This is a genomic window from Rossellomorea sp. LJF3, assembly GCF_037046045.1.
Classification (GTDB): Bacteria; Bacillota; Bacilli; order Bacillales; family Bacillaceae_B; genus Rossellomorea.
The window spans coordinates 1-41,002 of sequence record NZ_JBANLY010000029.1 but is presented as its reverse complement, the minus strand read 5'-3'; the positions used below and the strand labels follow the sequence as shown (position 1 = coordinate 41,002).

The 41,002-nt window shown below is 44.8% G+C and carries 51 protein-coding genes and 1 riboswitch; of the genes, 40 read left to right on the top strand and 11 right to left on the bottom strand.

Annotation, left to right across the window (positions count from 1 at the left end):
- The first annotated feature begins 322 nt into the window (after positions 1-322).
- The 21 genes from spoIIR (at position 323) to V8G47_RS19045 (ending at position 18,356) form a co-directional block, all read left to right on the top strand.
- Positions 323-1,141, top strand: a complete 819-nt coding sequence (spoIIR, locus tag V8G47_RS19145; protein ID WP_336201474.1) for a stage II sporulation protein R — start codon at positions 323-325, stop codon at positions 1,139-1,141.
- A gap of 131 nt (positions 1,142-1,272) precedes the next feature.
- The gene (locus V8G47_RS19140) at positions 1,273-1,713 is read left to right on the top strand and encodes a GNAT family N-acetyltransferase (RefSeq protein WP_034765130.1); all 441 of its coding nucleotides are present in this window, start codon (positions 1,273-1,275) and stop codon (positions 1,711-1,713) included.
- Between the two features lie 305 nt (positions 1,714-2,018).
- Positions 2,019-3,059, top strand: a complete 1,041-nt coding sequence (locus V8G47_RS19135) for an L-threonylcarbamoyladenylate synthase (RefSeq protein WP_336201473.1) — start codon at positions 2,019-2,021, stop codon at positions 3,057-3,059.
- Between the two features lie 105 nt (positions 3,060-3,164).
- On the top strand, positions 3,165-3,719 hold the full coding sequence (locus V8G47_RS19130; RefSeq protein ID WP_336201472.1) for a manganese efflux pump MntP: 555 nt from the start codon (positions 3,165-3,167) through the stop codon (positions 3,717-3,719).
- A 147-nt stretch (positions 3,720-3,866) separates the two neighbouring features.
- A complete protein-coding gene (locus V8G47_RS19125; RefSeq protein WP_336201471.1) occupies positions 3,867-4,304 on the top strand; it encodes a low molecular weight protein arginine phosphatase in 438 nt (145 codons plus the stop codon).
- Between the two features lie 18 nt (positions 4,305-4,322).
- Positions 4,323-5,612, top strand: coding sequence for a methyl-accepting chemotaxis protein (locus V8G47_RS19120; RefSeq protein ID WP_261749295.1), 1,290 nt, complete (start codon positions 4,323-4,325; stop codon positions 5,610-5,612).
- A gap of 115 nt (positions 5,613-5,727) precedes the next feature.
- Entirely contained in the window at positions 5,728-6,171 is a 444-nt protein-coding gene (rpiB, locus tag V8G47_RS19115) for a ribose 5-phosphate isomerase B (protein ID WP_034765248.1), read from the top strand.
- A gap of 12 nt (positions 6,172-6,183) precedes the next feature.
- Positions 6,184-6,726 carry a TIGR01440 family protein gene (locus tag V8G47_RS19110; RefSeq protein WP_336201470.1) on the top strand — a complete coding sequence of 181 codons (543 nt, stop codon included), beginning with the start codon at positions 6,184-6,186 and terminating at the stop codon, positions 6,724-6,726.
- Positions 6,727-7,125: 399 nt separating this feature from the next.
- Positions 7,126-8,367, top strand: coding sequence for a serine hydroxymethyltransferase (gene glyA, locus V8G47_RS19105; protein ID WP_336201469.1), 1,242 nt, complete (start codon positions 7,126-7,128; stop codon positions 8,365-8,367).
- 400 nt (positions 8,368-8,767) lie between these two features.
- Positions 8,768-9,397 (top strand): uracil phosphoribosyltransferase, encoded by a 630-nt coding sequence (upp, locus tag V8G47_RS19100; protein ID WP_336201468.1) that lies wholly within the window; start codon positions 8,768-8,770, stop codon positions 9,395-9,397.
- 18 nt (positions 9,398-9,415) lie between these two features.
- Positions 9,416-10,567 (top strand): non-hydrolyzing UDP-N-acetylglucosamine 2-epimerase, encoded by a 1,152-nt coding sequence (gene wecB, locus V8G47_RS19095; RefSeq protein WP_336201467.1) that lies wholly within the window; start codon positions 9,416-9,418, stop codon positions 10,565-10,567.
- Positions 10,568-11,135: 568 nt separating this feature from the next.
- A complete protein-coding gene (locus V8G47_RS19090) occupies positions 11,136-11,357 on the top strand; it encodes an AtpZ/AtpI family protein (protein ID WP_098438721.1) in 222 nt (73 codons plus the stop codon).
- Between the two features lie 6 nt (positions 11,358-11,363).
- The gene (locus V8G47_RS19085; protein ID WP_229595906.1) at positions 11,364-11,738 is read left to right on the top strand and encodes an ATP synthase subunit I; all 375 of its coding nucleotides are present in this window, start codon (positions 11,364-11,366) and stop codon (positions 11,736-11,738) included.
- A 22-nt stretch (positions 11,739-11,760) separates the two neighbouring features.
- Positions 11,761-12,474, top strand: a complete 714-nt coding sequence (atpB, locus tag V8G47_RS19080) for a F0F1 ATP synthase subunit A (RefSeq protein ID WP_034765155.1) — start codon at positions 11,761-11,763, stop codon at positions 12,472-12,474.
- Positions 12,475-12,551: 77 nt separating this feature from the next.
- Positions 12,552-12,764 carry a F0F1 ATP synthase subunit C gene (atpE, locus tag V8G47_RS19075; protein WP_032086923.1) on the top strand — a complete coding sequence of 71 codons (213 nt, stop codon included), beginning with the start codon at positions 12,552-12,554 and terminating at the stop codon, positions 12,762-12,764.
- Positions 12,765-12,906: 142 nt separating this feature from the next.
- Positions 12,907-13,434, top strand: coding sequence for a F0F1 ATP synthase subunit B (atpF, locus tag V8G47_RS19070; RefSeq protein WP_034765158.1), 528 nt, complete (start codon positions 12,907-12,909; stop codon positions 13,432-13,434).
- Positions 13,431-13,967, top strand: a complete 537-nt coding sequence (locus V8G47_RS19065) for a F0F1 ATP synthase subunit delta (protein ID WP_336201466.1) — start codon at positions 13,431-13,433, stop codon at positions 13,965-13,967. Before atpF ends, V8G47_RS19065 begins: the two co-directional genes overlap by 4 nt.
- Before the next feature lie 27 nt (positions 13,968-13,994).
- Positions 13,995-15,503 (top strand): F0F1 ATP synthase subunit alpha, encoded by a 1,509-nt coding sequence (gene atpA / locus V8G47_RS19060; RefSeq protein WP_336201465.1) that lies wholly within the window; start codon positions 13,995-13,997, stop codon positions 15,501-15,503.
- Positions 15,504-15,596: 93 nt separating this feature from the next.
- Positions 15,597-16,454, top strand: coding sequence for a F0F1 ATP synthase subunit gamma (locus V8G47_RS19055; protein WP_098438724.1), 858 nt, complete (start codon positions 15,597-15,599; stop codon positions 16,452-16,454).
- A gap of 71 nt (positions 16,455-16,525) precedes the next feature.
- Entirely contained in the window at positions 16,526-17,929 is a 1,404-nt protein-coding gene (gene atpD, locus V8G47_RS19050; RefSeq protein WP_336201464.1) for a F0F1 ATP synthase subunit beta, read from the top strand.
- A gap of 22 nt (positions 17,930-17,951) precedes the next feature.
- Positions 17,952-18,356, top strand: coding sequence for a F0F1 ATP synthase subunit epsilon (locus tag V8G47_RS19045; RefSeq protein ID WP_034765168.1), 405 nt, complete (start codon positions 17,952-17,954; stop codon positions 18,354-18,356).
- Between the two features lie 44 nt (positions 18,357-18,400).
- On the opposite strand, the gene V8G47_RS19040 is transcribed toward V8G47_RS19045, so the two are convergent.
- The 5 genes from V8G47_RS19040 to V8G47_RS19020 all read right to left on the bottom strand — a co-directional run bounded on the left by V8G47_RS19040 (position 18,401) and on the right by V8G47_RS19020 (position 21,900).
- Entirely contained in the window at positions 18,401-19,072 is a 672-nt protein-coding gene (locus V8G47_RS19040) for a DUF2642 domain-containing protein (protein WP_336201463.1), read from the bottom strand.
- A 23-nt stretch (positions 19,073-19,095) separates the two neighbouring features.
- On the bottom strand, positions 19,096-20,436 hold the full coding sequence (locus V8G47_RS19035) for an arsenic transporter (RefSeq protein WP_336201462.1): 1,341 nt from the start codon (positions 20,434-20,436) through the stop codon (positions 19,096-19,098).
- A gap of 1 nt (position 20,437) precedes the next feature.
- Positions 20,438-20,593 (bottom strand): hypothetical protein, encoded by a 156-nt coding sequence (locus tag V8G47_RS19030; RefSeq protein WP_336201461.1) that lies wholly within the window; start codon positions 20,591-20,593, stop codon positions 20,438-20,440.
- 149 nt (positions 20,594-20,742) lie between these two features.
- The gene (locus V8G47_RS19025; protein ID WP_336201460.1) at positions 20,743-21,408 is read right to left on the bottom strand and encodes a hypothetical protein; all 666 of its coding nucleotides are present in this window, start codon (positions 21,406-21,408) and stop codon (positions 20,743-20,745) included.
- A 30-nt stretch (positions 21,409-21,438) separates the two neighbouring features.
- Complete coding sequence (locus V8G47_RS19020) at positions 21,439-21,900, bottom strand: hypothetical protein (RefSeq protein ID WP_336201459.1); 462 nt, start codon at positions 21,898-21,900, stop codon at positions 21,439-21,441.
- Positions 21,901-22,742: 842 nt separating this feature from the next.
- Here V8G47_RS19020 and V8G47_RS19015 point away from each other — a divergent pair.
- The 5 genes from V8G47_RS19015 (at position 22,743) to spoIID (ending at position 27,212) form a co-directional block, all read left to right on the top strand.
- Complete coding sequence (locus V8G47_RS19015) at positions 22,743-22,958, top strand: hypothetical protein (RefSeq protein ID WP_336201458.1); 216 nt, start codon at positions 22,743-22,745, stop codon at positions 22,956-22,958.
- 228 nt (positions 22,959-23,186) lie between these two features.
- Positions 23,187-23,423 carry a DUF1146 family protein gene (locus V8G47_RS19010; protein WP_034765174.1) on the top strand — a complete coding sequence of 79 codons (237 nt, stop codon included), beginning with the start codon at positions 23,187-23,189 and terminating at the stop codon, positions 23,421-23,423.
- 221 nt (positions 23,424-23,644) lie between these two features.
- A complete protein-coding gene (locus V8G47_RS19005) occupies positions 23,645-24,394 on the top strand; it encodes a YwmB family TATA-box binding protein (protein WP_336201457.1) in 750 nt (249 codons plus the stop codon).
- 32 nt (positions 24,395-24,426) lie between these two features.
- Positions 24,427-25,734: a UDP-N-acetylglucosamine 1-carboxyvinyltransferase gene (murA, locus tag V8G47_RS19000; RefSeq protein ID WP_336201456.1), complete on the top strand. Its 1,308-nt coding sequence runs from the start codon at positions 24,427-24,429 to the stop codon at positions 25,732-25,734.
- Between the two features lie 464 nt (positions 25,735-26,198).
- On the top strand, positions 26,199-27,212 hold the full coding sequence (gene spoIID, locus V8G47_RS18995; protein WP_336201455.1) for a stage II sporulation protein D: 1,014 nt from the start codon (positions 26,199-26,201) through the stop codon (positions 27,210-27,212).
- Positions 27,213-27,246: 34 nt separating this feature from the next.
- On the opposite strand, the gene V8G47_RS18990 is transcribed toward spoIID, so the two are convergent.
- Positions 27,247-27,684 carry a VanZ family protein gene (locus V8G47_RS18990; protein WP_336201454.1) on the bottom strand — a complete coding sequence of 146 codons (438 nt, stop codon included), beginning with the start codon at positions 27,682-27,684 and terminating at the stop codon, positions 27,247-27,249.
- A gap of 220 nt (positions 27,685-27,904) precedes the next feature.
- Between V8G47_RS18990 and V8G47_RS18985 the strand changes: the two genes are divergently transcribed.
- The 5 genes from V8G47_RS18985 (at position 27,905) to spoIIID (ending at position 32,073) form a co-directional block, all read left to right on the top strand.
- Complete coding sequence (locus V8G47_RS18985; protein ID WP_336201453.1) at positions 27,905-28,801, top strand: M23 family metallopeptidase; 897 nt, start codon at positions 27,905-27,907, stop codon at positions 28,799-28,801.
- 291 nt (positions 28,802-29,092) lie between these two features.
- Entirely contained in the window at positions 29,093-29,275 is a 183-nt protein-coding gene (locus V8G47_RS18980; RefSeq protein ID WP_061808920.1) for a hypothetical protein, read from the top strand.
- A gap of 24 nt (positions 29,276-29,299) precedes the next feature.
- Complete coding sequence (locus tag V8G47_RS18975; protein ID WP_336201451.1) at positions 29,300-29,602, top strand: DUF4212 domain-containing protein; 303 nt, start codon at positions 29,300-29,302, stop codon at positions 29,600-29,602.
- A 32-nt stretch (positions 29,603-29,634) separates the two neighbouring features.
- A complete protein-coding gene (locus V8G47_RS18970; protein WP_061808922.1) occupies positions 29,635-31,302 on the top strand; it encodes a sodium:solute symporter family protein in 1,668 nt (555 codons plus the stop codon).
- 510 nt (positions 31,303-31,812) lie between these two features.
- The gene (spoIIID, locus tag V8G47_RS18965; protein WP_034765200.1) at positions 31,813-32,073 is read left to right on the top strand and encodes a sporulation transcriptional regulator SpoIIID; all 261 of its coding nucleotides are present in this window, start codon (positions 31,813-31,815) and stop codon (positions 32,071-32,073) included.
- Here the strand turns inward: spoIIID and V8G47_RS18960 are convergent.
- Entirely contained in the window at positions 32,070-32,327 is a 258-nt protein-coding gene (locus tag V8G47_RS18960; protein WP_336201450.1) for a hypothetical protein, read from the bottom strand. The two genes, spoIIID and V8G47_RS18960, sit on opposite strands and share 4 nt — an antisense overlap.
- Before the next feature lie 228 nt (positions 32,328-32,555).
- Between V8G47_RS18960 and V8G47_RS18955 the strand changes: the two genes are divergently transcribed.
- The 6 genes from V8G47_RS18955 (at position 32,556) to V8G47_RS18930 (ending at position 36,844) form a co-directional block, all read left to right on the top strand.
- On the top strand, positions 32,556-33,566 hold the full coding sequence (locus V8G47_RS18955; protein WP_261749309.1) for a rod shape-determining protein: 1,011 nt from the start codon (positions 32,556-32,558) through the stop codon (positions 33,564-33,566).
- 46 nt (positions 33,567-33,612) lie between these two features.
- Positions 33,613-34,455 (top strand): flagellar hook-basal body protein, encoded by an 843-nt coding sequence (locus V8G47_RS18950; RefSeq protein ID WP_336201449.1) that lies wholly within the window; start codon positions 33,613-33,615, stop codon positions 34,453-34,455.
- Positions 34,456-34,511: 56 nt separating this feature from the next.
- A complete protein-coding gene (locus tag V8G47_RS18945) occupies positions 34,512-35,351 on the top strand; it encodes a flagellar hook-basal body protein (RefSeq protein ID WP_336201448.1) in 840 nt (279 codons plus the stop codon).
- 15 nt (positions 35,352-35,366) lie between these two features.
- A complete protein-coding gene (locus tag V8G47_RS18940) occupies positions 35,367-35,642 on the top strand; it encodes a DNA-directed RNA polymerase subunit beta (protein ID WP_336201447.1) in 276 nt (91 codons plus the stop codon).
- A 303-nt stretch (positions 35,643-35,945) separates the two neighbouring features.
- Entirely contained in the window at positions 35,946-36,380 is a 435-nt protein-coding gene (gene fabZ, locus V8G47_RS18935; RefSeq protein WP_060672841.1) for a 3-hydroxyacyl-ACP dehydratase FabZ, read from the top strand.
- A gap of 164 nt (positions 36,381-36,544) precedes the next feature.
- Positions 36,545-36,844, top strand: coding sequence for a hypothetical protein (locus V8G47_RS18930; protein WP_034765207.1), 300 nt, complete (start codon positions 36,545-36,547; stop codon positions 36,842-36,844).
- Between the two features lie 34 nt (positions 36,845-36,878).
- Here V8G47_RS18930 and V8G47_RS18925 read toward each other — a convergent pair whose 3' ends face one another.
- Together V8G47_RS18925 and V8G47_RS18920 are read right to left on the bottom strand one after the other, a co-directional pair.
- Entirely contained in the window at positions 36,879-37,469 is a 591-nt protein-coding gene (locus V8G47_RS18925; protein ID WP_336201446.1) for a class D sortase, read from the bottom strand.
- The gene (locus V8G47_RS18920; RefSeq protein WP_336201445.1) at positions 37,441-37,779 is read right to left on the bottom strand and encodes a helix-turn-helix domain-containing protein; all 339 of its coding nucleotides are present in this window, start codon (positions 37,777-37,779) and stop codon (positions 37,441-37,443) included. Before V8G47_RS18920 ends, V8G47_RS18925 begins: the two co-directional genes overlap by 29 nt.
- A gap of 622 nt (positions 37,780-38,401) precedes the next feature.
- A riboswitch (cyclic di-GMP riboswitch) is annotated at positions 38,402-38,524 on the top strand.
- Positions 38,525-38,555: 31 nt separating this feature from the next.
- Between V8G47_RS18920 and V8G47_RS18915 the strand changes: the two genes are divergently transcribed.
- Positions 38,556-38,693 (top strand): anti-repressor SinI family protein, encoded by a 138-nt coding sequence (locus V8G47_RS18915; RefSeq protein WP_336201444.1) that lies wholly within the window; start codon positions 38,556-38,558, stop codon positions 38,691-38,693.
- A 34-nt stretch (positions 38,694-38,727) separates the two neighbouring features.
- Here the strand turns inward: V8G47_RS18915 and V8G47_RS18910 are convergent, their stop codons facing one another.
- Positions 38,728-39,048 (bottom strand): helix-turn-helix domain-containing protein, encoded by a 321-nt coding sequence (locus V8G47_RS18910; protein WP_336201443.1) that lies wholly within the window; start codon positions 39,046-39,048, stop codon positions 38,728-38,730.
- A 109-nt stretch (positions 39,049-39,157) separates the two neighbouring features.
- Positions 39,158-39,598: a YwpF-like family protein gene (locus tag V8G47_RS18905; protein ID WP_336201442.1), complete on the bottom strand. Its 441-nt coding sequence runs from the start codon at positions 39,596-39,598 to the stop codon at positions 39,158-39,160.
- Between the two features lie 269 nt (positions 39,599-39,867).
- Between V8G47_RS18905 and V8G47_RS18900 the strand changes: the two genes are divergently transcribed.
- Positions 39,868-40,242: a single-stranded DNA-binding protein gene (locus V8G47_RS18900; protein WP_336201441.1), complete on the top strand. Its 375-nt coding sequence runs from the start codon at positions 39,868-39,870 to the stop codon at positions 40,240-40,242.
- A gap of 23 nt (positions 40,243-40,265) precedes the next feature.
- Positions 40,266-40,439, top strand: a complete 174-nt coding sequence (locus V8G47_RS18895) for a hypothetical protein (RefSeq protein ID WP_336201440.1) — start codon at positions 40,266-40,268, stop codon at positions 40,437-40,439.
- Positions 40,440-41,002: the final 563 nt, after the last annotated feature.

Sequence of the window (41,002 nt, the reverse complement as noted above, 5' to 3'; positions counted from 1 at the left end):
GAAGAAATTAATTATGGAAGTTTCGCAAAAAAATGTTGAATGGAGTACCTATATTCAATTTACAGTTAAGAAAGACAAGTATGGAATTTACACAATATAAAGGACTTGACTTCCCAATCTCCTAATGATCACGTTTATTCTCAAAACCGGCCTACTTATTTTCAAAACCGGGGATTTATTATCAAAAGCACCCCGTTTATTTTCAAAAACAAGATTTTATTATCAAAAAGCCCCACCAACCAATTTTTGCAAACAAAAATGTTATTTTACTAGTTTAAGATTCCCCCCTTTTGACCACACTGTTTACCAAGGGGGAGAGAACATGAAAACAAAACACACAGTACTATTGTATATCTTGATTCTATCATTAGGAACGATTCTAAGTTTATATATACCGAAGCAGGAAATGGCGGCACAGGAGACGATGGTGATTCCGGAAGAGGCGATTCGCCTGCGGATCCTCGCCAATAGTGATCTGGATGGGGATCAGAACGTGAAGAGACTTGTCCGGGATGAAGTCAACAAAGAGATTACGAATTGGGTATCGAATCTGACGTCACAGGATGAGGCGAAAACAGTCATCAAGGAAGGATTGCCGGAGCTTCAGAAGATTGCGGAAGATGTCGTCGCGGCAGAAGGCATGGATCAATCAGTAAAAGTGGAGTTTGGGAAAGTGGACTTTCCTACAAAACTCTATGGTCAGTACCTTTATCCGGCTGGTGAATACGAAGCGGTGTTGATCACACTTGGTAAAGGGGAAGGCGCGAACTGGTGGTGCGTCCTCTATCCGCCACTATGCTTCCTGGATTTCTCTACTGGAAATGCCGTAAGAAGCACAGGATTTGAAACGAAAGTGGAGGCTAGCGGGAATGAAGTGACGGAAGTGGATCCCGAAGAGGCAACTCAGGTGAGTGAGGATGACTCGGAAGATGACGTGATTGCCTATAAGCAAGTCGAAGTGGAAGCGGTAGAAGCAGGTGTAATCGATGAGGTTGAAAAAGAGGAAGTAAAGGCACCGGTTGAGAAAGAGGTAGAAGCTTCGGTAGAAAAAGAAGAACCGGTCTTTGTAGAAGATTCCGAAGAGGAAGAAGTAGAAGTTCGCTTCTTCGTGGTAGATTTATTCAAAGGGTTATTCAATTAAGAAAGCTGCATCCCATGTGGATGAAGCTTTTTTCTTGGCAAAAATTCTATCTTTCTAGCATTCCTTGTTCTAATCTCCTTCTACCTTCATACATTGATATTAGAGGATGATAGAAAAGGGAGGATGAAAGGATGTTGAAAGTGATCCGCCAGGCAACGAATGAGGACATTCATGAAGTCGTGGCCTTCTTGACGAAAGCAGGATTGAGCACGGAAGGCATTAAACATAGCATTGATTGTTTTTTAGTAGTGGAAGATGAGGAAAACCGCTTGATCGGGACGCTTGGAATCGAGGTGCAGGGGAAGATCGGCCTCCTTCGATCACTTGTAGTCACATCTTCATTTGAAAGTGAAGAGTTATTTGCTCTCTTTCAGGAGATTTTAAAGCTTGCGAAAGAAAAGGACCTGAAGCGTCTCTATTTGATTTCCAATCGGAAAGCATCCCTCGCGTTCTTTGACCTGCTGGGTTTTCAACAGGAAGCAGATCCTGTTGTGGATGAGCTGGAGAACTTCATTCATGCAAAAAAGTTATCCACTGTGGATAACTGTATAACAATGAAATTGGATTTATAGATTTTTCGACAAGGATTTTGTCGGGGAATTCAGGGCTGGACCATTCTTATAAAAATGGTTCAGTTTTTTTCGTTTGCAATTCGACAAAAAGTGAGAAGGCGGTAACTATTTCTTTTTTCAGAATTATTCACACCATCCACAGGTTTATCCACAGTTTTCAACAAGTTATACGCAGTTTGTGGATAATACTTGAGAATTCGGGGTGTTTCTTTTATACTTTCAAAAGAATAGAAACTCTTAAATTCAGTATTTGTAGATGAAAAGTGATTAGATTTAGCTTAGTAACATAAAGGTGGATGGCATAGATGATGAAACATTGGATTGTGGAAAGTGATGTGGATAAAAACAAAAGTTATCCACAAATTGTGGATGCAGCGAAGATTCTTCAACAGGATGAGGTGGTGGCGTTCCCGACAGAGACGGTTTATGGACTGGGGGCGAATGCCACATCGGATACTGCGGTGGAAAAAATCTTTAAAGCGAAGGGCAGGCCGTCGGATAATCCACTGATTGTCCACATATCAAATAAAGAGCAGTTAGAGGGTTTGGTCAAAGAGATTCCGTTGGATGCCGCGAAACTCATTGACGCGTATTGGCCGGGGCCACTGACGATCATTTTTAAAAATAAGGAAAACGTCTTTTCCGGAAGGGTGACGGCTGGACTCGATACTGTGGGAATCCGGATGCCGGACCATCCCGTGGCACTCTCCATTATCGAGGCAGCGGGACTTCCGATTGCCGCTCCGAGTGCGAATCGTTCGGGTAAACCGAGTCCGACAACGGCTCAGCATGTGATCGATGACCTGGAAGGCCGGATCGCCGGAGTGGTGGACGGTGGCGAAACGGGAGTAGGGGTCGAGTCGACAGTTGTGGATTGTACGGGAGAAATCCCGGTCATTTTGCGACCGGGCGGTATCACGAAAGAGCAGCTGGAAGAAGTCGTCGGGAAAGTGGAAGTGGATCCTTCCTTGAAAGAAGGTAAGGGTGCCCCGAAATCACCCGGGATGAAATACACTCACTACGCCCCGGATGCGCCTGTATATTTAGTAGACGGGACGAGGGAAGATGTGCAGCGATTGGTGGATGAGAAAAAGGGAGAGGGGCTCAAGGTCGGGGTTCTGACGACGGAGGAACAAATGGATTGGTATCAAGCTGATCTCATCCTCTCCGCCGGACGCCGGGATGACCTGACAACAGTCGCCCAGCATCTCTACGACACCCTGCGTGCTTTTAATAGAAGTAATGTGGATATTATTTTTGCCGAGATGTTTCCGGAAGAAGGAGTCGGGCTTGCGATCATGAACCGTCTTCAGAAAGCTGCCGGTTACCGGGTAATAAAAGGATGATTGTCTTCCCCTATGGTCTTTCATAGGGGTTTTGTTTTGTATTCTAAATCCCTTTGGACGTGCATAAATTGTTTTGTAGGCATGTCCGGAGGAGGAAAAAACAAAATGACAACAATTATCGGCGAACTGATGACCTTGATGTTAATGGCATTTGCTCTTGGGATGGATGCCTTTTCGATCGGGATAGGGATGGGTATGTTCCAGCTGAGATTAAAGCAGGTCTTATATATAGGGTTGGTTGTCGGGGTCTTTCATGTGTGGATGCCGCTCCTCGGGATGATGACGGGGAAGTTTTTATCGGAAACGTTCGGGTCCTTTGCGGGTTACGCGGGTGGTGTCCTGCTCATCGTACTTGGAATCCAGATGTTCGCGTCAAGCTTCAAGGAGGAGGAAACGACCCTCATCTCGCCCGTTGGATTTGGATTGGTTCTTTTTGCGTTGAGTGTAAGCCTGGACAGTTTTTCCGTCGGATTGACCCTGGGGATCTTCGGTGCGAGGACAGCTGCCGCCCTTTTCTGTTTCGGGATCGCGGCTACCGTGTTGACGTGGGCGGGATTATTGATCGGCCGGAAATTCCAGGGGGTGCTCGGAACATACAGCGAGGCACTTGGGGGGAGTATCCTGTTTGCGTTTGGTGTGAAGCTTCTGTTGCCGATTTGATTCTGCTGGTGAAGGTCCGTCCCTCAGGGGGTGGGCTTTTTTTGCTTGGTTCGAGGCTGATCCGATCCTTTCTTTTTGTATTCTTTGTGAATGGACTATTGGGAGATTGGAAAATATTTTATAATAGGTGGTAAGGAGGATGACGTGATGAATATTTTGTTTGTTTGTACAGGGAATACATGCCGGAGCCCTATGGCGGAAGCGGTTTTGAAGCATAAAGGGGCAGATAGGGTTGACGTGAAGTCTGCCGGTGTTTTTGCCATGGACGGAAATGAGGCGTCATATCAGACTAAAGAAGTGCTGAAAGAGAACGATATAATACATAGACATCAATCGAGTTCGCTCTCAAAAGAGAACCTGGATTGGGCTTCCTATATTTTCACGATGACATCGAATCATAAGCGGGCGATTGTGGATCAGTATCCACATGTGGCGGACAAGGTTTTTACATTGAAGGAGTTTGTCCTTGAAGATCCTGCTGACGTGGATGTATCGGATCCGTATGGGGGAAGCGTGGACATCTATAGACATACATACAGGGAATTGGACTCATTGATCGAGGAGTTAATGAAAAAGCTTGGCTAAAGACAGGGAGAGAGAAAGATGGGGAAAGTGAAGAGCTACAAGTCGGGTCTTAGAAAGAAATTGGTCTTCTTTATCACGCTTCTGGCGTTGGTGACGTATACCACAAGTGCCTTTTTTATTTATGTGATCAAACCTGCTTTTGCGCCTGATATGAATGAGCTGTGGTTTACGATCATGACGCTTGGCATGGGAGTATTCTGGTCGGCGGTTCTGGCCTTTTTTGCAGCGGGATTCATCGTCAAACCGCTGCAGCGCTTGGAGCAGGTTGCACTGAAAGCCGCTGAAGGGGACATTGCCATCGAAGTGGATGTACCGAAATCCGATGACGAAATCCGTTCACTTGCACTGGCGTTCAACCGCATGCTGCATAACTTGCGGGACATGGTCTCAAGCATCGATGACAATTTTAACAAAACCAATACGAATGTCATTGAACTTTCCAAGGCATCGGAAATCGCTTCTACACAGGCGTATTCGATTTCCAAAACGATCAGCGAAATCTCAGCAGGTGCCGAAAGCTCGGCAACGGCGATTCAAACGACGGCTGAATCCGTGGAGGATGTCATCCGGATCGCCCGGGAAGTACAGGATCATTCGAAATCATCCGAGCATATGTCGAAAAACATGGTGACGGAGCTTCAGGGAAGTAAAGAAGTGATCCATTCCCTCGTTGAAGGCATCAATCGGCTGGCAAAAGGGAATGAAGATTCGCTGGACGCCGTGCGCAGACTCGAAGACAATGCGAAAAAAGTGGAGCAGATCATCCAATTGGTCGGGGACATCGCGAACCAGACCAATCTTCTTGCCTTGAATGCTTCCATCGAAGCGGCACGTGCCGGGGAGCATGGGAAAGGGTTCGCCGTGGTCGCAGAGGAAGTCCGGAAACTGGCCGATGAAAGTGGAAAAGCGGTTCAAGGCATTTCGGAACTGATCAAGAATATCCAGACAGAAGTCGGGAACGTTGTCGGGCAGATCACGACCCAGGTGGATTCTGCCAATACAGAAGCACAAAAAGGAACGCAGACGAATGAAATGATTGAAACCATGACGACAACGATTCATGAAGTGGCAGACGCAGTCCAGAATATCTCGGTCCTCGTCGATCAGCAGATGGACAGCATCCAGCTCACTTCCCAGCAATCCCAGGAAGTCGCCGCCATCGCAGAAGAAACATCAGCCGGTGCCATGGAAGTATCAGCTTCCACGAAAGAACAAGCGGTCGTCATGAATGACGTCGAAAAGCTTGCCCTTAACCTGAAAGAACAGGCAGAAGCACTGAAAAGCACGATTACACGTTTTCATTTATAAAATCGAGCGGGTGTGAGGGACGGACCTCACCCCGTTTTTTCATGCTGAAAAGCTTTATATAATGAAGAGGATGTGGCAAAATAAACGTATCAAAGGTTATGGGGAGTGGGAGAAGATGAAAATTGCGATTGCGTCGGATCACGGCGGAGTGAATATTAGAGAAGAAATCAAGTCATTAATGGAAGAAATGGGACTTGAATATGAGGATTTCGGCTGTGAATGCGGTACATCCGTCGACTATCCGGACTACGCCGTTCCCGTTGCGGAAAAAGTGGCAAGCGGTGAATTCGATCGTGGGATTCTGATCTGCGGTACGGGAATCGGCATGAGCATCTCTGCCAATAAAGTGAAGGGGATCCGCTGCGCCCTTGTGCATGATGTCTTCAGTGCAAAAGCGACCCGCGAACATAATGACAGCAACATGCTGGCCATGGGGGAACGCGTCATCGGTCCGGGACTGGCACGTGAAATCGCCAAAACGTGGCTTGGCACCGAATTCGAAGGCGGCCGCCATGCAAATAGAGTCGGAAAGATCACGGCATACGAGGACAAACAATAAGGAGTGGGTTTCATGGAAATCGCTCAATTGAAAGATGAACTGCAAACAATCCTGCGTGATTTCAGCAATCAGGTTCCGCTGAAAAAAGGACAAGTCTTTGTCGTCGGCTGTTCCACCTCTGAAGTGATGGGGGAGCGGATCGGCACGTCGGGAACCATTGAAGTCGCGGAAATGATTTATGACGAGCTGAAGGGCTGGGCGGATTCTACAGGGGTTTCCCTGGCGTTTCAATGCTGCGAGCATTTAAATCGTGCCCTTGTCCTTGAAAGGGAAATAGCAGAAAAGAGGGGACTCGATGAAGTCACAGTCGTTCCTGTACGAAAAGCAGGAGGAGCCATGGCGACGAAAGCCTATCATTCCTTCGACGACCCGGTCATGGTCGAGCACATCAAAGCCGACGCCGGCATCGACATCGGGGACACCTTCATCGGCATGCACCTGAAACACGTAGCCGTCCCAATCCGGGTATCACAAAAAAGCCTCGGCGAAGCCCACGTCACCCTCGCCAAAACCAGACCAAAACTCATCGGCGGAACCAGGGCAGCATACGAATAAAACATGGAAGAAGGTTCGTTCCTCTCGTTTGAGGGACGGACCTTTATTTTGGATTGATCCCTAAATCGGTTGTCAAATCCGAACGAATAGTGGGGACAAGGGGGGAGATGATTCTCTTGTCGATGAATCAGAATATGGGGCATGCAGGGAAAAGGAGCAGACGGGTTCTCCTGGAGTCGCAAATACAGTCATATCGCTACTTAAAGGGGATCGATATGGGGGTGGAATGTGTTTGTGAACAGTGTCACATGAGGTCCGTCCCTCGAAATGGTCTCTAAACACGAACGTTACGTTTTGACTATAGGTTTTTATTTCGCCTTTTGGTGAATCGTGTTAGAATGGGATTGAATGAATCAAGGAGGCGCCAAAGTTGGGCCCATGAATTAAAGGGGGATATGTATGAGTAAGATTGCCAAGCAAGATCCGGAAATTTATGCAGCGATTCAAGATGAATTAGAGCGTCAACGAACGAAGATCGAATTAATTGCATCTGAAAACTTTGTCAGTGAAGCCGTTATGGAAGCACAAGGCTCCGTTTTGACAAATAAGTATGCAGAGGGGTACCCAGGTCGTCGCTATTATGGTGGCTGTGAGCATGTGGACGTAGCCGAAAATCTGGCCCGCGACCGTGCGAAAGAACTGTTTGGAGCAGAACACGTCAACGTTCAGCCTCACTCAGGAGCACAAGCCAATATGGCAGTCTACTTCACCATCCTTGAACAGGGCGACACGGTTCTTGGAATGAACTTATCTCATGGGGGACATCTGACTCACGGAAGTGCGGTCAACTTCAGCGGTATTCAATATAATTTCGTAGAGTACGGTGTGGATGAAGAAAAGCACCTGATCAATTATGAAGATGTTAGACAAAAAGCATTGGAACACAAACCGAAGCTGATCGTAGCGGGAGCAAGTGCGTATCCAAGAGCCATCGATTTTGCGAAGTTCCGTGAAATTGCTGACGAAGTGGGAGCTTACCTGATGGTGGATATGGCTCACATCGCCGGACTGGTAGCGGCTGGTCTTCACCAGAACCCAGTTCCTTATGCAGACTTCGTGACGACAACGACACATAAAACATTGCGCGGACCACGCGGCGGTATGATCCTTTGTAAAGAAGAGTTTGCGAAGAAGATAGACAAGTCTATTTTCCCTGGAATCCAGGGCGGACCTCTGATGCACGTGATTTCTGCTAAAGCCGTGGCTTTCGGTGAAGCACTGCAGGATTCTTTCAAAGAATATGCACAGAACATCATCGACAATGCGAAGCGCTTAGGCGAAGGTCTTGTGAAGGAAGGAATCGACCTTGTATCCGGCGGTTCTGACAACCACCTGTTACTGATAGACACGCGTTCACTGGGATTGACTGGTAAAGTCGCTGAGAAAGTTCTTGATGAGATCGGAATCACCGTCAATAAAAACACGATCCCATTTGATCCGGAAAGCCCATTCGTTACAAGCGGTGTCCGTATCGGAACGGCAGCTGTGACGTCCAGAGGCTTCGGACTCGGGGACATGGACGAAATTGCTTCGATCATGGCGTTGACTCTTAAGAACCATGAAGATGAAGCGAAATTGGAAGAAGCACGTAAGCGTGTGTTGGATTTAACAAGTAAATTTGAGTTGTATCCTGAGAGATAATAGATGTTGGCCTCTTCATTAGGGACGGATGTTCCTGGTGGGGAGGTTTTTTGATGGGTTTAATTAGAGTTTCCATAATTTGTTAAAGGACGCAAAAGCTTAATGAAATGACGCAATGAACGAAAAAACGACGCAATAAAAAATATTATGACGCAATCACAAGTGAAAACGACGCAATCACCTCTCTCCCAAGCCTCCTGGTCCTCACTCACTCCCTCAAAATAAACAAAAACCTCATCGAGGAGATCAATCTCACCACCAATCTTCTCAATTCTAACGATTCCATTACACTTCCCATCTCATGTTGCTCTTAAATTGTCTTTTATGTACAATAGTCTGAGGTGTAAATGAAGTGGAAGAACCATTTTTACATAAAACTGAATTTAAAGGAGAGAGTCGTATGGGCAAAGTATATGTATTTGATCATCCGTTGATCCAACATAAGTTAACGTTTATCCGAGATAAAGAAACAGGAACAAAGGAATTCCGTGAGCTTGTAGATGAGGTTGCTACACTTATGGCCTTTGAAATCACACGTGATCTGCCACTGGAGGATATCGACGTTGAAACGCCGGTAAGCAGTGCGAAAGCGAAAACCCTTGCAGGGAAAAAATTAGGAATCGTTCCTATCCTGCGTGCCGGCCTTGGAATGGTTGATGGAATCTTAAAATTGATTCCGGCTGCAAAAGTGGGACATGTCGGGTTATACCGTGACCCTGAGACTCTTAAACCGATCGAATATTACGTGAAGCTTCCAAGTGATGTGGAAGAGCGTGACTTCATCCTTGTCGATCCAATGCTTGCAACGGGCGGATCTGCCGTGGAAGCCATCAACTCATTGAAAAAGCGCGGTGCCGTAAGCATCAAGTTCATGTGCCTGGTTGCTTGTCCTGAAGGTGTCGAGGCTATCAAGGAAGCACACCCTGATGTTGATATCTTCATTGCTGCTCTTGATGAGAAGCTGAATGAAAAAGGCTACATCGTTCCTGGACTTGGGGACGCGGGAGATCGTTTGTACGGAACGAAATAAGGAAGGCAGGGCGAAAATATGACGGATCCAATCAAGGTAATGACGATTTTTGGAACAAGGCCTGAAGCCATCAAGATGGCTCCCCTTGTTCTGGAATTAAAGAAGTATCCGGAAAACTTTGAAACGATTGTAACAGTAACAGCTCAGCACCGTGAAATGCTGGATCAGGTGTTGAATATTTTTGATATCACGCCCGATTATGACCTGAACATCATGAAAGACCGTCAAACACTTATCGATGTAACAACGCGCGGACTGGAAGGTCTGGATAAAATCATGAAAGAAGCAAAGCCGGATGTTGTTCTTGTACATGGTGATACAACAACAACATTCGTTGCAAGTCTTGCTGCTTTCTATAATCAGATCTCAGTCGGCCATGTCGAAGCCGGCCTTAGAACGTGGAATAAGTATTCACCGTTCCCTGAGGAAATGAATCGTCAGCTGACAGGTGTCATGGCGGATCTTCACTTTGCTCCAACGGAAAAATCATCCCAGAATCTTCTGAATGAAAATAAGAAAGAAGAGGGAATCTTCATTACCGGGAACACAGCGATTGATGCGTTAAAAACAACGGTAAAAGATGAGTATCATCATGAAGTATTGGAGAAGCTTGGTGACGATCGTTTAGTTCTGTTAACGGCTCACCGTCGTGAAAATCTTGGTCAACCGATGCGCAATATGTTCCGTGCCATCAAGCGATTAGTGGAAGAGCATGATGATATCCAGGTTGTCTATCCGGTCCACTTGAATCCGGCCGTTCGTAAAGTGGCGGATGAAGTACTTGGTAACGACAAGCGGATTCATCTGATCGAGCCGCTGGATGTCATCGATTTCCATAACTTTGCCTCCCGTGCCCACCTGATTCTGACCGATTCAGGCGGTGTTCAGGAAGAAGCACCTTCGTTAGGTGTGCCGGTCCTTGTCCTTCGTGACACAACCGAGCGTCCTGAAGGAATTGAAGCCGGAACATTGAAGCTTGCCGGTAATGAAGAAGAAAACATCTACAAGCTTGCGAAAGAACTTCTTACAGATTCGGAAGCACACGGCAAAATGTCAAAAGCGACAAACCCATACGGAGACGGACAGGCATCCTACCGAATCACCCAAGCGATCCGCTATCACTTCGGTCACCTGGATGAGCGTCCAAAATCCTTCGATCCAAACGAATAAAATAGTGTAAAGGTCCGTCCCTCTTACAATTTTTGAGGGACGGACCTTTAATTTTATAAACGCTAGCATTTTGAAATCAGTTGGAAGTATTTACATTAAATTCAAGGGTTACTCAGCAAGGGAATCTTCTATATAATGGAGGGGCATGTGAAGAGTGGAACTATGAATTTGTTAATATATTTCTAAGTTGTGCGTGAGGGGTGGGCAGTCGGATATGCTTTTCGACATGTCCAGCTGCGCCTCCTAGTCCCTCGAGGTCATAAGCTAAATATGCCAAAAAGGCAAAAAGCGCCTTTCCGGCATATTCATCTTATGCTTGTCGGGCCTGAGCAGTCGGCTCCGCTTTTCTAGCAATTGTGTTGAAAATGTGAACAATCTGGAAACACGTGGATAGGTTGTGAACTTTTTAACTTGAACGCATTGACATAGATTAAGCCCTATTGTATGCTTACAAAGGATGTAAAATGATAAGGTTTTCACAATGCGGAAACCCTTATGCAATCGGTTTTACATCATGTCTGAAATGCTTGCCTCATGTTCAAATTCCGTTTGAATGGGAGAGGTTGAAATGGGTCAAAAAAACGAAAGCCCATATAAGGCGATGGCGATTTATTCGGCCATTCTAGCACAGCTTGTCGGGTCTATCTTAGTCGGGATTTTCCTGGGGAGATGGATTGATCAGCAGGTTGATTCAGCACCACTCTTTTTAATCATCGGATTACTCCTCGGTCTTGCCGCAGGGATCTATGCGATGCTTCGAACAGTACGACATTTCTTCTTAGGAGAATAATAAGATATGCCGGAACTCCATCAAATGTTTAATAGACAGCGGAAATACATAATTTACGTGCTTTCTATTTACGTCCTGGGTTGGGGATTCACCACCCACAAATCAGTATTCTTAGGGTTAATTTTAGGGACAGTTCTAAGTCTTTATATGCACTGGGGCATGACGAAGCGGGTCTCGAAGTTCGGGGACGCCGTGGTAGAGGGAAAAAAAGTGAGATCACTAGGAACCACTTCCCGTATGGCCGCAGCCGCCCTTGGAGTCATCATTGCCACACGATTTCCAGAAACATTTCATCTCCTAAGTCTTATTATTGGATTAATGACGACCTATATTGTCATTATGATAGATTATTTTTTCAGCAGCTTCAAAACTAATAAATAGCGGGGAAGAGAGGTGAAGTATTTTGAATCATGGAGCACCTACAGCCCATTTCCTGGGTTTGACTTTTAACCTTGCGAACGTTTTGATGATCACGGTCGCAACGGCCATAGTGTTTATTATAGCCCTCTTATCTACACGTCGCTTAGCCCTGAAACCGACCGGAATGCAGAATTTTTTCGAGTGGGTGATGGACTTCGTCAAGGGGATCATTAAGAGCAACATGGACTGGAAGACGGGTGGCCGTTTCCATATCTTAGGTCTCACGATTATCATGTATATTTTTGTGTCGAATATGCTGGGTCTGCCGTTCTCTGTCGTATATGACGGCGAATTATGGTGGAAGTCACCTACAGCCGATCCTGCCATCACGATGACCCTGGCGGTTATGGTCGTGGTACTATCCCATTTCTATGGAATCAGATTGAAGGGGTTTGGCGAATATGGGAAAGACTTTTTCAAACCTATGTGGTGGTTATTCCCGCTAAAAATCATTGAAGAGTTTGCAAACACTCTTACATTGGGTCTTCGACTTTACGGTAACATCTATGCCGGTGAAATCCTGCTTGCACTACTTGCGGGTCTTGCCGTTAACGGTGGTATCGGCGGAACGATCGGAGCGATCGCACCAATGCTTGCTTGGCAAGGATTCTCGGTGTTTGTCGGATCGATCCAGGCGTTCATTTTCTGTATGTTAACAATGGTTTATATGGCTCACAAAGTTAGCCACGACCATTAATATATACCTGTTCATTACGGTGGACAAACATATATGTAAAAAATATTTTTCTTATACATTAAAGGAGGAACTTTAGAATGAGTCTTATCGCAGCAGCAATTGCAGTTGGTTTAGCAGCACTAGGAGCAGGTATTGGTAACGGTCTTATCGTAGGTCGTACAGTAGAAGGAATTGCACGTCAACCGGAATTACGTGGTACTTTACAAACAACAATGTTCATCGGTATCGCATTAGTTGAGGCACTTCCAATCATCGGTGTAGTTATCGCTTTCATCGCACTAGGAAGCTAATAAAACGGACAGGTTGAATGGCGAAGTTCGTCTTGACGATTATCTTCGCCATTCCTATGTACTAGAGAATAGATTCTTTGCAAGAACGGTTCATTTATAAAAAAATACGATCCAATCGATTCTTGAAGGGAGTGAATCGAGTATGTTAACTAACGCATTCGTTATAGGTGAGGCAGCAGGTCACGGCGGCCTTAACACGGGGGATATCGTCTTTCAGCTGATCATGTTCCTTGTCCTTATGGCGCTACTTAAGAAATTCGCCTGGGGTCCATTAATGGGAATCATGCAGCAACGTGAAGACCACATCGCCGGTGAAATCACGGCAGCCGAAAAGAGCCGCACTGAGGCAAACAATATTTTAGAAGAGCAAAAGAAACTTCTGAAAGAAGCTCGTCTTGAAGCTCAAACAATGATTGAAAACTCTAAGAAACAAGGTTCTGAACAACGTGAAGAGATTATCGCAACTGCTCGTCAAGAGGCAGAGAGATTGAAAGAATCTGCAAAGCGCGAAATCGAAACACAAAAAGAACAAGCTGTGGCAGCACTTCAGAAACAGGTTGCATCTTTATCAGTACTTATTGCTTCTAAGGTTATTGAGAAAGAACTTTCTGCTGATGATCAACAGAAGTTAATTAACGATTATATTCAAGAGGTAGGGGAAGAGCGATGAGCTACTCTACAGTTGCAAAACGCTATGCGTTAGCTCTTTTCGAGATTGCCCAGGATCATAATCAGCTTGAAGGAATCGAAGAAGAGTTGCGTACAGTGAGAGCGGTTTTCCTTGAGAACACCGAATTAACGGTTCTCTTTGAAAATCCTAAGCTTACGTTAGATAAGAAGAAGTCATTGATTCAGGAAGCTTTTTCCACGGCTTCCCCGTATGTCTTGAACACATTGATGCTGATGACGGACCGTCACCGTACGGGCGAAATCACAGGGATGGCCGAGGCATTCATCGAATTGACAAACGAAGCACGCGGGATTGCAGATGCGACAGTGTACTCTGTACGTCCTTTGACAGAAGATGAGCAAACAGCATTGTCATCTTCTTTTGCAAAAAAAGTCGGAAAACAATCATTAAGAATTACCAATGTGACAGACGAAAATTTACTGGGCGGCATCAAGGTCCAAATCGGGACACGCATCTATGATGGCAGCCTGCAAGGTAAGTTGACTCGTCTTGAGCGTGAACTAATTCGTTAACTTTCGTATAAATGAGGGGTGAAATTCATGAGCATCAAGGCGGAAGAAATCAGCGCGCTGATAAAAAAGCAAATTGAAAACTATCAGTCTGAGATGAAAGTAAGCGACGTAGGTACAGTTATCCAAATCGGTGACGGTATCGCTCGTGCTCATGGCCTCGACAATGTCATGGCTGGAGAGCTTGTTGAATTTTCTAACGGTGTCATGGGTATGGCACAGAACTTAGAAGAAAACAACGTTGGTATCATCATTCTCGGACCATATACTGACATTCGTGAAGGCGATGAGGTTCGTCGTACTGGACGTATCATGGAAGTACCAGTAGGACAAGAACTAGTTGGTCGTGTAGTAAACTCACTTGGACAACCAGTTGATGGATTGGGTCCAATCGCAACAACGAAAACGCGTCCGATTGAAAGTGGGGCACCTGGTGTTATGGATCGTAAATCCGTACACGAGCCACTTCAAACGGGTATCAAAGCGATCGATGCGTTAGTTCCAATCGGTCGTGGACAACGTGAATTGATCATCGGTGACCGTCAAACAGGTAAAACATCTGTTGCCATCGATGCGATTCTGAACCAAAAAGACCAGGATATGGTATGTATCTACGTTGCCATCGGTCAAAAAGAATCAACAGTACGTAACGCGGTAGAAACATTGCGTAAGCACGGTGCCCTTGAATACACAATCGTTGTAACGGCATCAGCTGCTTCACCGGCTCCGATGCTATTCTTAGCACCATATGCTGGTATCACAATGGCTGAAGAATTCATGCACAGTGGCAAGCACGTTCTTGTCGTGTACGATGATCTTTCCAAGCAGGCTTCTGCTTACCGTGAGCTTTCCCTATTATTACGTCGTCCTCCAGGCCGTGAAGCATTCCCTGGTGACGTATTCTACTTGCACTCTCGTTTACTTGAGCGTGCGGCGAAATTGAGTGATGCAAAAGGTGGAGGTTCCATCACGGCATTACCATTCGTTGAAACACAAGCAGGAGATATCTCCGCTTATATCCCGACAAACGTTATCTCCATCACGGACGGACAGATTTTCTTACAATCTGACCTATTCTTCTCCGGTGTACGTCCGGCGATCAATGCGGGTCTTTCCGTATCACGTGTTGGTGGATCTGCACAAATCAAAGCAATGAAGAAGGTTTCCGGTACGCTTCGTCTTGACTTAGCCGCTTACCGTGAGCTTGAAGCATTCGCTCAGTTCGGATCGGATCTTGATAAAGCGACTCAGGCGAAACTGAATCGTGGGGCTCGTACTGTAGAAGTACTGAAGCAGGATCTTAACAAACCACTTAAAGTTGAAAAACAAGTCATGATCTTCTATGCACTGATTAAAGGTCATTTAGATGATATTCCAGTTGTAGATATCCGTCGTTTCGAGTCTGAACTTCTAAGCTGGTTAGATCACAACCATACTGAACTGTTAGACCATATTCGTACGACGAAAGGTCTTCCTGAAGATGATGCAATGAAAACCGCGATCAATGAATTCAAGAAGACGTTCATCAAGTCTGAATAAGGGTTGCCGTCTGACGGCAATGACCATAGTGGAGCAGGGCTAATAGAGGCCCGCTCTCTATGTCTGACAATATGTAAAGGGTGGTGAGAACCAGTGGCATCGTTACGCGATATACAAACTCGTATTACTTCTACCAAAAAGACAAGTCAAATCACCAAAGCAATGGAAATGGTATCGGCTTCTAAATTGAATCGTGCGGAGACGAATGCTAAGTCATTCGTACCTTACATGAATAAAATTCAAGAAGTGGTGACATCCGTTGCAGCGGGCAGTCAAGGTGTGAGGAATCCGATGCTAGTCTCCCGCCCCGTTAAAAGAACCGGGTATCTGGTCATTACATCAGACCGTGGTTTGGCGGGGGCATATAACAGCAGTGTAATCCGTGCTGTTAGCAATCGAATTAAAGAAAGTCACAGCTCAAATGATGAATTTGCCATTATTGCTCTGGGCCGTGTCGGTGCTGATTTCTTCCGTAAAAAAGGCTTCAATGTCCTTGAATCGGTAACGGGTCTTCCGGATCAACCGAATTTCGCAGACATTAAAGATATCGCAAACAAAGCGGTGGGTATGTTCTCTGCCGAGGCATACGATGAACTGTATATGTTCTACAACCACTATGTAAGTGCGATCCAACAGGATGTTACGGAGAAAAAAGTGTTACCGTTAACGGATCTGACTCCTTCAGGAAAGCTTGCTTCATATGAATTCGAGCCTTCTGCAGAGGAAATCCTTGAGGTATTGCTTCCTCAATACGCTGAAAGCCTGATATTCGGGGCTCTCCTTGACGGTAAAGCAAGTGAGCACGCCGCCCGTATGACAGCGATGAGAAATGCAACCGATAATGCAAAAGAAATCATCAGTGACCTTACACTGAAATTTAACCGTGCGCGTCAAGCAGCGATCACTCAGGAAATCACGGAGATCGTCGGCGGGGCTGCGGCACTCGAATAGAACTCTGACGGTTAATAGAACCGTTTATACTTTATAAAGTTTTTGTCAAAAGCTAGTTAGGAGGGAAAGAGATGAACAAAGGACACGTTCTTCAAGTAATGGGTCCAGTTGTTGATGTCAAGTTCGCCAGCGGCCAACTTCCTGATATCTACAACTCTTTAAAGATCCAAATTGCAGATAGAGCTGAACTTACATTAGAGGTTGCCCTTCACCTAGGTGATGATTCTGTACGTACGATCGCAATGGCATCTACGGATGGTTTACAACGTGGAGCCGAAGTACTCGATACAGGAGCACCAATCTCTGTACCAGTAGGGGATGTAACGTTAGGTCGTGTATTCAACGTTCTGGGTGAATCAATCGATTTAGACGAGCCTCTTGCAGCAGGTATCCGTCGTGATCCGATTCACAGACAGGCACCTACATTCGATCAACTTTCTACAGAAGTTGAGATTCTTGAAACAGGTATCAAAGTAGTAGACTTACTTGCTCCATACATCAAGGGTGGTAAGATCGGTCTATTCGGTGGTGCCGGTGTTGGTAAAACCGTATTAATCCAGGAGCTTATCAATAACATCGCTCAAGAGCACGGTGGTATCTCTGTATTCGCCGGTGTTGGAGAGCGTACGCGTGAAGGTAATGACCTTTACCATGAGATGAGCGATTCTGGCGTTATCAAGAAAACAGCGATGGTATTCGGACAAATGAACGAACCGCCTGGTGCACGTATGCGTGTTGCCTTGACGGGTCTGACAATGGCTGAATACTTCCGTGATGAGCAAGGTCAAGACGTACTTCTGTTCATCGATAACATCTTCCGTTTCACGCAAGCAGGTTCAGAGGTTTCGGCACTACTTGGCCGTATGCCATCTGCCGTTGGTTACCAGCCGACACTTGCGACTGAAATGGGTCAACTGCAAGAGCGTATCACGTCAACAAACGTAGGTTCTGTAACATCGATCCAAGCGATCTATGTACCTGCCGATGACTACACGGATCCGGCTCCTGCAACAACTTTCGCTCACCTTGATGCAACAACGAACCTTGAGCGTAAGCTTTCTGAAATGGGTATCTATCCTGCGGTAGATCCATTGGCATCGACTTCCCGTGCTCTTTCTCCAGAGATCGTTGGAGAAGAACACTACAATGTTGCACGTAACGTTCAACAAACGTTACAGCGCTATAAAGAGCTTCAAGATATCATCGCGATCCTTGGTATGGACGAGCTTTCTGATGATGATAAGCTGACAGTACAACGCGCACGCCGCGTACAGTTCTTCTTATCTCAAAACTTCCACGTTGCAGAACAGTTCACAGGCCAAAAAGGTTCTTACGTAGAAGTGAAGGACACAGTTAAAGGCTTCGTTGATATTCTTGCAGGTAAATACGACCACATTCCAGAAGATGCATTCCGTCTTGTAGGTCCGATCGAGGACGTACTGGCTGCAGCTAAAGAGATGGGCGTAGAGGTATAATTAGGGACCAGGAGGGAAGAAAATGAAGACATTAAAAGTCAATATTGTCACTCCCGATGGCCCAGTGTACGATTCAGAAGTGGAAATGGTGAGCACGAAAGCTCAAAGCGGTGAGCTTGGAATCTTACCTGGACACATTCCGATGGTTGCTCCACTACAAATCGGTGCGGTTCGCCTGAAAAAAGGTGGCAACACTGAGCTTGTAGCTGTCAGTGGCGGATTCTTAGAAGTACGTCCTGAACAAGTGACAATTCTAGCACAGTCTGCTGAAACAGCAGAAGCTATCGATGTACAACGCGCGAAAGAAGCAAAAGGCCGTGCTGAAGACCGCATGCAGGCACAACAGGATGATGTAGACTTCCGTCGTGCCGAACTCGCTCTGAAGCGTGCCATGAACAGAATCAACGTTTCCGAACGTAATTTCTAATCATCAAGAAACCACCTATCCCTTGGACAGGTGGTTTCTTTTTTTTATGGCAAATGGACGGTTTGAATATGCTGCATATTCAAGTAGGTGGATTCTCCCTTGGCCGTAATCAATTCCATGATATTATCCGACACTCTTTCAATCTTGCCGATCATTTCTTCCTGGACTCCCAGGTTTAATACGACGAGGTGTCCGCGGAGTTTTTCAAGTTGAACCTCGAAGCTTCTGGCCAGGGTGATGGAGTTAGACGGATTGACAGGCAGATTTTCCTTACTCAGGCGGTAGGGAGAGAGATTGGTGGAATAGGGAATCAGCCATTTTAAATGCTGCAGGGAAATGAACATCGTTTTATAGACTGGGGAATAGAATGCGAAGTAATTGTTCATGATCCCTGTAATATAGCCGTGTATCGGTTGATTGCCCGTTGTGTAGATTTCAAGGAAGACCCCCTTGGCTGTTGTCAGGATCTTTCGCAGGGATAATTGATCTTCCTGCTCAAGCTGAGGACTCACAGACGGCTCATCGATTCCGATGGAGTCCTTCGATACAACCGACATGTTTTTAATATGAGAAGTAGAGATATAGATATAATCGTCTCCGTTATAGACGATCATGACCTCGCTGCCCACCTCGATCAAATATCCATTGATGGTTTTTTTTCCGGTCAGTTCGATCATGACCGCTTCACCGGTAAAGGCAGAATAAACATTTTTCATAAGCTTTGATACTCCTTCCTAGTTTAAAATAACCACTCTATCCAAAGGTACAAACTGTATAATCCGACTAATAGACTGATGGGAACGATGAATATGGTCACCCTCAAATAGCGGCTCCAGGAAATTTTAATTCCATGGGTCTTTAAGATGAACATCCAGATCAATGTGGCGAGCGTTCCGACTGGTGTTAGCAAAGCACCAATGTCACTCCCCAGCACGTTGGCCAGATAAGCAATCTGCAAAATGTGGGGGTCCAGTCCCATTTCCGTAATGGATAGGGTGCCGATCATCACCGCCGGCAGATTGTTAAACAGATTGGAGATCACGGTCAGGAAGATCCCCATTATGATGCTGGCATTGAAAGGCTGTCCGACAATATGATCCCTGAATTGCTCGACGATGAAGTCGCTTAACCCGACATTTTTCATTCCATACACCAGTACGTACATATTAAAAGCGAATAACAGAACATGCCAAGGCGTCTTCCGGATAATATCCATGACGCCCATCCTTGTCCGGCTGTATCTGAGGAAGATCAGGATGACGGCTCCGCCCATACCGATGATTTCAAGGGGAATGCCAAAAGGGGTCAGGGCAAAAAAGGCGGCCCGTGTGAGAACGACAATCAGCAAACAATACTTGATCAGGGTAAAATCGATTTCTTTCTTCTCCTCATTCGTGGAAAGAGGGTGGGAGTAGGAGTAGGCTTGGGCATCTTTTTTCCAATTGATTGAGACATTCAGGATTTTTTTCGGGATTGATTTGCGGAAGTAGAGGTAGAGAAGATAAGCGATGACGAGGATGGCGACCATGGATGGCACGAACATCATCTGAACGTAGTCCTGCAGGGTGAGACCGACAATTTTAAGGGCGATGAGATTTGAAATATTACTGACGGCGATCGGTGCACTGGCTGCAGTGGCAATAAGGGCACCTGAAAGCAGGTAAGGGATCTTCTGATGGTTCTTGAGCTTCAATAGGGAAGTCATATGGATGATGATCGGAGTGGTGATGAGGATGCTGCCGTCATTGTTGAAGAACATGGTCATCATAAAACATAATACCAACACATAGATGTACAGCCTGAGCCCCGAACCCCTGGATCTGTTGACGATATTCACGGCGACGACCCTGAAGAAGCCGATACTTTCAAGGACGATGGACATCATGATCGTCGATAATATCGTAAGAGCCGCCCCGCTCACGATATCGACGATGGTGAACACATCACTGAAGGGAACGATCCCTATCAGGAGGACGATGGCTGCCCCGATGGATGTGGGGATGGTTTCACTGATCCCGAACGGTCTCCATAACATGACGATGATGGTAAGGGAGAAAATGACTGTCATCAACCAAAACATATTATCGGGCATGTGATTTCGCCTCTTTTATAATGGAAGAAGGCGAAGCATCTAAATGTTCAAGAAGTGGATGTTTGTCCACCTTTGAAAAAGCGGGTTTAATAAACAGTAGATGAAAGATACTTCCTAAAAGTACAAAATAGATGATCAAGAACATGATCATTCCTCCTTTCAAATCCTTTATGAATCATCCCAGCATCTTCTCAAACTGCAACCTGTCAATCATGGAGGATGCTGAGATTTTTCATGCATATCATAAGCCTGTTCATTCGTTATGACCAACTTTTATTCAGGATTCTGCCGTCTTTACTTGGAGGTTGATTGTTTGGAGGAAGAGGATTTTGCCCCTTCAAGTTCATCGTAATAGAAAGCAGGCTGTTGTTTTTTATTTGTGTTTTTAGAGGAGGATTTAGTGGAAAATTGATTTTTGGAACTTTGCTGGGATGATTTTTGGTTTGAGCTGCTCTTGTTGGACGATTCCTGATTCTTTGAAGAATCCTGTTTCTGTGAGGAACTATCTTTACTGGATGAGCTTTCCTGATTATCCGATGTCGTTTTCTTTGTTCCGTCATAAATGTTCAGAACGGAAGCATGCTGCAGGTACACCCGGTCTTTCCCCTGGGTCAACACGATATGATCTTCTTCCACGGCTGAAAGGATCCCTGAGTAGGAAGCTTTGCCGGATCCATTAATCGTCACCCAGCTGAGTAAGCTTTGGGACAATACATCGGACATTTTTTCACCCTTCAGGTGATCATCCATTACAGGCAACGCTTCCACATACTTGGAATTCTTTGTAACTGCCTGGATTTGTGTAATCGGGTAATACAGCGTTTCGTTTTGACTGGAGTAGACGGTCAGATAGTCCGTACTGACCTCCGCTAATTGACCTGACAGCTTTGTACCGTCATTTAGAACAATATTGATCTGATAACCTGTTAACCCTTTTAATGAATCGTTGAAATTACTCATTCAATTATTCTCCTTTCCTTATAGAGAAAATTACTTCTCTTCTTCCGTTTTCTCTGCTTTTTTGGCTTTCACACCGTAGCTGATGCTTTTCACATGGAATGCAGCCAGGCGGACAACCTCTTCGTTCAATACAAGCGTGACGAACTCATCATTCGAATTCTCAAGAATTCCCTCAAGCTTCTCGGGACCACCGCGGTTAATGCTCACCCATTGATACTTCATGCTTGTGAGTAAAGCTCCAAACGTGTCTTCCTTCATAAACTCCATACCTTCTTCGGACAGTTCCTCTACATTAAATGGCAGACCTGATTTAATGTTCTGGGAAATGCTTTTCACATGGGATGTATTGTAGTAAATCACACCATCTTTTTCTGTCAAAAGGGCAAAATGATCGTCCCCTCCATATAGAAGCTTTCCGGTACGCGATTCAGGACCGCCGCGATTCACCTTGACAATCTTCCCGACTAGCGAAGACATTAATTCTTTATTCATACCTGTTCCCTCCAGTTGTATATAAACATTTTCACTTTATGTATATGTGTCATGCCGTGACGACGTACTATTACAGACGCCCTTTTTGGTGGACTAGTTGCAATTGGAGGCAAAATGGGCGGGGGGATAGAGGGTAGGAGGAAGCTTTATTGCTATTATGAGGAAGTGGTTGGTTGATTTCCGCTGCAGGTGCTCGCTTTCCGCGGGGCGTGAGTCGAGCCTCCTCGGCTGCGCCTGCGGGGTCTCAAGATCCAGCTACGGCGGCTAGCCCCTCGAGGTCATAAGTCAAATCAACCAAAAAGGTAAAGAACGCCTTTCCGTTTGATTCGCCTTATGCTTGTCGGACCTGAACAAACCGCCTCCGCATTTCGTCCTTTCCCGCATTTCCCGCAGGAGTCGAGCACCTTCCGCTTCAATCAACTTTCTGGGTATAGAGGATTAATAAACTTCCATACGCGTCTGACTAGAAAACATCACTTTTCACCATTAGCAATGAAGGTAATAGTAAGATCCTACATTATTTTGTTTTTTCACTAGTAAGCTCTGTCATGATATCTCTTCAAGATGGTGAGGGGAACGGCGTAGACTCCTGCGGAAAAACGGGCGTGCCAAGACCCCGGAAGCGAAGCTGAGGAGGCTTGGCCGTTCGTCCGCCGGAAAGCGAAGCCGTTCCCATCACCATCTATCGCACTCACACATAGACAGAGCATTGATAGTTCCTATGTATTTTTTTTGAGAAAAAACTTTATGAAAAAATAGGCACTGATTTAGGCGGGGACAACCCAAACGGAAGAGGGACCGGGAACGTAGACTGTAGGAAAGGACAAAAGGAGGATGGGAAAATGAGTTCGAAAAAAGGGCAAGGAAAAGGGCAGCAGGAGTGCAAAAACTATGGCGAATATCAGTGGATGATCGGTGATATGGGCAAGCCCGATGCCAAAGGCGGCAAGGATAAACAAAAGGGCCAGGGCAAACAGGCAAAATGCGGCTGTGAAGGATACTACTACGAATGCATGGAACAAGGCCAGAAAGGCAAAAAGAAAAAGAAAAAGAAATAGAACAGATGAAGTGAAATAATCCCCACCATCACCTCCACAAAACACAACGTGCCCCCGTGAAATACCCCCCCAAAAAAACAAAACCACCCATTACAATCCTCTGTAATGGGTGGTTTTGTGGAGGGACGGACCTCTTCAAAAATTTTGAAAAATACATAGGTAATTACTGAATAATGTGCTAAAATGGTCTATGTGTGTCGAATTTGGTTGTTTGAGGGAGTGAGAAGAGTGGTGGAAAGCTTTGGTCAACAGGCACTTGTCAGCATGCTTGTGCATTTATTTGTATTCGGGATCACGTTTTGGGCTTTGCAAGCCATTCAGCTGGACAAGCTCCTGAAGAAGAATCGGGTCGCACAAGGGAGACTATTGTATGTCCTACTAACGGTCGCAATCGGGTCAGCCGTCAGCCGTTTTTTACTGGATTATTACCTATGGTCTCAGAGCTTGCCGGTTTTCTTTGAATAAATAGAGATTCTGACAAAAAATAGGTCTTCCTGCATGTTTTCAAGGGACACTGTTTTGAGTAAGATTAATTTTGTGTTCGTCCTTTGTGAAAAAGTTTCAAAGTGAAACCCTTTTCACAAGACTCGCTTGAAAGCCTCAATAATTGTAAAAAGATGACGACAATTTTCAAGTATGTTCTCCCCCTATTCGGACAGACTTTTAGGTAAGGGGAGGAATGAAAAATGAGTCGGTATTTTTACATTATTTTAATCTTTTTGGTTGGATTAGGTTTTCTTCCTGTCATTAATGGGAACAACACTATCGTAGCCAAACACTTATTAGACATTGAAAAGCTTGATCAAGCCATTGTTCATTCTCAAGGTCAGATAACTGAATGGTCTCTATATGCAAGAGAAAACAAAAAAAGCTTCACGAATAAAGGGTTTGCCAAATATAGTACTACTATGCAGGAAACATTTTCTGATTTTGACTGGGAAACAGTAAAATCGGCTGAAGGAGTAGTGGTTGTGGGACAACGTCAGACGTCTCACGGGGAAGAAACCATTAAACTGCAGCATACCCCCACAAACGGGCATTCGGTTTCGTACATTATGTATGAAATGCGCGGAAATCAGAAAGCATTGGGAGAAAAGACGAAGCAGTATATCAAGTCGGAATTTATCCCAAATATGGAAATCATTTTCACTTCTAAACCTATGATTTTCTCTTGTATAAAAGGCGAATTCAATGATAAGCTTGAGAAAGTTTTGTCGAATCAGGCTGTCGAACTAATGTCGAAATTAGACGCAAAAGAACTGGAATCACTTAAAGAAGAAGACTTTTATTCCATTTCAGCTTACTCGGAACAAATGTCACGGACTATACCAACAAAAAATGATGATATGAATATACAACTAGGTCTACGGAAAAGCGGAATGGGCGCTAAGACAACCTTTGTCATTGGCACACCCATCCTAATTATTGAATATTAATATAGAGAAATTGGACGCGGAGGGGAATACTCTTGGAAAAAATTATCGTCCGCGGCGGTCAGCGTTTAAGCGGTACAGTGCAAGTTGAAGGAGCAAAGAATGCCGTTTTACCAGTCATCGCTGCTACATTATTAGCAAGTGAAGGAAAAAGTGTCATTAAAAATGTACCACCACTCTCCGATGTATATACGATTAATGAAGTATTACGTCATTTAAATACAGATGTAGAGTTTAACAATGGTGAAGTCATCGTGAATGCATCAAGAGAGTTGTTTGTAGAAGCACCGTTCGAATATGTGCGTAAAATGCGTGCATCCGTTCTTGTAATGGGTTCACTCTTAGGCCGTACGGGTAAAGCGCGTGTCGCTCTTCCTGGTGGCTGTGCGATTGGATCACGACCGATTGACCAACACTTAAAGGGCTTCGAAGCAATGGGAGCCAAAGTGAAGGTAGGAAATGGTTTCATCGAAGCTGAAGTAGATGGAAGATTGAAGGGTGCCAAGGTGTATCTTGACTTCCCAAGCGTTGGGGCAACAGAAAACATCATGATGGCAGCCGTTCTTGCAGAAGGAACGACCATCTTAGAGAACGTGGCAAAAGAGCCTGAAATCGTAGACTTAGCCAACTTCCTGAACAAAATGGGAGGAAGCGTGGTAGGTGCAGGAACCGGCACGATCCGTATCGAGGGTGTAGACCGTCTTTACGGTGTCGAGCACAGCATCATCCCTGACCGTATCGAAGCGGGAACCTTCATGGTAGCTGCTGCGATCACTCAAGGTGATGTCCTTATAAAAGGTGCGATTCCTGAACATTTATCTTCATTAGTGGCGAAGATGGAAGAGATGGGCGTTACGATCATCGATGAAGAAGAAGGTCTTCGTGTCATCGGGCCGGAGAAACTGAAATCCGTCGATATCAAGACGATGCCTCATCCAGGTTTCCCGACAGATATGCAATCCCAAATGATGGCATTGCTTCTGGCAGCTGACGGTACCAGCGTCATCACGGAAACTGTATTTGAAAATCGTTTCATGCATGCAGAAGAATTCCGTCGCATGGGAGCAGACATCAAGATCGAAGGACGCTCTGTCATCATGAACGGACCAACACCTCTTCAAGGGGCAGAAGTGGCTGCAACGGATCTTCGTGCTGCAGCAGCACTTTCCATCGCTGGTCTAGTGGCAGACGGTTATACCCGCGTAACAGAACTTAAGCATTTAGATCGTGGATATGTGAACTTCCATCAAAAGCTTGCAGGCCTAGGAGCCGATATCGAGCGTGTGAAGGAAGTCGAAGAAACACCTGTTTCTGAGCAGCAAGACATGATTAAGGATGCGTAAATAGATAGTGAAAAAGGTGAGCTCTTTTTGGAGGGCTTGCCTTTTTTGTTTGGTGTTTTTTGGGGGTGGGGATGTGTGTGGGTCTGGTGAATGGCATGTGGCCTGTTGTGTGTGATGTTAGTTGGTAAAAAAAGTTATTCGGCTGGATTTATGTTGATTTCGGCTAGATTTTGGTTGGAATCGGCCGGATTTTTCATGAAAGTGGCCGGATTATACGGTGGAACGGCTCAATTTTCAAAGAAAACGGCTGGATTCCCGTATAGTCTTGGCGGGAATAGTGGAGAATCCGATGCTATGGAAGTGTTTAATTTCAAAAACCCCATCCCCTGCACCCTATCATTCCCTATCCTCAAACTCTCCCAATTCACAATCATAATTGCTTGTCCACTACCATACATATGAAAGAGAGTGGAGAAGTGTGCTAGGACATTCTCCTATTTAATCTTTCATTGGAGGCCGCGAACATGAAGCAGTTGAAACCCGTAGTGATCATCTTCTCAATCTTTATCAGCATCATCTTTATTGTACCCACTCTGCTGGTACTCCCATTTTCATCAGACAAGGACACGGCAAACCTGGACGAAAAGCTGAAAAATCAGCCATCCGTCGAAGAATTGGCAGACTCAGTCGAGGTGGCGGTGTATCGATCCAGTCAGGATCTCATCGAGAAGCTCCCCCTTGAGCAGTATGTGGTAGGAGTGGTGGCGGGTGAAATGCCGGCGGATTTTGAAAAGGAAGCGTTGAAGGCACAGGCCCTTGCGGCAAGGACCTATATGGTGAATCAGCTTATGTCAGATGATCCTTCTGTGCCGAAGGGAGCCGATGTGACGGATACGGTAGCCCATCAGGTGTATAAAAACCAAAAGGAACTGGCCACCCTATGGGGCTCGGACTATGACTGGAAAATCCAGAAGATATCAGAAGCGGTCCTTGAAACCAAGGGGAAAGTGCTCACATATGATGATAAGCCGATTACGGCCGCCTTCTTCTCGACAAGCAACGGCTATACGGAAAACTCAGAGGCGTATTGGACAGATGATATCCCGTATTTACGGAGTGTGGAGAGTCCATGGGATAAAGCATCCCCTAAATTTGAAGATCAAAAGATCATCCCGATTAATGAATTCAAACAAAAGCTCGGTGTCACTCTGCCTAAGGACGGGTCGGTTGGAACGATCACATCAAGGACCGAAGGCAAGAGGGTGGCGAAAGTGGAAATCAACGGGAAGGAATTCACCGGGCGGGAGATCAGGGATAAATTGGGCCTCAGGTCGTCGGACTTCACCTGGTACTTGAAGGACGACCACATCGTCATTGCCACGAAAGGATTCGGCCATGGAGTCGGGATGAGTCAGTATGGGGCAAACGGGATGGCGAAGGAAGGCAAGAATTATAAAGATATTGTGACCCATTACTATAAAGACGTCAAAATAACAGAATCCAGCAAACTCCTGCAGAAGGTGACGGCACAAAGATAAGAAAAAGGATTGGGTATGGTCATGGTGACCGTACTCAATCCTTTTTTACATAAGCTTCAAACCTCTTCATCGCCTTCGTCAACCTGTGATCCGGATTCCGGAAATACGTCCGGTTCACGATCCAGAACAGAACCGTGACCCCGATCAGATCCTTGGCGGCATCAATCATCGTGGAAGACCGGTACGGAACGAAGGACTGATGGATTTCATCTACAAATCCATAAAAGATGGCTAGCAGTGCAACCGTGAAGTTCAATGTGAACCGCAGACGTCCGTGGGCGAGGAGCGCAAGAACAAACCATCCATATAAAATCCCGAACTCAACCAAGTGGAGGGACTCCTTGACGAACCGGTCCACCCCATCATCAGGTAACCGCAGCACAGCATCATCCGGATTGCTCGACATGATCCAGATCACAATCATATATAGGAAAGGCGCAGCCGTGAGTACATATTTAAGTAACTTCTTCATATAGGTCCCGTCCTTTCAGTTTATAGTATTGTACCACGGGGGACCGAAATTTCCTTATCATCATTCCATAGTTTCGAAGTTTGCCACATTTTTTTCGAGAAAAATTCAACAACCATACATAATCCTCCCCACTTTGTCGAAACATAAGAAATTAAAATTTTTTTCCGGATGTGTATATATTTTCAGAATTCTGTTCAGAATGATTGCTGAGGTGATGAAAATGAGAGAGGAAGAAAAGAAACAACCTTCTCAAAACTTTTTGAAAAGACGTTGGGCATACCCAGCAATCTATTTAGCAAGTGCAGCAATCATTATCACGGGGATTCTGTGGTACCAGGCAGGAAATGATGTAAACGAGAAAGCCAAGGATTACAGCTATGATGGAGTTCCTACTGACAATGAGTTCAACCAGCCTGCAGAAGAAGTCAATCGTTCATTGGAAAACTTTGTAATGCCTGTTTCAAGCCCTGAAGATACAGTGATCGAAAAACAATTCTACGACACTGAAGCTTCAGCTGAAGAACAGGAAGCTGCCCTAGTCGTGTATGGAAACATGTACTACCCGAACCAAGGAGTCGACATCTCCAAAGATGGAAAAGAATTCGATGTTCTGGCTGCCATGAGCGGTACAGTCACAAAGGTTCAGGAAGATTCCTTACTTGGTAACACGATTGAAATCGAGCACAGCAAAGGCATCGTGACTCGCTATCAATCAGTGAAAGATTTTGAAGTCGCTGTTGGAGATGTAGTCGATCAAGGACAAGCCATTGCGAAAGCAGGAAAGAGCTTATTCAATGAAGAAGCCGGCGTTCACGTACACTTTGAAATTCGTAAAGCGGATGTAGCCGTGAATCCAATGGAATACTTCAATAAGTCTCTTGCCACACTTCAAGAAGCACAGCTTGAAGACAAGAAAGTTTCAGGTGAACAGCCGGATGCTGCAGCTGCAGAAGAAAATGCCGTAGAAGACCAAGCTAGCGAAAACAAAGCTACTGAGGACAAAGCTACTGAAGAAAAAGACGCAGCTGAAGAAAACAAGTCAACTGAAGAAAAACAGGATCAGGCCAAGCCGAAACAAGAAAGCAAAGACAGCGCTGACGTAAAAGACGAAGAGTAACACATATAAATGAAGGCTGACCGAATGACCGGTCAGCCTTTTTGCTTGTCCAAAAAAATTTCCTTGGAAATTCGACAGAGAGGAAGGTTTACTGGAAAAACATTTCCACTTACATTCTCTTATTCAATGCATATATTTTTTGAAATATCCTTATCTCAGAAAAATGAATGATGAACCTATGTCGTACGATTGTCGTTTTTTCTTTATTGACCAGGCTTTTTCCAGTAAAGATAATGATGGCATGAATAAAATTTCAGAAAATTAAGTCTTTATAAAACAGGAGGTGAAACGTTGATCTACTTCATGCTATTTTTACTCATCACAGGAGGATGCATCATCCTTGCCCTGAGGAAGAAACGGGCATTCTTTCTGACCATACCTTTCGTGTCTTTATTCATTTATTTTATTGTGCAGATTGCCATTGTCCCGGTGCCGTTTTTTGAAACAGTGAAATTTATTTTCAGTTTAAAATAATGAGCTTGAAAAGGGGTTACGTACATGAAGAAGATTGATAGAGCGAAAGCCGATCAGTATTTCAAAGAAAAAAATCGATACATGGCCTTGTACTTAGTCATCTGGCTCCTTTCCTCCTTTGGTGTCGTGCTGTTTGCCGAAAGCTTCTCCACCTTTACCATTAACGGATTTCCGTTCCATTATTTCATGGGCGCACAAGGTTCGATCGTCATTTTCATTGTTTTGCTTTACGTGAATGCAAAGGTGAGTGACGGAATCGATAAGAAATATGGACTGGATGAAAGCCGGAATGAGCAGATCAGCTATGGGAAAACGCTGGATCATTAATCAAATAGAGAAGAACTAGGGGGAAAGAATGAATGGATACTCAGTTTATCGTATCGACGTCTATTATACTGTTGACGTTTGCGTTATATATCGGAATAGCAGTTTATAACAAAGCGAAAGCCACATCAGACTTCTATGTGGCCGGTCGCGGGGTGCCGCCGATTTTCAACGGGATGGCGATCGGGGCAGACTGGATGAGTGCGGCATCATTCATTGGACTGGCCGGTACTGTCATGATCCTCGGTTATGACGGCCTTGCCTATATCATGGGTTGGACAGGGGGATATTTATTATTGACCTTCCTGCTTGCCCCTCAGCTCAGGAAGTATGGACGGTATACGGTGCCGGAATTCATCGGGGACCGGTATAACAGTCACACAGCCCGGGTCATCGCCGCGATCTGTACGATCATCATCAGCTTTACGTATTCCATCGGTCAGCTGTCGGGATCGGGTGTGGTCATCGGACGTCTATTCGAAATCGATGCCAAGGTCGGTACGATGATCGGGGTCGTCCTCATTGCCTTTTACGCTGCGTTCGGGGGGATGAAGGGGATTACGTGGACCCAGGTGGCTCAGTATATCGTGTTGATCATAGCGTACTTGATTCCGGTCATCTTTATGTCCCTGCAAATTACCGGGAACCCTGCCCCGTGGATATCGTACGGTGAGCTTGTCGGGAAGATCGGGGAACTCGACCGTGAGCTCGGTGTGTCGGAATACTTCGCTCCTTTTACAAACGGGACGAAGTGGCAGTTCATGGCCCTCATGTTCACGCTGATGGCCGGTACAGCGGGACTTCCCCATGTCATCGTCCGGTTCTATACGGTGTCCACGATGAAGGCGGCGCGCTGGTCAGGTGCGTGGGCACTCCTTTTCATCGGGCTTCTTTATTTATCGGCGCCAGCTTATGCGGCGTTCTCCCGGTTTATTTTGATGACAAAAGTAGCGGGAAGTAAAATCAGCGATCTCCCTGCCTGGACGGCCTCATGGGTCGACACGGGTAAACTGCAGGTGGCCGATGCGAATGGTGACGGGATCCTTCAATGGAAGGAAATCATTATTTCGAATGATATCGTCGTCATGGCCACACCGGAGATCGCGAACCTTGGTGTATTCGTCATCGGGCTTGTGGCAGCAGGTGCCATGGCCGCCGCATTATCGACGGCAGGCGGATTGATGATCGCCATTTCGTCTTCTTTTGCACATGATATTTACTACCGCGTATTCAAGCCGAATGCGACAGAGCGGAATCGTCTGGCGGTTGCACGCTGGTCGATCGTAGTGGCCACTGTCCTCGCCGGAGTGGTGGCACTGAATCCTCCAGGGGTCATTACGCAAATCGTCGCCTGGGCCTTCGCCCTGGCGTCAGGGACGTTCTTCCCGGCCCTCTTACTCGGAGTCTGGTGGAAGCGCTCCAATGCCCAAGGGGTGATCGCAGGGATGCTCGTGGGGCTCGCCGTGACCCTCACCTACATCTTCCTGGCGCGATCAGGCGTGACGCTGTTCGGAATCATTGATACAGGAGCAGGGGTGTTCGGGGCAGCATCAGCGGCCATTGCCAATATAGTCGTGTCCCTCATGACGAAAGCTCCTTCACAGAAGATCCAGGAAGAAGTAATGGATCTCCGATATCCCGAGCAGATGACCTTTAAGGACGGGGAAGTCTGGGTGGATGACGAGGTCGACTTTAAAGCATGATGGATGTAAGCCGCACCGTGGGGAAATCCCGGTACGGCTTTTCCCTGTGTTCAGAGAAAATCAGACATTTTCTCAGATTCATCGACTCATTTCTCAGGAAATAGTGAGGGAAGGGGAAACGATTCAAATGATGTCGAATGATATTGAACGGTTCGCCACGACAGATATTTTCCTTGGCTTATCCATGTGGAGGTCCGTCCCTCACACTTATTTTTCAGAAAATTCAAGCGAAACCTTGTCCTTATTGTGTTTTTTGTGCATATATGTGGGCACAAGCTAATAAAATGAAACAAACCTATCAAAACAGAGAGTGTTTGAGGTGAGGAATCGTCATTATACCATTGGTCATTAGCTGCATAAGTTGTTTATACGTTGTAACATCAGGAAGCTGCCGTCCTAAATAAGGCTTTCTGCCGCTTGCCCATGTGCAAGGGGTCTGTACTATTTCATTGATCCGAAAACGAGTCTCATTTCACACTTCTCACATCCAATTTAGGGAGGTCGAGTGGTGTGCACGATTACATCAAAGAGAGAACAATCAAGATTGGTAAGTATATCGTGGAGACGAAAAAAACTGTTCGTGTAATTGCGAAGGAGTTTGGCGTGTCCAAAAGTACTGTCCATAAAGATTTAACAGAACGACTGCCAGAAATCAATCCGGATCTCGCAAATGAAGTCAAAACCATACTTGATTACCATAAATCAATCCGGCATCTACGAGGTGGAGAGGCAACCAAGCAAAAATACAAAAAAGAAGAGCTCCACAGCTAACCAAAATACGCCAAGCCCCAGATGATGGGTTGTGCTTGGTGTGTTTTTGCGTTTTGGGGGATTGATTGTTGCTGTTGGTGTGGTTGTACCAGGTACAAATAGTAGTGGATGTACCAGGTACAAATGGCATTGAATGTACCATGTACATTTTTAGCATACCGATGATTTTGACAGCTGATTTCACCACAAAATTTACCTGTTAAAATTTCGTACATTTTCAGCAGCTGAACCCAAAAGTCCCCAACGACCATCACTTCTTAACACTCCTGTAACATCCCCCTTTAAAACACCCACCTTTTTCCAAAATAATAACAATATCAATACATTTTTTTGACAAAGAACATCGCCATTCGACATATTTATGGTAAAATAGTTAATTAGGTGAAAGTTTTACCTTAACGTTTTTGCGTAATGACATAAAGATGAAAACCATAGATGAAATACAATATTGAAATGGTAAAAGTAGAAGGGAGAAACACAAGATGTTCGCGAAAGATATTGGGATTGACCTTGGTACGGCTAATGTATTGATTCATGTTAAAGGAAAAGGGATTGTCTTGAATGAGCCATCGGTCGTGGCACTGGATAAGAATACGGGTAAGGTGCTGGCTGTTGGTGAGGAAGCGCGAAGGATGGTCGGACGTACTCCCGGGAATATTGTGGCGACACGTCCGTTGAAAGATGGAGTCATCGCAGACTTTGATGTGACGGAAGCGATGCTGAAGCACTTTATCAATAAACTGAATGTAAAAGGATTCCTATCAAAGCCTCGCATCTTGATCTGCTGCCCTACGAACATCACGAGCGTTGAGCAGAAAGCAATCAGGGAAGCGGCTGAAAAGAGCGGCGGGAAGAAGATTTATCTTGAAGAAGAGCCTAAAGTGGCGGCGATCGGTGCCGGCATGGATATCTTCAATCCGACTGGAAACATGGTCGTGGACATCGGTGGAGGAACAACGGACGTAGCGGTGCTTTCCATGGGTGACATCGTGACGAGTCAGTCCATCAAGATGGCCGGGGATAAATTTGACCACGAAATTCTGAATTATATTAAAAAAGAGTACAAGCTTCTGATCGGGGAGCGTACGGCTGAAGATATCAAGGTGAATATCGGGACGGTATTCTCTGAAACACTTGACGAAGACCGCAGGGAAATGAGCATCCGCGGACGTGATATGGTATCAGGACTTCCACGTACAATCACCGTGACATCTAAGGAAATTGAAGGGGCTCTTCGTGAGTCTGTGGCGGTCATCGTACAGGCTGCGAAAAATGTCCTTGAGAAGACGCCGCCTGAATTGTCAGCTGACATCATTGACCGCGGGGTTATTTTAACCGGAGGGGGAGCCCTTCTTCACGGAATGGATACTCTTCTTGCAGAAGAATTGAAGGTACCGGTATTGATCGCGGAGAACCCGATGGATTGCGTAGCTATCGGAACGGGATTGATGCTTGAGAACATCGATAAGATTTCAAGAAGAAGAATCGGGTAAAACACTGCGCCATCGATCCGATATAACGGTTAAGAGGTGAAAGTAGATGTTTCGAGGATTTTATACAGTAGCATCCGGCATGCTTTCTCAGCAGCGGAAGACCGAGATGCTGACAAACAATATGTCGAATGCCAACACACCGGGCTATAAAGCGGACCAGGCTTCAATGCGGGCGTTTCCTGAGATGCTGATGGACCGGATAGATTCCACATCGATCCCGACTGAAAAAAAGCTGTCGATTCCTTTTAATCAACGAGTGGGGACACTCAATACAGGTGTGTATATGCAGGAAACGATTCCTTCCTTTGTGCAGGGTGACCTTCAGGAAACGGGTCGCGGCTTGGATGTGGCGCTTCTGGATGGTTCCATGCCTGTCGACGAAGAAACAGGGATCCGTGGATCGGTGTTCCTGACGGTGGAAGGACCGGACGGCTCACCACGCTATACGCGAAACGGAAATCTGACAGTGAACGGAAACGGCTTTCTTACGACGAACAGCGGTTTTTATATGCTGGATGAAAATGGTGACCGGATTCAACTGGAAAGCGATCAATTCACGGTTGGTGAAAACGGTCAGATTGTGGTGGATGGGAATGCCGTCGCTAAACTGGGAGTGGGATACTCGGATAACCCGAACCTGCTGGTCAAGCAGGGAGATGGGCTGTTTGCCACAGAAGGCAACGCAACTCTCCCTGATGCCTATGAAGAGACCAATGTTTCGTTTGCCACCAAGCAGGGCTATCTGGAGCGCTCCAATGTCGATGCCTCCCGTACGATGACCGACATGATGTCTGCGTACCGGGCATTTGAAGCCAATCAGAAAGTGCTTCAGGCGTATGACCGGAGTATGGAAAAGGCAGCCAACGAAATCGGCCGGGTCAACGGATAGCAAGTATTGTAAATGAATTTCGTCACTGAATACCTTATAATAGGGGAGAACGTGTCATGAATCGGACGATGATTACAGCAACCAACACATTAGGCCAATTGCAGAAACAAATGGATATGATTGGACACAATCTTTCGAACGCAGATACAAACGGGTACAAGCGCCGGGATGCAACGTTCTCCGAGATGCTTGTGCGGCAGGTGAAAAATCAGAGCGTAGACAAGTTTGAAACAGGCAGGCTCACCCCTCTTGGAGTCCGGGAAGGGAACGGTGCCAAGCTTTCACAGGCACAGCTGATCTTGAATCAAGGGTCGTTGAAAGCTACAGGCCGTTCTTTGGATTTTGCTTTGACCAGCGACCGTCAGTTCTTCAAGGTGCTGGCGGCTGATGAGTACTCGAGTGCCGTGCGCTATACGAGGGACGGAGCATTCTCTGCGAGTCCTGTCGGGAACGGGGAAATGATGCTCGTGAACGGAAGCGGGTTGCCGGTTCTGGATGAGAATGATAATTATATTACATTTTCAGAGGATGCCTCTTCCTTTCAGCTAGGCGATAACGGGGTTCTGACCGTTACAGGTGCCGGCGGGGAAGAACGCTTTAACCTGGGCGTTGTAACCGTAGAGAAATCACAATTTCTTCAGCAGTATGGCGGAAACCTGTTAGGTCTGGCAGACAACCTCGATCAACTGGGTGTAACGGAAGATGAAGTCGTGACCAACGTCACGGGTGGAGCACGAACGGATATTTCCATGGTTCAGAATTCATTAGAAGGTTCGAACGTGGATATCAGCAAAGAAATGACGGACATGCTGAGTGTCCAACGATCATATCAATTCCAGGCGCGATCGATCTCACTTGCAGATCAAATGATGGGCCTTGTAAATGGGATACGCTAAAAGGAGTTAAATGCTATGAGTGAAAAAGAGCTACTGCAAGAAAAAGTGACAAGAGAATCAGTGAAAACAGAAAAAATGGCAAAGCAAAAGGACGAAACCAAGCCATCACGCTGGGTGCGTGTTCGCATGCTTCCCATCTGGCTCAGAATCCTTCTGTTCATCCTTCTTCTTGCAGGAAGCCTTGCACTTGGTGCCGTCATCGGCTTCGCAGGCATCGGCAACGGCAACGCCGCCGACGTCTTCAAAGCAGAAACCTGGCAGCATATTATTGATATAGTAGTGGAGAAATAATTTTGAGGGACGGACCTCGAAATCGTTAGCTTTTACGACAGTGAACCCTGATATAACAGGGTTTCGTTGCGGATGGAGCTTGTGATTTGAGGTCCGTCCCTCTTTTTTGATGGGGATATAGTTGTGAGCGGGGAGGGACGGACCTCGAATTTGCATCCTTTTTAGATGAAAAACGTTGATATAAAAGGATTCCCTTGAGAAATCGAGCCGATTTTCGAGGTCCGTCCCTCCCATCCTGTTGCTATTCCAACCCTGGTTTCTGTACAATAAGGTGTACATACATATTGGTAGGAGGAGTTATTCATGCTTGATATTAATGAGATTAAAGAGATTATTCCCCATCGTTATCCGTTTTTGCTGGTGGATCGGATTTTAGAGGTGGAAGAAGGCAAGAAGGCAATCGGGATCAAGAATGTGACGGCGAATGAGGAGTTTTTCAATGGTCACTTTCCTGATTACCCTGTAATGCCAGGTGTGTTGATCGTTGAGGCACTGGCTCAGGTCGGGGCTGTGGCGATGCTGAAGGTGGAGGATAACCGCGGACGTCTTGCGTTCTTCACAGGTATCGACAAATGCCGTTTCAAGCGTCAGGTGAAGCCTGGGGATCAGCTCCGGCTTGAAGTGGAGATGATTCGCTTTAAAGGACCGATCGGTAAAGGAAAAGGTGTGGCAACCGTTGATGGTGAAGTTGCCTGTGAGTTAGAGATGATGTTCGCTCTTGGTGATAAACAAGAGTGATCCCATATGGAAAACCGGGTTTGGTGTGATTGATTTCACGTCAAACCCGGTTTTTTTAACTCGAAAAAATGATTTATATGCAAGTTAATTCTTTTTCCGGGAAAGCTAACAAAAGACCAACGTAACGGTCTTACATTAACCAACATCGAAAGGAGCCATGCATCATGAGCAAAAAGTTACTATCGGTCCTTGGTGGATCTGCACTTGCCGCTTTCCTTCTTGTAGGATGTAACGCCAACCAGGAGCCTCCTCCGGAAGACGAAGCGCCAGTGGAAGAAAACGACAACATGGATGAGAATAACGACATGAACGACAACGGGGATATGAATGAAGAGAACTACCCTGAGTCAGAAGACAAGAACAAGCAAGGCGATAAAGATGCAGCGAAGGATAACAACACACCTGAAGAAGATGCTGTAGAAGATGATATTGATATGAAGGATAAGGATAATAAGGACGAGTAATGAAGAGCGCAGAGGCTATTTTAGCTTCTGCGCTTTACTCTATTCTTCGGGCATTAATGATGTAACGTTCTGTGGTGCTTGAAAGATATTCAAATGGATAACAGGTGGAAAGGGTTAAAACTTCTTGAGGAGCAGTAGACTTTAGCACAGAGAGGTCTGTTTCTTTCACGATAAGTGTTTCGTAAATCTCATATGTGTGTGTACCAGCCTTCATTTTTATTGTTAACTTGTCTCCGTTTTGAAGTGTCCCCATTTTTTTGAATACTGTATCACGGTGACCGGCAAGGAAGATCCGGTCTTGTTGATTGGGGAGTTTGGTTGTTGAGTAATGTCCTACCCCACGCTCTAATTCAGATTCGTCCGTCCCTTCAATAATTGGCATTTCCTTATTTAACTTGGATATTTGTAAAATACCGATAATGTCTCCTGGATTAAATGAATACTGGGAAGCTGGAGAATGAAGTTGATTCTTTTCTTCTAATTCAGAAATGACCGTCTGTGCTTTTGATAATGCTTTTTCTTCGTTCATATTAATAGTAATCAAAAGATAAGAAGAATAAATTAGTAAAGCACTTCCACTTACCAGTAGGCTAATACTAATTATCTTTAAAACGAGTCCTTTCAATATTGTTCACCCTTTTAAATTGAGTAAATTGAATGAATTCCAAAAATTCCTGTTTGGTCAGACCTTCCTCAATAGCCATTTTCACTAATTGTAACCAGTCATCATCTATACCAGTCCTATAGCAAAGTAAGTGATTTGATGATATGCCAAGTGCATCAGAAATTTTTTCGAGTACCTGTATACTTGGGTTTTTTTGTATCCCTCTTTCTATCGAACTTAGGTATGATTTGGAAATTCCTGATTTAGTTGAAAGTTCAATAATAGTTAACCCTCTTTTCTCCCGCAAAATTTTTATTTTATCACCTACCAATTATCTCAGTCCTTTGTTTGTTTTAATTTCATTATATAGAACAATTGGTTTTTTATAAATAACGAAATACTAAGATATTTAAAGAAATTTCCATTAAATAAGCTTGAACAATATATTTTAAAGAAATTTAAAGGTTTTAAAGGACTTTAGACTTTGGAAATAGAAATATATACTAATCAAAATGTTCTATAAAAAGAACAAATAGTAAATTTTTAACAAAAGGGAGATAAGTGAAATGTACAAAAAAATTTGCAACCGCTGTACGAGACCATCGTTTAGTAGTTCTGAGAATGGTGAATGGCTATGCCCATCTTGCGGAAATAATTTGACTGAATCCCAATTTTATAAAGCGACATTATTTCAAAATATAACTCAAAGTGAAACATCCATTAAAAAGTTAGAAAAATACAAAAATTAAAATAACTAACATCTTAAAATTCGACATTTTTTTCTAATTAACAGATAGATTCAAAAAAACCGGGATTTAATTTTGAAAAAAATGTAAAATAATAGGTATATTTGTAGTATTTAAGGGTAAAGTATTATTGTCAGAAAAGACAAAAAACAACAAGATGTTAAAAATAAATAATTTATAATGGAATTAGTTATATAAAACATAAATGTCAGATAAAGGCAAACCTATTGAAAAATGGGGACGCAAAGTCTCGGGTCTAAGGTAAAAGTTAACGTTTCACAAGAGATTGCTCTGGAGCTAACTTATTACTATGACGGCTGGATTGCCTGGAATACATATTGTATTTTGGGAGGAGAAATTTATGTCAAATCGTGAACTTGATCCAGAATGGATGGAACTCATTAAACAAGCTTTAAATGCGGGGATTTCTAAAAAGGAAATCAGGGAATTTCTCCACCAACAAAATGAAGAGATGAAGGCTAAGTACGAAGTGATTTAATATAAATAAAGTCTTGCGAATCAATCGCAAGACTTTATTTATTGTCTAATTTCCACTTATTAAATTCGATAAATTCACGGAACTGTTCTTTAGTAATTCCCGAATCCATTGCTTCTTCAGCAATCTTGAGCCATTCATGGTCAATATTTTGGTCATCCGGTTGGTCATAAAGTAAAGCATCCAAAGGAATTCCGAGAGCACTTGAAACCTTTTCAAGGAATTGAATGGATGGATTTTGTTGAAGGTTACGCTCGATAGAACTTAAATATGATTTGGCAATCCCTGCTTTTTCAGCCAATTCTGTCATGGACATTCTTTTTTCTTTTCGATATTTTTTTACTCTTTCTCCAATCATTGAGCACACCTGCCTAAGAACTTCATGTAATAATGTATAATCGCTGATAAATTAATTATAGCAAACAGCTAATTCATGCTCTATATAAAGTTTACATAATTTCGTATAATTAAACGCTCGGCTTTGCCGTTGCCGGAATCCTTGGCTTAGATACCATCTTCTCACGGAACTCCCGAACGAGCTCATCCCCGGAATAGCCTTTCTGCACCAGGTCATCAAGCAGGATCTCCGCATATTCATTCCGTTGTTTCTTCAATTTCCCTTCAAACATGATGCTGATATGTTCATCCATTTCCTTGATGCAACGGATGGAAGTCATGAAGGCAGCGGGATCATTGGCTGCATGGGAAATCACGACCTGGATTTCCAAATCGTTTTTACTTTGCTGGGCCTTTTGAAAAAATTCGATGTATTCATTCGACATATATGTTTCGACAAGCCATGTTTTCTGACCGTCTTCTTTATTGATGATCAGACCGTCCACAAGCTCAAAGTCATGCAGTTCCTCGTCCTCCAATACTTGAAGGGAAATCACTTTAAAGGTTTTCATGAACGAACATCTCCCATTTAAAGGTTTTATCAAATTATATCACAGGCCGAATTGTTTTCCCTAATACAATTGCCGGTGAAAAAAATGACGAAAGATGCAATTTTGTGTTTTTAACCATGTTTTTAATGAAAAAGGGGAAAATCTCCCTAGGCGAATTTCGGAAATTCAAGCCATTTTTGTCTCGAATTTCGGAAATTCACGATTTTACAAGAGTTGCAGTTCGGATGTAAGATGATTACACCTTAACAGAAAGGAGGAAACGAACTAAAGTGATCAACCAAGTGACCCTGGTGGGAAGGCTGACGAAAGACCCGGAAGCGAGAAAAACGATGGAAGGAAAATCAGTACTTAGCGTGACGATCGCCGTGAACCGGCCTTATAAGAACCAGCAAGGCCAAATCGATGCCGATTTTGTACTCTGTACGATTTGGAACCGTGCAGCGGATAATACGGAGAAATACTGCAGGAAGGGTTCCGTCGTTGGGGTGACGGGACGCATCCAGACACGTTACTTTGAAAATGATCAAGGAAAGCGCACCTATATCACAGAAGTCGTCGCTGAAAACGTCCGGTTCCTGGACAGTAAGCAGGCGTCCCCGGTATCTGAACCAAGCAAGAAGGAACCAATCGAGTTGCCGTTTTAATATTTTTAAAGGGAGATGGAGTTGTGGCCACACTGCAAGAACTTGAACAAAGAGTCGATCGACTGGAAAAAATGACGGAAGACTTCATTAAAAAAGTAGCAAGAGTCAATGTCGAAAACTTCTACTTATCTCAACGGGTTACAGCCCTTGAACAAGGATACGAATATCCAAACCCGGTTTTAAAAACCTCATCTTGATTCTTTATAACCCTCAACCAGATCTCATTCCATAAGCAGCAATCCAACCAACCTATAAGCAATGTCTCAAAGTCCAATGGTCACCCGCAAGATGCCCCAGATTTGCCTCATCAGACATAAACATGTGCAGCGGTAAGTAAGTGAACTATTCCCCTTTATATCTTCATATTGAGCCGGTTTCCTTGAGGGGAGGCTGGTGTTTTTTTGTTTGGTAGGATGAATTGTTTTGTAATTATATTTGGAAAAAAAGTAAATCGGAAGACGTTTTAGATTACTAGAGGTACTGGTTTCTACAGATTTTGGCGTAGATGAGACGGATTTGAGAGAAACCACGAAGCTAGGAGAGGGAATCCCTTAGTTGAACCTATTTCAGGCATTTATTTTATAAGAAAATTGGGCTGAATGAGTGTGAGTTGGTACGCTATGAAATTAATTGCGTCATTTTCTTGAGGGATCGGTTTGACCCCCTAATTACTGACGTTTTCTCCAAGGGGCTTACTTGTTCTTAGTTTTTCATTTTGTTTTTCCTTCTTCGCTTTTATGAAGAAGGAAAAACCTTTATT

What these genes read in the sequence shown, in the direction of transcription:
- V8G47_RS18905 (WP_336201442.1), bottom strand. Translation starts at nt 39,598, where the DNA reads ATGAAAACCTTTAAAGTGATTTCCCTTCAAGTATTGGAGGACGAGGAA.
- atpD (WP_336201464.1), top strand. Translation starts at nt 16,526, where the DNA reads ATGAACAAAGGACACGTTCTTCAAGTAATGGGTCCAGTTGTTGATGTC.
- V8G47_RS19130 (WP_336201472.1), top strand. Translation starts at nt 3,165, where the DNA reads ATGACAACAATTATCGGCGAACTGATGACCTTGATGTTAATGGCATTT.
- fabZ (WP_060672841.1), top strand. Translation starts at nt 35,946, where the DNA reads ATGCTTGATATTAATGAGATTAAAGAGATTATTCCCCATCGTTATCCG.
- V8G47_RS19110 (WP_336201470.1), top strand. Translation starts at nt 6,184, where the DNA reads ATGGAAATCGCTCAATTGAAAGATGAACTGCAAACAATCCTGCGTGAT.
- atpF (WP_034765158.1), top strand. Translation starts at nt 12,907, where the DNA reads ATGTTAACTAACGCATTCGTTATAGGTGAGGCAGCAGGTCACGGCGGC.
- glyA (WP_336201469.1), top strand. Translation starts at nt 7,126, where the DNA reads ATGAGTAAGATTGCCAAGCAAGATCCGGAAATTTATGCAGCGATTCAA.
- V8G47_RS19045 (WP_034765168.1), top strand. Translation starts at nt 17,952, where the DNA reads ATGAAGACATTAAAAGTCAATATTGTCACTCCCGATGGCCCAGTGTAC.
- atpE (WP_032086923.1), top strand. Translation starts at nt 12,552, where the DNA reads ATGAGTCTTATCGCAGCAGCAATTGCAGTTGGTTTAGCAGCACTAGGA.
- V8G47_RS19125 (WP_336201471.1), top strand. Translation starts at nt 3,867, where the DNA reads ATGAATATTTTGTTTGTTTGTACAGGGAATACATGCCGGAGCCCTATG.
- V8G47_RS18910 (WP_336201443.1), bottom strand. Translation starts at nt 39,048, where the DNA reads ATGATTGGAGAAAGAGTAAAAAAATATCGAAAAGAAAAAAGAATGTCC.
- spoIIR (WP_336201474.1), top strand. Translation starts at nt 323, where the DNA reads ATGAAAACAAAACACACAGTACTATTGTATATCTTGATTCTATCATTA.
- V8G47_RS18955 (WP_261749309.1), top strand. Translation starts at nt 32,556, where the DNA reads ATGTTCGCGAAAGATATTGGGATTGACCTTGGTACGGCTAATGTATTG.
- V8G47_RS18985 (WP_336201453.1), top strand. Translation starts at nt 27,905, where the DNA reads ATGAGAGAGGAAGAAAAGAAACAACCTTCTCAAAACTTTTTGAAAAGA.
- V8G47_RS19030 (WP_336201461.1), bottom strand. Translation starts at nt 20,593, where the DNA reads ATGTTCTTGATCATCTATTTTGTACTTTTAGGAAGTATCTTTCATCTA.
- V8G47_RS18940 (WP_336201447.1), top strand. Translation starts at nt 35,367, where the DNA reads ATGAGTGAAAAAGAGCTACTGCAAGAAAAAGTGACAAGAGAATCAGTG.
- V8G47_RS19015 (WP_336201458.1), top strand. Translation starts at nt 22,743, where the DNA reads ATGAGTTCGAAAAAAGGGCAAGGAAAAGGGCAGCAGGAGTGCAAAAAC.
- spoIID (WP_336201455.1), top strand. Translation starts at nt 26,199, where the DNA reads ATGAAGCAGTTGAAACCCGTAGTGATCATCTTCTCAATCTTTATCAGC.
- wecB (WP_336201467.1), top strand. Translation starts at nt 9,416, where the DNA reads ATGACGGATCCAATCAAGGTAATGACGATTTTTGGAACAAGGCCTGAA.
- V8G47_RS19035 (WP_336201462.1), bottom strand. Translation starts at nt 20,436, where the DNA reads ATGTTTTGGTTGATGACAGTCATTTTCTCCCTTACCATCATCGTCATG.
- V8G47_RS18930 (WP_034765207.1), top strand. Translation starts at nt 36,545, where the DNA reads ATGAGCAAAAAGTTACTATCGGTCCTTGGTGGATCTGCACTTGCCGCT.
- V8G47_RS19020 (WP_336201459.1), bottom strand. Translation starts at nt 21,900, where the DNA reads ATGAATAAAGAATTAATGTCTTCGCTAGTCGGGAAGATTGTCAAGGTG.
- V8G47_RS19140 (WP_034765130.1), top strand. Translation starts at nt 1,273, where the DNA reads ATGTTGAAAGTGATCCGCCAGGCAACGAATGAGGACATTCATGAAGTC.
- V8G47_RS19040 (WP_336201463.1), bottom strand. Translation starts at nt 19,072, where the DNA reads ATGAAAAATGTTTATTCTGCCTTTACCGGTGAAGCGGTCATGATCGAA.
- V8G47_RS19025 (WP_336201460.1), bottom strand. Translation starts at nt 21,408, where the DNA reads ATGAGTAATTTCAACGATTCATTAAAAGGGTTAACAGGTTATCAGATC.
- V8G47_RS19090 (WP_098438721.1), top strand. Translation starts at nt 11,136, where the DNA reads ATGGGTCAAAAAAACGAAAGCCCATATAAGGCGATGGCGATTTATTCG.
- V8G47_RS19120 (WP_261749295.1), top strand. Translation starts at nt 4,323, where the DNA reads ATGGGGAAAGTGAAGAGCTACAAGTCGGGTCTTAGAAAGAAATTGGTC.
- V8G47_RS19085 (WP_229595906.1), top strand. Translation starts at nt 11,364, where the DNA reads ATGCCGGAACTCCATCAAATGTTTAATAGACAGCGGAAATACATAATT.
- V8G47_RS19005 (WP_336201457.1), top strand. Translation starts at nt 23,645, where the DNA reads ATGAGTCGGTATTTTTACATTATTTTAATCTTTTTGGTTGGATTAGGT.
- V8G47_RS18950 (WP_336201449.1), top strand. Translation starts at nt 33,613, where the DNA reads ATGTTTCGAGGATTTTATACAGTAGCATCCGGCATGCTTTCTCAGCAG.
- V8G47_RS18975 (WP_336201451.1), top strand. Translation starts at nt 29,300, where the DNA reads ATGAAGAAGATTGATAGAGCGAAAGCCGATCAGTATTTCAAAGAAAAA.
- atpA (WP_336201465.1), top strand. Translation starts at nt 13,995, where the DNA reads ATGAGCATCAAGGCGGAAGAAATCAGCGCGCTGATAAAAAAGCAAATT.
- V8G47_RS18990 (WP_336201454.1), bottom strand. Translation starts at nt 27,684, where the DNA reads ATGAAGAAGTTACTTAAATATGTACTCACGGCTGCGCCTTTCCTATAT.
- V8G47_RS18970 (WP_061808922.1), top strand. Translation starts at nt 29,635, where the DNA reads ATGGATACTCAGTTTATCGTATCGACGTCTATTATACTGTTGACGTTT.
- V8G47_RS18945 (WP_336201448.1), top strand. Translation starts at nt 34,512, where the DNA reads ATGAATCGGACGATGATTACAGCAACCAACACATTAGGCCAATTGCAG.
- V8G47_RS18915 (WP_336201444.1), top strand. Translation starts at nt 38,556, where the DNA reads ATGTCAAATCGTGAACTTGATCCAGAATGGATGGAACTCATTAAACAA.
- V8G47_RS19135 (WP_336201473.1), top strand. Translation starts at nt 2,019, where the DNA reads ATGATGAAACATTGGATTGTGGAAAGTGATGTGGATAAAAACAAAAGT.
- rpiB (WP_034765248.1), top strand. Translation starts at nt 5,728, where the DNA reads ATGAAAATTGCGATTGCGTCGGATCACGGCGGAGTGAATATTAGAGAA.
- V8G47_RS19065 (WP_336201466.1), top strand. Translation starts at nt 13,431, where the DNA reads ATGAGCTACTCTACAGTTGCAAAACGCTATGCGTTAGCTCTTTTCGAG.
- upp (WP_336201468.1), top strand. Translation starts at nt 8,768, where the DNA reads ATGGGCAAAGTATATGTATTTGATCATCCGTTGATCCAACATAAGTTA.